Below are 51,511 nucleotides of genomic sequence, written 5' to 3'. Positions count from 1 at the left end.
TTCCCAGGAGATAAATGGTATTAAGTGACATATATGGTAAATAGATCACGGATGGGTTGTAACATCAGTCGTTATATGGACAATTTTTATTTGCACATTAACATACTTTGCCTTCTTCTCGATGAATCGATTGCCCGAAGGCAGGTTTATCAAACAGATTATCTCACCGGATGGTAAATATGTCATTAATTTTTACCTGGTAAATGGTGGAGCGACCACGTCATACTCTATTAGAGGTGAACTTTTAAGCAATCGAAACCGGGAAAAAAAGAATATCTACTGGGAATACAGGACAGATTCCGTAAATGCAGAATGGCTTGATGAGAAGACGGTTCTTATTAACGGGCACAGGTTGAATATTCCCAGCGATGTATATGACTGGCGCAGGGAAAAATTATTCGATAAAATATTTAAATGATTGGCTGTCGAACTGGGTTCGGCGGCTTTTCTTTTTGGAGCATTTTTGTTTTTTCGTAACAAAAAATTAATTTCATTGGCGGCGGGAGTTTAATGGTGGGTGTGATAAGATATTTAATAAGATCATGCATTGTCCGGTTGGCGGCTGGTGCTGGTGCGGGCAAACGCGATGCAGTAAATTCAATCGGGGTGATGGTTATGTGGAAGCTCTGGCGTAAACTGGTGCGGCGGGTGAGCTGGCGGGTGGTAGCCAGCTATTTCTTTCTGGTGTTCATCTTTTTCATTGCGGTGCGGCTTTACGCGGTGTCGCCGGAAAATGTGCCCGGGGCCGTGCTTTTTTCGCTGCCTTTTGCCGTTGCTCTGGCCTGGGTCTATTACCGCAAGTTCCAGCAGCCGTTGGAGCAGATCAATGCCATTACCCGGCAAATGGCCCAGGGTCAACTGAACAAGGAGATCCGCATTCTGTCCAATGACGAGATTGCTGAACTGGCCCATAATATCAACGCTCTGGCCGGACGGCTCCGGGAAACTATTTCGGAAATAACCGACGAGAAAAACCGCATGCAGGCTATTTTGAACAGTATGTCGGACGGGGTAATTGCCGTCTGCCGCGGAGGCCGGATCATCACGGTCAACCACGTGGTGGAGCAAATTTTGAATCAGCGCCAGGAGGACCTGGTGGGCAAAGACCTGGTGGGAGTTTTGCGCCACTATGATTTCAACCGGTTGTTGAAAATTGCTCTGCAGAGCCAGGAGGAAATCAGCGAAGAAATCCAGCTGCTGGTGCCTGGAGCGCGCATTTACCGGGTCACCTTTACGCCCTTGCTGGGCAGTGACCTGGGGGGTGACCGGGGCGGTGTGGTGGTGGTGCTGCGCGATGTCACCGAGCGGCACCAGGTGGAGCAGATGCGCTCCGAGTTCATTGCCAATGTATCCCATGAACTGCGTACGCCGCTCACCTCGATCAGCGGTTTTCTGGAAACCCTGCTGGACGGTGCGGTGGAAGACCGGGAGCTGGCCCGGCATTTTCTGCAAATTATCAGTGATGAGACCAGGCGCATTACCCGCCTTTTGGACGATCTTTTCGCCCTGTCCAATATTGAGTACCGGCGGGTGACGCCGCGGCGGGATCAGGTGTATTTGGTTGATTTGGTGGAGCGCGTGCGGGAAATTTTTCTGCCCCAGGCCCAGGAGAAAAATGTCCGCCTGGTGAATAATATGCAGCATGACCTGCCAGCGGTGGTGGGGGACAGCGATATGCTCACCCGGGTGTTGATTAATTTGGTGGACAATGCTATTAAATATACCCCGGAGGGCGGTACTGTTAGTATTAAGGGGGGCCTGGCGGATGCTGGTGGGGTCTTTGTCAGTGTCAGTGATACCGGTATTGGTATCCCTGCCGACAGCCTGCCGCGGGTCTTTGAGCGCCTGTACCGGGTAGACCGGTCCCGGGCTAGAGGTAATGGTTCGGGTTATGGCCTGGGACTGGCTATTGTCAAGCATATTGTGGAACTGCACCGGGGCCGGATTGAAGTGCAGAGCACCCCGGGTGTGGGCAGTACGTTTACGGTCTTTTTGCCCTTGCCGGAAGAAACGAAACAATTACAATAATTAATGCGATCAGGGAAGGTGGTTGGGTCATGACCAGAAATGTCTTTGAGCAGTATTTGCGAGAACTGCGCAATGAGATTTTGCGCCTGGGCGGTCTGGTGGAGCAGGCGGTGTATCAGGCGGTGGAGGCTTTCCTGCAGCAAGATGTGGCGCTGGCCGCCGAGGTGATCATGGGGGATGAACGCATCGATCAACTCTATCAGGAAATTGAAGATCGTTGTGTCAAATTGATTGCTACGCAGCAGCCCATTGCTCGGGATTTGCGTATCGCGATAACCGGAATTAAAATTCTACTCAGTTTAGAAAGAATGGGCGACCACGCCGTGGATATCGCCCGGGCCACCATGTGCCTGTCCGGGCAACCGCTCCAGCTCGCTTCCATACCCCGGATACCGCAGATGGCCGGTATTGTTCGGCATATGATTAAAGAGGGGCTGGACGCCTATGTGCATCGCCATGTGGATAAGGCCCGGGCCATGTGCGCGCTGGATGACGAGGTGGATTTTATTTTTTCCCATGTTTTCAAAGAGACTTTGCAGTGCATGGAGGAACAGCCCGAGCTGGTGGCGCAGGGCGGCTATCTTTTGTACGTGGTCAGATATTTGGAGCGGATAGCCGATCACGCTACCAATATCGGGGAAGCGGTAATCTACCTGGAGACCGGAGAAAGAAGGGAACTCAACTAGGAAGCGAAGCGCCTGAGCCGGCAGGCCGGGCGTTTTAATTTTTGCCCTTGCAATTGGCGCAATTAATAGTAAGATAATGTTTAACGTAGCTCTTGAATGAGAAAGGTGTCACAAAATGACAGCAGGCATGATCACGCTGGGTTGTCCCAAGAACCAGGTGGATAGTGAAGTGATGTTGGGGTTGCTTCAAGCGGCCGGCTATAAGATTGTACCGCCCGAACGGGCCAGGGTGCTGATTATCAATACCTGCGGTTTTATCACACCGGCCAAGGAAGAGGCCATCGAGGTGATCATGGCGGCGGTGCGGCGCAAACTACAGGGGCAAATCGAACTGCTGGTGGTAACCGGTTGTTTGGCTCAGCGCTATCCGCAGCAGTTGTTCGCTGAAATCCCCGAAATTGATTTGCTGCTGGGTACGGGCGAAATTCCCCGCCTGCCTCTCTGGCTGTCGCGGGTCCGTCAGGGGGAGAGGGCACTGGCGGTGCGCCAGCCGCATTACGATTACCGGCAGCAGTTACCCCGTTTACTGCCGGCGCCCGGTTTTTCGGCCTATCTGAAAATAGCCGAGGGTTGCAGTAACCGCTGTGCCTATTGCGCCATTCCACTGATTCGGGGACCGCTGCGCTCGCGGCCGCAGGATGTTTTGCTGCGGGAAGCGGAGCAGCTGCTTGGGGCCGGCGTAAAAGAGTTGATTGTGGTAGCTCAGGACACCACGGCCTACGGTCGCGACCTGTACGGACAGGCCATGCTGCCACAGCTGCTGGACCGGCTGGCCGGAATGGGTTTCCCCTGGATACGCCTGATGTACTGCTATCCGGAAGGGATTACTCCGCAACTGGTAGAGGTCATGGCCAGACGCGCCAACATCTGCCGCTATCTGGATATTCCGCTGCAGCACGCTTCGCCCGGGGTGTTGCGGGCCATGGGCCGGCGGGGAAGTATAGAAGAAGTACGACAGCTACTGGCCGGTCTGCGCCGGGAATTACCCGGTCTGGTGCTGCGCACCACCTTCATGGTCGGGTTTCCCGGGGAGAGCGAGGCCGACATGAGCTGTCTCCTGGACTTTATGCAGGAAATAAAGTTTGAACGGGCCGGATTCTTCAAGTTTGTGGCCGAGGAGGGCACGGCGGCGGCGGACCTGCCCGGGCAGGTACCGGAACAGGTTAAAGAGGAGCGCTATCAGCGGTGCATGGCCCTGCAGCAGGGGATTTCCCACCAGTACAACCAGCAGCTGGTGGGGCGGGACGTGGAAGTGCTGCTGGAGGCGAGGCTGGCCCGGAAGCGGGGTATATACCGGGGGCGTACCCGTGCCGACGCTCCCGAAATAGACGGCCTGGTTTATGTGCGGGCGGCGGGTAAACCGCTGGCTGCGGGCGATCTGGTCAAGGTACGAATCAAAAGCGCCTCTGAGTATGATCTTAAGGGAGATTTGCGGCCATGAACCTGCCCAATCGTCTGACTATGCTGCGGATTATTTTGATTCCGGTATTTTTAGCGGTGGTTTCGCTAAAAATACCATATGGCGACTATGTAGCTGCGGCCGTCTTCGTGCTGGCCGCCAGCACGGATGGTCTGGATGGCTATATCGCCCGCAAGTTTAAGCTGATTACCCGGCTGGGCAAGCTGATGGATCCACTGGCGGATAAATTGCTGGTTTCAGCGGCGTTGATCGCCCTGGTGGAACTGCACCGCCTGCCGGCCTGGGTGGCCGTGGTGATTATCGGCCGGGAGTTTGCCGTTACCGGACTGCGAGCTCTGGCGGCAGCGGACGGCACGGTGATAGCTGCCGGTAAGCTGGGCAAAATCAAGACGGTTACCCAGATCGTGGCTATTGTAGCTCTTTTCATCAAAGACCTGCCGCTCTGGCTGGGTCAGTTTTCCATCGGACTGGCAGTGTTTTTTACCATCTGGTCGGGGCTGGATTACTTCAGTCATGCCTGGCCGGCCATCAAGAAGGGTGGTTACTAGTTCAAAGTGCCCGCAAGATTGGAATGGAAAGGCTGGCGTATTCATGTAGTCCTGCTCAGTGCGTTGCTGGGCCTGGCTTTGCTCTGGGGGGGCAGGTTCTCCTACTGGCGCCTGGGATACGAGCAGCCGCTGGCCAGGATGCTGAAGCAGCGGCCCGATATCATCAGTTATACTTTGCAGCAGCAGGGTAACCAGCTGGTGGTGGAAGTTTTACCCCGCCGGCTGGATAACCTGCCGCGCTTTTATAACAGCCTTAGCCGGGACATCCAGAAGACGGTGGGGCAAAAACCCTTCCTGCTGGTGCTGCAGGACAGGCGTGACCCGGTGCTGCAGGACCTCTGGCCGGCTGCCAGGCTGGCCATGGAGGAAGCGGTACAGCGGGGCAATTATGTGGAAATGGCCGCCTTGATCCGGCAGCAGGCCGGGGCCCGGGAGGTCCGGGCCGAATTGCTGGTTGATGAGGCCCGTCTTTATCTCCAGATGTATCACCGGGAGGCTTATCTGTATGACATTGTCTTCCGTCCGTCTCAGACCAGGCCGGGGACCGCGCCGCCGGGGTAGCAGCAATTGTCGCCCCGGCGACATTATTTCTGTCGGCAATTTGCTAAGTATTGCTCCTGCCGCTGGTTTATGATGGAACCAGGTATTTGACGGAATGTTTAAATAATTAACCGGCGGAAAGGAGTTTATCGTATGTACAAATTGCTGGTGTTTGTAATCCTGCTGGCCACCGCGCTGGGGCTTTTCGGCCGGGCTGTACAGCAAAAGTGGCAGCTGTTGCATCTGGGCCGTCCCGTGCGCTATGGGCAGCACAGGCAGCGCCTGCGGGACTTTGTCGTCTATGTGCTGGGGCAGAAGAAGCTGCTGCAGGAAAGGTTTGGCCTGGTGCATGTGGTCATATTCTGGGGTTTCATCATTATTTCCCTGGGCACGCTGCAGTTTGTAGGCGAGGGGCTTTTCCCCTCCTGGCGGTTGCCGCTGCTGGGAGAGTGGCCCTGGTTTTATTTCACCCTCAATCTGGTCAGTCTGGCCGTGTTGCTGGCACTGGCGGCCGCTGCCTGGCGGCGCTATGTCGTCCGGCCGGCCCGTCTGACTCACAGCCGCGATGCCGCAATTATACTGCTGTGTATTTCCGGTCTGATTATTACTGAACTGCTGGCTGGCGGCAGCCGCTGGTTGGCAACCTCCGAACCGCACCTGAACAGGGCTCTGGTCTACCAGGCCGTGGCGGCGGTGATGCAGGCCGGAGGACTTAAAGCCCGGGCGGCGCAGTTGGCGGAGATGTACTGGTGGCTGCATGTACTGATTTTGCTCAGCTTCCTGTCCTATATCCCCCGCTCCAAGCACCTGCACATGCTGGCCGCACCCCTGAATGTGTATTTGCGCACACCCGGACCGCGGGGCGGGCAACTGGCGCTGCTGGATCTGGAAGACGAGGAGAGCGAGCGTTTTGGCGCCGCCCAGATCAGCGATTTTACCCAAAAGCAACTGCTGGATTTGTTTGCCTGTGCCGAGTGCGGCCGCTGTCAGGACAACTGCCCGGCCTATCTAAGCGGCAAACCTCTCTCACCTAAAAAGTTGATCAATAATCTCAAACACCACCTGCTGGAACAGGGCCCGTTGCTGGCCGCCCGGCGGAACGGTGCTGGCGTTGAGGAAACAACCGGGGCAGAGCACGGGGAGGAGCAGCCGGAAGCGCTGCTGTGGGAGGCGACGGTTACACCGGACGAGGTCTGGTCCTGCACCACTTGCTTTGCCTGCCAGCAGGCCTGTCCGGTGAGCAACGAGCATATCCCCAAGATCATCGACCTGCGCCGCTATCTGGTGCTGGATGAGGGGACCATGCCCGGGGAAGCGGTGCTGGCCAGCCGCAATGTGGAGAAAAACGGTAACCCCTGGGGAGTGGGCTGGAACAAGCGGGCTGATTGGGCGGCAGACCTCAACCTGCCCACAGCGGGTGAAGCCGAACAGTTTGACTGGCTTTACTGGGTGGGCTGTGCCGGCGCTTTCGACCTGCGCAGTCAAAAGGTGGCGCGGGCGGTGGTGCAGGTGCTGCAGGCCGCCGGTCTGAAAATAGCTATTCTGGGAGCGGAGGAAAAGTGCTGCGGGGATAGCATCCGCCGTCTGGGCAACGAGTACCTGTATCAGTCCCTGGCGCAGGAGAACATCGAAGTGCTGCAGAATTATGGCGTGAAGAACATTGTCACCCATTGTCCACACTGCTTGAACACGCTGAAAAGCGAGTATCCCCAGCTGGGGGCTCGTTTTAACGTACTGCATCATACCCAGCTCATTGCCGCGCTGATTGAGGAGGGTAAGCTGAAGTTCAAGCCCGATGTACCGCCGGTGCAGCTGGCCTATCATGACTCCTGCTATCTGGGCCGCTACAACCGAGAGTTTGCCGCGCCCCGCCGGGTGCTGGAGCAGATTCCGGGGCTAAAGCTGCTGGAAGCGGAACGCAACAAATCCTTCAGCTTTTGCTGCGGGGCCGGGGGCGGGCGCATGTGGCTGGAGGAGCGGCAGGGAGAGCGGATTAACAGGATGCGTACCGAGCAGTTGCTCAAGACCAATCCCGATGCGCTAGGCGTGAACTGTCCGTTCTGTTTGACCATGCTGGAGGACGGCTTGAAAATGCAGGAGATTGAGCATGTGGCCGTGCTGGATGTGGCCGAGCTGGTGGCCGGGGCTATAGAGATGCCTGTCGCCCGGCCGGAGGAAGAGGAAGAGGAGATTGTGGCCTGAAAGTTTTGTGCAGGTGCTGAGCCGGGAAAAACTCCCGGCTTTTTCTTTATGATAGCTGCTGCTGGCAGGCCTGGAAGTATTTGCGCAGCAGTCCCTCCTGGACCACCTGTTTCAAACGGGCTGCCTGCTGGTCGTTGTGCGTGAGGTTGTCCAGGGCCAGGAGCAGGCGGCGGTTGCGCTTTTCCAGCCGGGCGACTTCTATTTCCACGGGCAGCTCGCTGCGGGCCGAGTGGCAATTTTGGTGTGCCAGGACCATATTCCAGATTTCCTCCGTGCAGAGGTATCGCCAGGGCAGCACGTGTGCCAGTCCCGGTGTTTCCGTGACGGTCTGGCCGCAGAAAAAACAGTTGCGGGACGGGTTTTCCAGCTCCAGGTAGCGCAGCAGGTGCTTGCCGGCATGCTCCGGTCCGGTTCCCTGGTAGCTCAGCATGGTTTTGCGCAGCAGACGGGGAGCCAGGTTGTATTTTTCCAGGATGGCCGCCCAGCGCCAGTGGCAGGCGGCCAGGCAAAAATTCATGTTTTCCTGCAGGGCCAGGATGTTGAGCAGCGGGATGTGGAGCATTTCATCCTGCTCGGACATGGTGTAAAAAATTGGTGCCCACTGCGGGGCAATATGGGATTGTAAAAAACGGCTCACTTCATCCTGGCATTTTAGATAAAGTGCCAGGAATTTTTCGGGCAGTCCGGACTGGTGGAACATGACCGGCGGCTTTCCTCCCTGCTGGTAGCGCCCGGCCAGTTGTTCGATGGGCTGGAGGATGCTTTGCAGCGGGGCAATGGGGCTGCCCTGACGCAAATTAAAATATATGGCTGAATTCCAGTAATATTTGATCACATTCTGGGCCAGGGAGGTAATGGGGATGGTTATTTCGTTGTGTCCGGGTATGCTGGCGGTTCGTCCCGCATGCTCCAGTATGGCCAGCAACCACACCGGGGTGATGGTGCTGTGCGTGGGGCAATTGTTGAGCTGGTTCACCCAGATCTCGACAAATTCCCTTTTATACTGCTGCTGGGATGTTGATTTTTTAATTATTTCCAGCCATTTGCTGAAGAAGTCCTGCCTGGCCACCATGGATATTACCAGCCTCCCGGTGCTTGTCTGTTGGCGCAATATTCTTGCTCTTTAGTAAGTAGTTCTTGACCTGCAGCAATTTTCCTGCAGTATTGCGCCGGTTGGTATGCTATAATATTGGCCTGAAGGCCAAGCTGTCCGATGGGGAAGGGGTGTAAAGATGTTGAGCAGAGAAGTCGGGCTGGGGTTGGGAGTGGCGCTGCTAGTGTTCCTGGCCCTCAGCGGAGTGGACCTGGCCCCTCTCCTGTTCCTGGCTGTTTTGAGCGGCGGCCTTTATTATGCCGTGCGCAGCCGCGGGCCGCTTCTGAAAAACATGGATCTGGCTCCCGCAGTGACCGGGCAAAAGATTACCTTCGCCGATATCGGGGGACAGGCGGCGGCGATTCGCGAACTGAAAGAAGCACTGGATTTTATCAAAGAGTATGACCGGGTGAGGGATCTGGGCATCCGGCCGCTCAAGGGCATTCTGTTTACCGGACCGCCGGGTACGGGCAAGACCATGCTGGCCCGGGCTGCTGCCGCCTACATTGATTCGGTGTTTCTGGCGGCCAGTGGTTCCGAATTTGTAGAGATGTATGCCGGGGTGGGAGCACAGCGCGTGCGCAAGCTGTTTGCCGGAGCCCGGGAGATGGCCCGGCGGGCGGGCAAACAGTATGCCCTGGTGTTTTTGGATGAAATTGAAATACTGGGCGGCCGGAGGGGTCAAACAACCAGTCATTTGGAATATGACCAGACGCTGAACCAGCTGCTGGTAGAAATGGATGGTATCAAATCCACCGATAAAGTCAGGGTGCTGGTAGTGGGAGCTACCAACCGGGTGGACATGCTGGATCCCGCGCTTTTGCGTCCGGGCCGTTTTGACCGGCAGGTGCGGGTGGAACTGCCCGACCGGCAGGGGCGCCTGGAAATACTGCGCCTGCACACCCGCAACAAACCGCTGGCCGGGGATGTGGATCTGGAGCAAATTGCCCGGGAAACCTTTGGCTTCAGCGGTGCCCACCTGGAGAGTCTGGCCAACGAAGCGGCCATTTTAGCCATGCGCGAGGGCGAAGCGCAAATCCATCATCGCCATTTTCACGAAGCGGTGGACAAGGTTATGCTGGGCGAAGTGTTGGACCGGCGTCCCTCCCGGCAGGAAATGTACCGGGTGGCGGTGCATGAAGCCGGCCATGCCCTGGTCAGCGAACTGTGCCATCCCGGCTCGGTTTCTTCGCTCACCATTACACCGCGGGGAATGGCACTGGGATATATGCGCCAGGCACCGCAGGACGATACCTACCTGTATACCAGGGAACACATGGAAAATCAGATCGCGGTCATGCTGGGCGGACTGGTTGCCGAGGAAGTGCTGCTGGGCAGCCGCAGTACCGGTGCGGGCAACGATCTCAAACAGGCTACTGCTCTGGCCCGGCAGATTGTCCAGGCCGGCATGTCCGAACTGGGTGTGGTGGAAATAGAATCCCTACCGGTGGAAATCCTGCACAGTACACTGAGCCAGATTCTGGGCCGTCAGGAGCAGCGTTTGCGCCTGCTGATAGAAAGATATGCCGGTGTGGTGCAATCAGTAGCGGCCATCCTGGTGGAGCAGGAGAGGATCAGCGGTGAATATCTGAGAGGTATTCTGCAGCAGGCGGCTTGACATTTGCGCTACGGTGTGTTTAAGTATAATGAAGGCAGGCTACGGCCTGTTTTCTTTTTATTTTTTTGCCGGCAGGTATTTATTGGTGAAAAGGCGAAATAATTGTAATAACACTGGTTGGAGGTGGGGCGGTTGCCGGAACTGCGGACCGGGCTAAACGGCATCCAGGAAGCCATGTGCCGGCACAGCCTGACTCTGGCTGTGGCCGAGTCCTGTACCGGAGGCCTGCTGGCTGGATTGATCACCTCGCTGTCCGGTAGCTCCCGTTACTTCCGCGGTGGGGTGGTAGCCTATCACAACCAGGTGAAGGCAGATTTGCTGGGCGTGCCGGAACAGGACCTGGCAGCCTTCGGTGCTGTCAGCCCGCAGGTGGCCGTGGCCATGGCTGGAGGAGTCCGGGAGCGCCTGGCTGCCACGCTGGGCCTGGGCATTACCGGCATTGCCGGGCCGGACGGGGGCAGCCGGGAAAAGCCGGTGGGCACGGTGTACATTGCGCTGAGCACTGCTGCGGATACGCTCTGTCGCCTCCATAATTTCTCCGGTGACCGGGAGCAGGTGCGCCACCAGGCGGTAGCCGCCGCGCTGGATATGCTCAAGGCTTATCTGGCGGCTAAGGGGCTGCTATCTCCCGCACCGGCACTGGATAAGCCGGTGCGCCGATCCTGAGTGCTGTAGACGGACTCGCTTAAGGCAAGGCACATCCGCTTAATTCAGGCTGAAGCTTTAAATCATACAGAAAGGAATGGATTGATGACCGCAGTTAAAGATACAGTACAATTTGGAGAGTTGACCGTCAGCCGCCGGGTGGGACAGGCCCTGGCCGCCATGGGTTTTGAAGAACCTACCCCCATTCAGATGCAGGCCATCCCCTGGGTGTTGCAGGGTCGGGATATCATTGGCCAGGCCCAGACCGGCACGGGCAAGACGGCGGCTTTTGGTATACCCATCGTGGAAATGGTGGATCCCCGGCGGGGAGTGCAGGCCCTGGTGGTCACCCCCACCCGGGAGCTGGCCATTCAGGTGGCGGAAGAAATTTCCCGCCTGGGCTGCTACCGGCGCATTCGCACCCTGCCCGTGTACGGCGGGCAGTCCATTGACCGGCAGATTCGGGCCCTGCGCCAGGGTGTGAACGTGGTGATCGGCACACCCGGCCGCCTGCTGGATCATATCGGCCGCCAGACGCTGCGCCTGGACGGGGTACGTATGGTAGTGCTGGACGAAGCCGACGAAATGCTGGACATGGGGTTTATTGAAGACGTGGAAGCCATTCTGCAAAAGACCCCTGCCGACAGGCAAACGCTGCTTTTTTCGGCCACCATGCCCGGCGAGGTGATGCAACTGGCCCGCCGCTATCTGCGCGAGCCCGAGTTTGTTACCGTCAGCCGGGAGAATATAACCGTACCGCAGATTGACCAGATCTACTACGAGACCAGGGAAAACCTCAAGCTGGAAGCTCTCTGCCGCATTCTGGACAGCCAGACCATCAGCCGGGCCATCATTTTCTGTCGCACCAAGCGGGGAGTGGACGAGCTGGTGGCCAGCCTGGCCGCCCGGGCCTACCAGGTGGCCGGTCTGCACGGCGATTTGAGCCAGCACCAGCGCAATCATGTCCTGCGCCAGTTCAAGGCCGGGCAGGTGGAACTGCTGGTGGCTACCGATGTGGCCGCCCGGGGACTGGATATTGAAAATGTCAGCCATGTGATCAACTACGACCTGCCTCAGGATGTGGAGTTTTATGTGCACCGCATTGGGCGCACCGGCCGGGCCGGGCGGGAAGGTGTGGCGATAACCCTGGTTTCACCCCGGGATTATCGCCAGCTGCGTCTGATTGAAAAAATTGCCCGCACCCGGATTCGCCGGGAGAAACTGCCCGATCTGGCCGACATCAGCGAAAGGCAGAAAGAAGGCATCCAGGAAAAGTTGCGCCACCTGATTGGTGAAGGCAAGCTGGCCTACTACCGGGCCATCGTGGATCCGCTGCTGGATGAATACGATCCGGTAGATGTGGCGGCTGCGGCGTTGAAAATGGGTTTGGGCCCGGCGGAGGAGGAGACCGACTCCCATGATTTTGGCAACACAGGGGCCAAACCCGGTATGGTGCGCCTGTTTATGACCGTAGGCCGCCGGGATGGCTTGAGACCGCCGGAACTGGTGAAGATATTGACCGACGAGACGGGTATCCCGGCCAATCTGATCGGGGACATTGATATTTACGAGAAGTTTACTTTTGTGGAAGTGGACCAGGAATGGGCCAACTGTGTACTGACCTATATGGACAAGCGCAACGTCAAGGGCAGGCGGATCAGTGTGGAACCGGCCAGAGGCAGATAAAATACCCATCAGGACGGAGGGCGGGAAGATGTCTTCAGAAAAACTGAAAGTGCTGGAGGCAACTCTGCAGAATATTGAAAAGGTCCACGGCAAGGGGGCGGTCATGCGCCTGGGTGATACCACCCGGCTGAATGTAGAAGCCATTCCCACCGGTGCGCTGTCGCTGGACATTGCTCTGGGGATTGGCGGTCTGCCCTGCGGGCGGGTGGTGGAAATCTTCGGCCCGGAATCTTCTGGTAAAACCACCGTGGCCCTGCATGTCATTGCGGAAGCGCAGAAGCGGGGTGGGCTGGCGGCATTCATTGATGCTGAGCACGCCCTGGACCCCGCTTATGCCCGCCAGATCGGTGTAGATATTGAAAGTCTCTATGTTTCCCAGCCCGAATCGGGGGAGCAGGCGCTGGACATCTGCGAGCACCTGGTGCGCAGCGGAGCCATTGATGTGGTGGTGGTGGACTCGGTGGCCGCGCTGATACCCCGCATGGAACTGGAAGGCGATATTGGCGATGCCCACATGGGCCTGCAGGCCCGCATGATGTCCCAGGCCATGCGCCGCTTGACCCATATTACCAGCCGGTCGCGCACCGTGGTTATTTTCATCAACCAGTTGAGAGAAAAGCTGGGTGTAAGCTATGGCAACTCGGAAACCACCCCGGGCGGTCGGGCGCTCAAGTTCTACGCTTCGGTGCGTCTGGACGTGCGCAAGGTGGAGTCCATCAAGCAGGGTTCGGAGATTGTGGGCAACCGCACCAGGGTGAAAGTGGTGAAGAACAAGGTCGCCCCACCGTTTAAACAGGCCGAATTTGATATCATGTACGGGACAGGGATATCCCGGGAGGGCAATATTCTGGATATGGCGGTGGAACTGGGTATTGCCGGTAAAAGTGGGGCCTGGTACTCTTACAAGGGGGACCGCCTGGGGCAGGGGCGGGAGAACGCCAAGGAGTTTTTGCGCGAACATCCTGCCGTGTTGCAGGAACTGGAACAGCTAGTGCGGGAAAAATTGCTGGCCAACCCCGCCCTGATCAGTGCACCAGATCCGGATGGCCATTTACCGGAATAGCAGCAGGTGTCGATGGGGCCGGTGCTGTCTTTGCATGACGCTCCGGCCTTCAAAATTTGCCGGTTTAAGCAGCTCATTGTCACTACGGACAAATGCTGGCGCTTGACAGGGTGAACAAAAGTATGTACAATACAATCTGGGAGAAAATAGAATTGAGCGCTACTTTACGCTGTTAAAGCGGGTTACTATATATACGCGAACTGCATATATCCCCGCGTGAAGGCCCCGTTCCCGCATCCATACGGAGGCGGGGCTAGTCTTGCCTGCTGGAGATGACTTTTCTCCCGCGCGCTTATGAACAGGACAAGTGGGCAAAGTAGTGCCGATTCCTTTTTCTGCCGAGAAATACCTCGGTATTTTTTTATGACTTTTAAATCTTAAATATTTACCAGGAGGTGAAAAAATAACTTGCCGTCACTTTACACAATACTGTTTGCGCTGGTAGCTGCGGCAGTAGCTTTTGTCGCCGGCTACTTTGTACGTAAATCGCTGGCAGAAGCCAAAATTGCCTCGGCGGAGGAACAGGCCCGCCGGATTGTGGACGAGGCCAACAAGGTGGCCGAAGCCAGGAAACGGGAAATAGTTCTGGAAGCCAAAGAGGAAATTATTAAATTTCGCAACGAGGTAGAGCGGGAGAACAAGGAGCGGCGTGCCGAACTGCAGCGGCTGGAACGCCGGCTGGTGCAGAAGGAGGAAACCCTGGACCGCAAGACCGAAGCCATTGAGAAAAAGGAAGAAAGCTTAAGCCGCAGGGAAAACGAGATTGAAAAGATCAAAAATGATCTGAGCGAGGTTTACAGGCAGCAGCTCAGTGAGCTAGAAAGAATTTCCGGGCTTACCAGCGAGCAGGCCAGGCAGATTTTACTGGCCGATGTGGAAAAAGAGATTCAGCATGAAGCAGCCAAGCTGATCAAAGAGGTGGAGGACAAAGCGCGGGAAGAGGCCGACCGGCGGGCCCGGGAAATTGTTTCGCTGGCCATTCAGCGCTGTGCGGCCGACCATGTAGCGGAAACCACCGTGGCCGTAATCCCGCTGCCCAGTGATGAGATGAAGGGCCGGATTATCGGCCGGGAGGGCCGCAACATTCGCGCCTTTGAGACGCTGACCGGCATCGATCTGATTATTGACGATACGCCCGAGGCGGTAATTCTCTCCGGCTTTGATCCCATCCGGCGGGAAGTGGCCAGGATTGCCCTGGAAAAGCTCATTGTGGATGGACGCATCCACCCGGCCCGGATTGAGGAAATGGTGGAAAAAGCCACCCGCGAAGTGGAGGTGCAGATCCGGGAAGCCGGTGAACAGGCCCTGTTTGAAACCGGGTTGCACGGTCTGCATCCCGAACTGGTTACCTTGCTGGGCCGCCTGAAGTTCCGCACCAGCTACGGGCAAAATGTGCTCAAGCATTCCATTGAAGTAGCACATCTGGCCGCCCTGATGGCCGCCGAACTGGGTGCCGATGTGCAGCTGGCCAAACGGGCCGGTTTGCTGCACGATATCGGCAAGGCGGTGGATCACGAAGTGGAGGGGCCGCACGTTTCCATTGGTGTGGAGCTGGCCAAGAAATACAGAGAAAACAGCGAGGTTCTGCACGCTATCGCGGCGCACCACGGCGACGAGGAGCCCCGGACCGTGGTGGCGGTGCTGGTGCAGGCGGCGGATGCCATTTCAGCCGCCCGTCCGGGTGCCAGAAGGGAGACTCTGGAGAACTACATCAAACGCCTGCAGAAATTGGAGGAAATTGCCGGTTCGTTTGATGGTGTGGAAAAATGCTACGCCATTCAGGCCGGAAGGGAGATCCGTATTATGGTCAAGCCCGAACGGGTGGACGACCTGGGGGCTGTGCGCCTGGTGCGGGAGATTGCCAAGAAAATCGAGAACGAGCTGGACTATCCGGGGCAGATTAAAGTGACCATCATTCGTGAAACCAGAGTAGTGGATTATGCCCGGTGATGTCTTTAGGAGCGGCCTTGTACAAGGCCGCTTTTCCTTGGGATAAGTTTCTTGTGCCCGGCCTGCTCCGGTCAGGCAGGAATAACCGCCTGGAGGCCGAAGATCAAAAGGTGGTGGCGAATCAGAAAGGGGGCGGAGCATGCTGATGAATGATAGTAAAGAGCGAAGAAGTGTGGTGGGGCAGGAGAGTGCGGCCGACGGTGTGGGGCTTTTGATCTCCATTCTGGTTCGCTATCCCGAGGTGGCTACCATCGATTATGAGGCCGGCAGCCAGATATTGAGATTTAACTTTATCTTCCGGCATTCCCTGCCCGGTGCGGTGCGGGATGATTTTCAAAAACTGCTTCTGGAGAGCATCGCTGTATTGCACCGCCTGGAAGGATACCAGCCGCTGGTCAGCCGCCTGGAGTACAACGAGGCTGAGGGGCTGGCCATGCTGGAAGTGTACCGCGATGTGCAGACACTGCGGCGGGAAGAAATAGCCCTGATTGTGGAACTGGTGCGGGATAGTCTGTCCGAACACCTGGTGCTGGACGGAGAAGCACCACTCTTTGAGGAGGATTTGCTGATACAGGAAGAGATCATCGATTACCTGCTGGACAATATGCGGGTTGAGCGGGGACAGCGCGCGCTGTTTGCCTTTCGTGAGGAAGGACGGGTGCTGGTTTTTAATAAATAAATAGCAGGAGGCGGCGGGAGTTTTGCGCATTTTGATGGTGGGCGATGTGGTGGGACGGCCGGGCCGCAAGGCGATTAAAGAGAATGTGCCCGACCTGGTGCGCAGTCAGCAAATAGACCTGACCGTGGTAAACGGTGAGAACGCGGCCGGCGGCAAGGGAATTACCCGCGAGATCGCCCGGGAGATCCTGGCAGCCGGTGCCGATATCATCACTATGGGCAATCATGTCTGGCAGCAGAAGGAGGCCCTGACACTGCTGGCCCGGGAGGAGCGCATTGTGCGTCCGGCCAATTATCCTCCCGGGGTGCCGGGTCATGGTCTGCAGGTACTCAAAACCCGCAGCGGGGTGCCGGTGGCGGTGCTAAATCTGGCCGGGCGGGTCTTCATGGAGGCACTGGACTGCCCGTTCCGCAAGGCGGACGAATTGCTGGCGGCACTGGCACCGGAAGTAAGAGTGATTTTGCTGGATTTCCATGCCGAGGCTTCTTCGGAAAAGATAGCCATGGGCTGGTATTTGGATGGCCGGGTCAGCGCGGTTTGCGGCACCCATACTCATGTGCAGACCGCCGACGAGCACATCCTGCCCGGCGGTACCGCCTATATCACCGATGTGGGCATGACCGGGCCGGTGGACTCAATTATTGGTGTGGAGAAAGAAGCCGTGCTGGAGAAGTTTTTGACTGGAATACCCCGGCGTTTCGAGGTGGCCACCGGACCATATCAGCTCAATGCCGTGATTCTGGACATTGATGAAAACACCGGGCGGGCCCGCTCTATCCAGAGGGTGCAAAATTTTGAGTAATGGAAATTTATTTCATTATGAATAACAGGAATTTTTGCAATCTTAGCGAATATAAATGAAAATACAATAACTGCCCAGGCTGTCCATGTCTTTACCAGTAGAAGGAGGTCCTAGATGATGGAGGTATTAAAAGTTTCAGCAAAATCCAATCCAAATTCTGTAGCAGGAGCTCTGGCCGGTGTGCTGCGCGAGAGGGGCTGTGCGGAAATACAGGCCATCGGAGCCGGAGCGCTCAACCAGGCAGTAAAAGCGGTAGCGATTGCCCGAGGGTTTGTAGCGCCCAGTGGTGTTGATCTGATTTGCATTCCTGCCTTCACCGATATTATAATTGATGGCGAAGAAAGAACTGCGATCAAGCTGATTGTAGAACCGCGTTAAAGGCCCCGGGGTAATCGGAGAAATAAGTGTGGTGTCAGGAGCCCGCCAGTTCAGCCAGCTGAATGAGCGGGCTTTTTTCAGTTGCCGGGTGCTGGATATTGGATGTGGGGAGAGTTGTCTGCCGCCAAAATACGCTGTGGAGACGATGGATATGCCCGGTGAGGTTAAGAAAATACATCCGGAAATATCGGAAAGGGCTTGCCGGCTGCACAGCCGGGCGCTGATTGTTGACAGTCACTGTGATACGCTGACCGCTCTACAGTCCCAGGAGCGCCGTCTGGGGGTGGCCAGCCAGCGGGGACATGTGGATTTACCGCGCCTGGTGGCCGCCAATGTCAAGGTGCAGTATTTTGCCGCCTTTATCGAGCCGCAGTATTATGCTCGCCCGCTGCAGCGGTTGCTGGAACTGATCGACCGGTTTGAGCAGGAATTGCAGGAAAATGCCGGTACTTTGCGGCTGATCTGCAGCCGGTCGGATTTGGATCGGGTTCTGGCCGGAAAAGAGGTGGGGGGATTGCTGACTGTCGAGGGGGGCGAATGTCTGGAGGACAGCCTGGCCGTGCTGCGCCAGCTTTACCGCCTGGGAGTGCGCAGCATCACCCTGACCTGGAATTACCGCAACCGGCTGGCCGACGGTGTGCTGGAATCCCGGACCGGAGGCGGATTGACCAACTTTGGTGTGCAGGTGGTGCAGGAAATGAACCGCCTGGGCATGCTGGTGGATCTGGCACATATCTCGGAGGCCGGTTTTTGGCAGGCGTTGGAGGTATCCAGCCAGCCCATCCTGGTTTCCCATGCCAATTGCCGGGCAGTCTGCGACCACCCCCGCAATCTGAATGACGGCCAGATCCGGGCCCTGGCAGCGGCGGGTGGGGTGGTAGGCCTGTGCTTTTATCCACCCTTTGTGCACAGCGCAATGCCGGATTTGGAGCGCTTGCTGGACCACGCCGTGCACATTGCTTCCACCGGTGGGGTGGACTGCCTGGGCCTGGGTTCGGATTTTGATGGTATTGACGCTGTACTGCCCGGCCTGGAGGATGTGACCGGTTTGCCCGTTTTGACCGAGGGGTTGCTGGGACGCGGTTTCAGTGAAAGTGATGTGGAGAAGATACTGGGCGGCAACCACCTGCGCCTGCTGCGGCAGGTGCTCAAATAGATGAAAAGCCCCGGCGGTCGGGCCGGGGCAAGGAATATTACTGGTTGTTCGGTTTTGAGGTATGGGTGGTTGTATAAATGTACTTTACGTGTTAATAAATCGGGCACGGCTTTTTAGGCGGTATTGCTTTGACTTGCGACCAGGTCGCTTTAATTTTGCCCCTTGCTCCAACCTGGCAGGCAACTAGTATCCCTCCCTGTGAGCTCAAGAGTTGTTCACTTTGCTGACGTGGAAGTGATTGTAATCCATGCGCAGCTTGTGCTGACTGCGGCAGACCGGGCAGGTACAGCTTTCCCCATCCCGGAAGCGCAGCTCACCAATATGTTGCCCACAGCATTTGATTTCCATACTGATGATGCGATTGCCCTCTGCAAAATTAAAGCGGTAATCCTGGTCTGGTTTTGAGTTCAAGGCAGGCACCCTCCTTTAAAGAAGTCCGCATGGCTTATCTAACATTATATACCCGCTACATGAATTTCTAAAGCACCGGCGGAAAATTTTTACCCGGACTGCAGTGCCGGGGTAAGTTTACCGGATTTTCCATCCCGGATTGGTGTATAATTAAAAAAACAGAAAATTGAAAGGGGCCTTCAGGAGATTGTTGCGCAAAAAAACCAAAAGGCGACCTAAAAAACAGCTGACCCGGGAAGTGGCTTCAGGCGGACCGCTGGCTCTGGATCCTTTTCAGGAGCAGGCCATTGATGCTCTACTGGCCGGGCGCAGTGTGCTGGTGGCGGCACCTACCGGTACGGGCAAGACCCTGATTGCCGAAAAACTGCTGGAAAAGGTGATTGCCGAAGGCAAGGGCGCGGTGTACACATCGCCCATCAAGGCCCTTTCCAACCAGAAATATCGCGATTTTGCCCAATTGTTCGGTGGGGAAAAGGTGGGTCTGATTACGGGTGATGTTTCGATCAACGAGCAGGGGCTCCTCCTGGTGATGACCACCGAAATTTTTCGCAACTGGTGTTTTGCCAACCCTTATATGCTGGATAATTTTACGCACGTTATTTTCGATGAGATTCATTATCTGGATGATCTGGAGAGGGGCACCGCCTGGGAGGAGAGCATTATATTCGCACCCGCTCACATTAAAATCCTGGGCCTTTCGGCTACTGTACCCAATATTGATGAGATCGCGGCCTGGATTTCCCAGGTGCGCAATGAGCCGGTGGTGGTGATTGAGGAACGGCGGCGGGCCGTACCGCTCAAACTGCACTGGATCACACCGGAAGCCGCCGTGTTGAAAGAGCGGGAGGCCAGGGAGTATATCGAGAGGCAGCTGGAACTGCGCCGCCACCGCTTCTGGGCGGACGAAGAAGATGTCTTTGCCTGAACCGGCTTGTATTTTACACTGATGAAAGGTTGATCGGGTAATGGCCAATTTGGGATCAAGCCCCAGCTGTGTGGAAGTAGTGCAGGCTATAGAAGAACACCTGCCCGCCCTGTACTTCACCTTCGGGCGGGCCAAGACCGAACTGCTGGCGGAGGAGCTGGGGCGGGAGTGGGATTTTCTGACAGCAGGGGAGAAGCGCCGCGTTAACGAATTAATCATCGGAGCGGAGGAAAAGAATCCAGGACTGTTCGGTCCGCGGCGGGCCAACCTGCGCCTTTTGCTGCAGCAGGGCATCGCCTATCACCACGCCGGTCTGGCTCCCGCATTGAAAGATCTGGTGGAGCGGCTTTACGAGCAGCGCTTGATCTATGTGCTGTTCTGTACCGAGACCTTTGCGGTAGGGGTGAATTTTCCGGCGGCCAGTACGGTCTTCGATACCTGCCGCAAATGGGACGGCCGGGAATTTCGCTCGCTGCTGAACCGGGAATTTTTCCAGATGGCCGGCCGGGCCGGCCGGCGGGGCTATGATGCGGTGGGCCGCGTATATATCCGCATGGATCAGAAATATATTGAACAAACCGGTTTCTATTCGGAAAAACAGGTGGAGCCGGTGTACGGCCGTCTGATGATCTCGCCCAACACCGTGCTCAGCCTGATCTACTGGAAGACCGATGAAGAAATCAATCGCTATCTGGAACAAAACCTTTCCAACTATCAGAAAAGGCGGGAGGAACGGCAGCTGCGCCAGGAGCTGGCGGTGGTGGAGCAGAAACTGGCCGGTATTGGACAGCATTTTTGTCAGGAAATATATACTCCGGCCTGTCAGCTGCTCAGGCTGAAACTAAAAAAAGAGCTGCAGAGCCTCAGCCGCAGTCGCAAACGCCGCCGGCCGGGCAGCAAGGAGCGGCGGGAAGAAATTCGCCACATCCTGAAGGCCAGGCAGAGGGATTGTAACTACCGCCTGTGTGTGGAGGCCAGCCAGCAGCAGACAGTACTGCAGGATAAGCGTTCCCGGCTCAGCAGAAGGCTGCGGGCTCTGGAACGGCATGCCCGGGATTACGAAGTGGAGTTCAACCGGGTCTGGGACCTGCTGGAGGCGCTGGATTATGTCGATGGCCGGCAACTTCTACCCCGCGGACTTTTTGCCCTGCACCTGCATGTGCAGGAAATTCTGGTTACCGAACTGGTCTTTAACGGGATCATCCGGGATCAGGACCCCGCCTTTGTGGCTGCCGTGCTGGCCGGGGTGGACTATATTCCCGGGCGGGATGAAACTACTGCTCCCTGTGCCTATGATTTGAGTCCGGTGGCAGCGCTCGTTGAGGAGCTGCGCCAGATGGGTGTGCCCGAACATTTCCGGGTCTGGTCGCCCCTGCCGGCGGCTCTGGCGGCGGCCTGGTGCGAAGGGGCCAGCTTCGAGAACCTGCTGGCTGTGACCAGCCTGCAGGAGGGAGATGTTTTTTCATTGTTGCGCCGCACCATCGACCTGCTGCGCCAGATTGAAAGGGCGGCCGGGCAGGATGTAGTCCTGCGCCGGCAGATGGAAAGCATTCGCCGCGCACTGGACCGGGATGAAGTAGCCGTGCTGGGAATCTAGTACTCCGGATAGTCTGTTAGTCCCAAGCAGAACATGGCCCGCTGGTAATAGCGCAGGGCCATCTGCTGAAAAAAGAGCTGCTCCTCCGCCGAGAGGGCCCGTACCACTCTGGCCGGCGAGCCCATGGCCATGTGGCCGTCCGGTATTTGCTTGCCCGGTGGCAGGACACTGCCGGCGGCCAGCACGGCACCCCGTCCGACCACGGCGCCGTTGAGCACAACAGCGCCCATGCCGATCAGGGCCAGGTCGTGAATGGTGCAGCCGTGCAAAACGGCGCCGTGCCCCACCGACACCTTTTCGCCGATGACCAGCGGAAAACCGGGATCCTCATGCAGGGTGCAGTTGTCCTGAATGTTGGCCTTGCTGCCGATGGTTACCGTGTCCACATCGGCGCGCACTACGGTATTGTACCAGATGCTGGCGCCTTTACCCAGGGTGACCCGTCCAATAATCCGGGCTCCCGGGGCGATATACACGGGATGCTCCAACCGGGGATAATGGTCGCCAAAGGCATACAGGTTGGAAAAAAGATTGTCCGGCATTATTTTCATCCTCATCTTTCCTGGTTTTATTACAAAATTAAACCACATTTTAAACAAAAAAACACCCCTTAATGCAAGGGGGCGGGGGATTAGGAGAGGCATGTATATGAATGGGGTGTAAGCTGAGTCACCTAAATATGTGATAGAAATAACAATCACTACCCAAATTGTAGTGCAAGATGGTTTACGGTAGCAAAGGTGATAATTGCTGTTTTATTAACACGGCTGTCGATTATGTTTCTCAAGGATTAAATATCTTCTTGTGCCGGCAAATATGATAAATTTACCGGTACTAACTTTGCTTTGCGTCCGACAGGCTGTCCGCCGCTGGTATAATTTACAAGGGAGATTTGATTGGTGCACCGGGAACACGGGGAATATTCATGCCGTCTTTTAATAAGGAAAAGCAAGGTAATGCCTGGAAGGTGGGAGGTTCTTTGCGCTGGGGTCTGACATTATTATTTACGGTCATATTGTTGGCTGCATGTGCTTCTGCTGGTACCGGAACGAGCTATGCTGCTGCCAGTGCGGCGCATGACGCTCCCTGCTTCAGTGATATTGATGGGCACTGGGCGGCAGAATACATTTGCCGGGCGGCAGCCAAAGGATATATCAAGGGGTATGGTAACGGCACATTCCGTCCCTCCCGGTCGCTGACCCGGGCCCAGTTTGCGGCCATCACGGTGCGCTTGTGGCAGCTGGATCGTGATCCTGGGCTGCAGGTTGCCGACCTGTCCGCGGTGCGCCGCTATTTTCAAGATGTCATGCCGGAAGATTGGTATGCCCGCGACGTATGGCTGGCTACCCGGGTGGGGATATTTCAGGGCGATGCCCAGGGCTTTCGGCCCAATGATCCAATACTGCGTGAGGAAGTAGCTATCTGCCTGGCCCGGGCTGTACAAAGAAAAATGGGTTTTGTGATGGTGGGCATGGCTGCGCCGACCGCGCCGGTGGATCTGGCCCTGGTCAGTCCGGGGGCCCGGCCGTATGTTTTGAAGGTGTGGGAACTGGGTTTGATGCGGGGCAACGAAAAGGGGGAGTTTGGCCCGGCCCGCAAACTCACCCGGGCTGAGATGGCCGTGCTGATCAGCAGGGTGGAGGAACTGCTCAGTCCATAAATATGGAAAATGACTTTAGTAGACGCCATAATCGCCTCTCCTGGAGCAGGGGAGGTTTTTTTGTTTTAGCAATGGCGATCGCTGGGGCGATTGCTGGCTGGTGACTCGATTTAGGACACATGATGATTGCGCAAAATATTATAAAAATTATAATAATATTGATTTTTTAAAAATAAGATTGTATATTTATAGCAAAATTAATAATTATCTCTATATTGGATTTCGTGTGTATTGATTTTATTTTTCAGAATATTTTAATTTTTACCATAGAGAGGGGAGGTGTAAGTGAGGGTATACATTCGGTTTTCGATTTAATCTACCAGTTAACTTGATGAAGGAGGTCGATTTGAAAGTGAAAAAAAACATCCGGTTGATGGTACTGGCAGTGGGTTTGGTGCTGGTGCTCATCCTGGCGGGCTGTGGCGGCAGCAAGCAGTCTGCCGAGCAAAAGAGCACTGCTGCCAGCGAACAGACAGCCGGGCAAAGCAGTACGTCTCAGCCGGCGGATAATGCCTCTGCGCCACCGGCTACGCAGAACAGTGCGCCGGCACAGGAACAGAGCGCCGGTCAGCCTGCGGCCGGTCAGCAAGCTGCCGCACCGGCCGGTCAGGGAACAACCGGGCAGAGCGCAGCTCCTGGCCAACCCGCGACATCTCCAGCCCAGGCGCCCAGTACCCAGCAGCCTGCAGCCAAGCCGGCCGCTCCCACCCAGCAGCCCGCAGCCAAGCCGGCGACATCGGCCCAGCAGCCCGCGGCCCAGCCTGCAGCAGCCAAAACTCCCTTTGAAGACTACATTTACAGCATGCCGGCCCGCTTCCTGCCCGATGCAGCCAAGGGTGTAACCGCCGTATATCAGTTTAACCTGACTGACGGCAGCAAGGGCAAGTACTACGCCATCATCAAGGACGGCAAGTGCACTGTGGGCAAGGGCGAAGCCCCAGCAGCTCCCACTCTGGTGATCAATACAGGTGAACAGCTGTGGGTGGATATTGCTACGGACAAGGTCAACGGCAAGATTGCCTATCTGACCAAAAAGTTTACCATCCAGGGTAGCACCGATGATTTGCAGGACATGAAGACCTACTTCAAACCATACCAGGGGCAATAATATCTTATACTTTATCTTGTTAAATCAATCAATATCATTGCCAGTTGATTCATTAGAAAACGGGAGGTTGGATGTTTTGAACAAGAGATTAGCGGTGGTTGCTCTAACAGTGCTTGTGCTGGTTATGCTCAGCGGTGTGGCGCTGGCGTCGCCGGCGGACCAGCAGATCCCGGTGGTCAAGTTTGCCGGGCAGGAAATGAAATTCGACGTACCCCCGATGATTGAAAACGACCGCACCCTGGTGCCTCTGCGGGCCATTTTTGAAGCCTTGGGGGCAAAGGTGGACTGGGAAGAAGCTACCCAGACCGTGACGGCAACCAAAGATGATGTTGTGATCAAGTTGACCATTGGCAGCAACAAGGCCAGCAAGAACGGCCAGGAAGTCGTGCTGGACGTGCCAGCCAAAAAGGTGAACAACCGCACTCTGGTGCCGCTGCGTTTCGTCAGCGAAGCCCTGGGGGCGAAAGTGGGCTGGGATGCCGCCACTTTTACCGTGAGCATTGACCCGCCCGTGGCTGCCGGCCAGCCGGCCACACCTGCGGAGCAACCCGCTGCTCCGGCTGCTGAGGAAAAGCCGGTTGCTCAAACTCCCTTTGAGGAGTACTTGAACACACTGCCTTACAATGCCGATGTAATCAAGGATGCCGACGTCAAAGCCCAGTTTATTTTAAATGGTGAGCAGGGCGGCAAGTATGTAGTGCATATCTGCAAGGGCAAAATCACCTGGACCCGGGGTGAAAGCAAGGATGTTGCCGCTACTGTAATCACCACCGCCCAGATCTGGCTGGATGCTGCTTCCAGAAAGATCGACCCTACCTCGGCCATCATGGAAGGCAAAATTGTGCTGACACCGGAAGATGCCCTGGGTGTATTTGTGGGCATTGCCGATGCCTTTATTACACCCCGGAAATAACCGGCGATGAATGATCAAGCCAGCCGGAGATGGCAGTTATCCCGGCTGGCTTTTATGTTCTGCCGCAAAACAAAACAAATATCTGCTTGCAAAGTAAAAGTACAGTGTAATATAATATAATGTGCTTGTAATTCGTTAGACGGGGAAAATGATTTACTTGTTGAGCGGGCGTGGCGGAATGGCAGACGCGCTGGACTTAGGATCCAGTGGGGTACACCCGTGTGGGTTCAAATCCCACCGCCCGCACCAGTGCTAGTACGGCTACACTTCCTTCAGGATTGTTTCTTTAAACTGGAGTTCCTCCATGGCTGCTTCCGCTGCTGCTTCGCTTAAATGATCGCCCAGAATCTCCCGGGCAGAGAGGTATACCGTAGTCAGGTGGGGGAACTTTTCCGGGTTTTTAACAAAAACGTAGTAATGGGCAGCTTCGTCCAGCACAAAGACGGGTTGCTCATTTATTTTTATTACCAGGCCGTTCTTGCCCGGGGCCAGGTACTTGAACACCCGGTGCAGGTCGCCGTAGTTCAGGCAGGGTTTTTTGGGAAAACTGTTCAAATCGGTCACTTGCAGGGCGGGATACTTTTTGGCCATTGTGGTCACCTCTTCCTGGGTTGTGGATGAACTGGCCGCTGGATGGTTCCAGGGGCCGATAATCGGTCTCAATCATTGGGCAGTTTACGGACCTGGCAGCGGCAGTCGTAGTGCGGAGTGCCCAGCCCCATATCGGGAATGCGGGCACAGGTGAGGTTGTTGACGCAACCGCCGGGGTGGTGCCAGTTGCCCGAATACATGAAGACCGTATCGGGGCGTACTTGATCGGTCAGGCAGGCTTTGGCCTCCACTTTTCCCTGCGGCGATTGTACCAGCACGGCGTCATCCCGGGCAAGGCCCCGTTCGGCTGCCGCCTGCGGGTGGATGAACAAGGCGGGTGGTTCTGCCGGCGGGTTGTCCCCGCTGCTCAGGTTGTAAAACTGGGAGTGCAGAAAATCCCGGTGATGCGGGGTGATCAAATGCAGGGGATAGAGCCGGGCCAGTTCAGGCTGCTGCTCAGCGCTTTCGGCGGCGGGTTGGAAAGCGGGCACAGGGTTAATCCCATCCTGCTCTGCCGCCTGACTGTAAAACTCAAACCGGCCGCTGGGCGTGGCAAACCGCCCGTCGGCCCAGGGTACGTCTTCGGCCAGAGGATGGCGCAGGGGACTCTCGGCCAGCCTGTTCAGGGTAAAGCCGTAGGGCCGGGCCGGTTCCAAAAGTTCCTCCAGCCACTGCCGGGCGGAGCGCCGGGGAAAGTTGTCCAGCTGCATATGCGCCGCCAGTTCGCTGAAAATCAGCCAGTCCGGCTGGCACTGACCCAGCGGTGACACGGCCGGGCGGGCGTAGTTCAGATAGGGGTTCCAGGAGCAGCAGAACAGGTCCTCCTCTTCCAGAAAAGTGGTGCAGGGCAGCACGTAGTGGGCCAGCCGGGCCGTATCGGTGAGGAAGAAATCGTTGACCACCAGCAGTTCCAGTCCGGCAAAGGCTTTGCCGGCCAGCTGTGTGTCCGGCAGCTGGGTGAGGGGATTGGAACGGGTGATAAAGGCCGCTTTGACCGGCGGGTCGACGGCCTCCAGCATGGTCTGTGCCAGTACCGGCCAGGGCAGATAGCGGATGCTGGCCGGTGCTTCCGGACAGGTGATATCGGCAAAAAAGTTTTTCCAGTACTGGTTGGCATAATTCACTCCGCCGCCCGGCAGACCGATCTGCCCCGTCAGAGCGGCCAGGGCGTCGATGGCCCGGATGGTCTGTCCGCCGTTGGCATAGCGCTGCAGACCATAGCCCAGCAATATAGTTGCTGGCTTCTGAGCAGCGTACAACCGGGCCAGCTGTCTGATTTCATCTGCTGCTATGCCGCAAATGCGGGCCACTTGATCCGGTGGAAACTGGCCCACCAGCTCCCGGTAGGCGTCGAAGCCGTGCGTGTGCCGGTTAACATAAAGCTGGTCGTGCAGCTTCTCCTGCAGAATGATATGGGCCAGGCCCAGTGCCAGGGCCCCATCGGTTCCGGGGCGGGGGGCGATGCGCAGGTCACCGCTCCGGTAGCTGGCGGTACGGATGGGGTTGATATGCACAATGCGAGTTCCCTGCTCCCGGGCTTGTTTTAGGTAGGGCAGGAGATGAATGTGGGTGCTGGCCGGGTCCCGGCCCCAGAGGATTACCGTCCGGGAGTTCAGTATGTCCTGCCAGGCATGGGCTTTTAAAGCGCCGAAGTCGTAAAGCTGGGCCTGATAGCCGCTGCCCCAGCACAGGCTGCCCCGGGGCAAACTGCAGCCGCCCAGCAGGCGGAAGAAGCGCATTTCCAGCCGGTGCAGCAGGCCCTCCGAGCCGCCTCCGGCATGGTACAACACGCTCTGCGGGCCATAGCGGGAAAGGATGTCCTCCAGCCGGGAGCTGATCTCCCGGTAGGCCTGCGGCCAGTCGATGGCTTGCCAGCCGTCCGGGGTGCGCTTTACGGGGCTGAGTAGCCGCTGCTTGCTGTACAGGCGGGTCAGGTGCCTGCGGGCTTTGCTGCAGACCAGTCCCCGGGTCAGGGGGTGGTCCGGGTCGCCCTTGATCTCCACCACCCGGCCGTTTTCCACTGTGGCCAGCAAGCCGCAGTGGGCAAAACAGTCCAGCGGGCAGCATGTTTTGACAACCGCCATTCTCTCACCTCATTTTCTAGGTTATATCATAACAGAAATTGCCGCCTGCGGACAGGGGGATGGATGGGCCTTTGTCTGGCGGTTGGGGGCGGCGATGGTGCCGGGCCGCCCTGCCGTAGAGAAAAAAACAGCGAGGATGCCTTAATCAGCATCCTCGCTGCTGGTGAGCCATGGTGGACTCGAACCACCGACACCCTGATTAAAAGTCAGGTGCTCTACCGACTGAGCTAATGGCCCGCAAATTTGGCTGGGGCGGCTGGATTCGAACCAACGCATGGCGGGTCCAAAGCCCGCTGCCTTACCGCTTGGCTACGCCCCAGTGCTGGGGTGGGTGATGGGACTTGAACCCACGACCCCCAGAGCCACAATCTGGTACTCTAACCACCTGAGCTACACCCACCACGAGCTGCAGGGATGTTTCCTCGCCTGTCAGCAAAGACAATTCTAGCACCGGACCATATAAAAGTCAAGGGGTAATTCCGGATATTTTATTTGAAAACTATTCCTCAAAAGACAATCCCAGCTTGATGCACATCTCGGCTCGGCCCAGCTGGCGTCCCAGATACAGGGCGTGGTTGATGTCGGATAGCGCGCCGTCCCGGTAGAGCATATGCTGCAGCTTTTCCGCCTGGCGGGCCCGATATTCCTGCAGCATGAGGCTGCCGTGCCAGTGCTGCACCACTATTTCCTCTCCGTCTACAGTAACCCGGAATTCACCGTTGGGGTCCAGGTTGACGGCAAAGCCTTTGCTGCCGGCAATGCGTTTGGCCCGGTCGTATTCGTTGAGATCAATACTGATGGAGTGGCTGAAGACCGTGATGGCACCGCCGGGCACGCCCACAGCCCGGCTGACATAATCCCGAATTCCCATTAAACCATAAAAATTTTCCGGCCAGCCGTCCAGGGCGTTGTGGGTGCGAAAGACTGCCGTCAGGGTTAGCTTTTCGTCATAAAAGCGAAAATAAACCGAAACCAGGCAGGGATGTCCGCCGGGAGAGGCCATGTCGCGGGCCGTGTCCCACAGGGCGATGTAGCAGTGGCGGTCCTGGCGGTCGCGGCGCAGGCGCTTAATGCACGCTTCCAGTCCGTCCAGGCCGAAGTAGCCCCGCAGGCGGTGGCCGTAGGTGTAGCTAGTATCATCGCCCGGCGGGCTGCCCTGCAGCAGTTCTTGCTGGTAGGCCAGAAATTTGTCCCGGGAAAAACCGTAACGGGCCAGCAGTTGGGCATCTTCCACGATGGGGTTTTCTACCACTACCTTTACATTTTGCAGTTCCTGGCGCTTCCCCTTGCGCAGCTCTACCGGATGGCCGAAGCGCACCAGGCGGAAAATGAGTTCCTGCCAGGCCGGCAGCATGGTGGGGGCCACGATGGTGTGCTGCCGCGGGTTGGACGGGTAATAGCCCACCTGCACATCGGGCAGGGGTACAAGTACGCGGTCGGCTTCGGTGACGGCGGGCCGGCAGTCCGGAGCAGGCAGGGAAGCAAAAAAGGATTTTAATTGCTGCAGCGACTCCGGCGTGTGCAGGTCGCCGGCACAGGCGATGTGCGGCGGCCGGGTGAAGTGGGCCGGCGTGAGGCTGGCGTCCAGCACCCGGTTGGTACCGGTAATGCGCTTTAACTCTACGCCCAGGTGTCGGTAGTCCTCCAGACCGTACTGAAAAAAATTTACCAGTTCCTGCCGGGAGCCCGAACGGTCCCGCCCGCAGATCAAAAGGTGGGTCAGCTGCGGATTGTAGAGCAGGTTGCGCAGCAGGTGCTTGAGGCCGTTCCCATACAGGTTTCCCAGCACTGCTACCGGAGAAGTGGCCGGGTCCAGATCAATGCCCGCTTCCCGCATTTTTTTCAAAACAAAGCTTTGCTGCGACCAGAGGGTCACCACCGCCACAAAACCCTGCGGATTGATTACAGTTAACTTGTCAGCAAAATAAAGAGGGACGAATTGCATGGGCTTCACCCGACTGAGTATTAATGAGACTTGCTGTACCAGATAAGTATAGCACACCGGGTGCTTTAAGCAAAATGCCGGCCGGTTGGGCGGGTGGTTTTATTAAAAGAATTTACAAGGCATTTTGCAGTGGCAGATGGTTTATACTTTGCTTACCGGCCAAAAAGTTTGCTTACCGGACAGGCCATGCTCATAGAATATACCAGGGCAGGGTAAAGGAGTGAGCGCCATTGGCACCGGCTGTTTCTATAGGCGTGAAGAAGTACAGTGATGTTTTGAAGAAGGACCTGCTGGGCACCTGCCAGTACCTGCAAAAAAGAGGGCTGCAGGTGGAAATGATTGAGAGCACGGCGGGCAAGTTGACTTTTTTTTCCCTGCGCCTCAAACACGGTGTCCGGTTAGAGCAGCTCAAGGACTTTCTGGCCAATCTGCTGGCCGAAGCGATCATGCAGCACTGGGAATACCTGCTGCTCAGCGATATCATTCGCGAACAATTTTATTATTTCACCGCAGAGGAAAAACAGGTTATTTTGCGCCAGGCCCTGCAGTATATCAACCACGGGCAATCGGAAAGCGAGGGCTACAGGCTGTACCGCGCGCGGCGCAAAGAGCTGATCTTGAGCCGGTTGCAGGAGTACTGGCAGAGCAGCGATGATCTGGTCCTGGATGGCTTTATTCGCTTCCGGCTCAAAGAGTATGTCAGCGAACTGAAAGAGGCGGCTGACAAAGCGGTGGATGACTTTTTGCTGGAAAAGGAGTACAACGAATTTGTCCAGCTGCTGCGCTATTTTGTGGAAATGCAGGAACCGCGGGTCAGCCTGGTGCATGTGCTGATCATGCCCAACGGAGCCTTTAAACTTTATGACCGGCAATACCGCAACATTAATAGCGAGTTCCTGGAAGGTTTGATGGTGGAGCTGACCAGCAGCGAGATCAGTTATGAGGACCTGCTGATCAGCGCCCTGGTCTCGCTGGCCCCGAAGAGAATTGTTTTTCACACCGGGCGGCGCGAGGTGCCGGCCTATCTGCTGGAGACCATGAAGAGTGTTTTCTGGCAAAGGGTGGGGCAATGTACGGGTTGTCAGTTCTGTGCCCCACCGGATAAAGAATAAAGTTTGACAAAGCACGCGCCCGTGCTTTATTTTTTTGTAGAAAGCAGATGTAATATGTATGCTGATAAGGTGGAATAATTGTCTCTTTGGCAAATGATTTTGATCCCGCTGATCAGCGCCCTGATTGGCTGGTTGACAAACCTGATTGCGGTCATTTTGCTATTTCGTCCCTATCGTCCGGTAGTTCTGCCCGGCTATAACCTGCAGGGCTTGATTCCCCGCCGTCGGGCCGAGCTGGCCCGCAGTGTGGGCCAGGTGGTGGAGCAGGAGCTGCTCTCGGCGCAGGATGTTTTTGATCTGTTGACCAATCCGGACTTCGTGGGGGAGATCAGCACGGCGCTGGCCCAGGCCATCCGGCAGCGGGTGATGGAAAAGCTGCCGGTGTTCATTCCCTTGTCGATCAAAAACATTATTTCCGAGGTGCTCAGTGAGCAGGCTCAGAAAGAGCTGCCCCGCCTGCTGCAGCAGATCGGCGAGCAGATCCGTCAGCAGACGCTGGCCAATTTTCAGGTTAGCCGTTTGGTAGAGGAAAAAATTCTGGCCTTTCCTCTGGAACGCCTGGAGAAGCTGATTATCAGCGTGGCCGGAAAGGAACTGCGGCACATTGAGATCCTGGGCGGGGTGCTGGGGCTGATTATCGGCCTGGTGCAGCTGGTGATTATCAACTGGACAAGCTGGTTTTGAGTGGCGCTGTCAGCTGCGCTTGACAGCGCTGGGCTGCTTTACATATAATACAGCCAGAATGGAACACGGGTAAAGGTGATGAAGGGGACAAGTAGCAGTGGATCGCGCCGTGCAGAGAGAAGGTGTCCTTAAGGCTGCAAGCACCTTTACGGAGCTCTACTGTCCAAACCACCCCTGAACTGCAGCCGGAAAGCCGCCCTTGCGGCGGTGTGTATGGTCTGCCGGTGCCTCCGTTAACAGGCAGCCGAGTGAAACCACGCGCCGAAAAACGGGTGGCCCTGCTGTACAGTCTGGGGTCATGCTGTGGGGTGGTGCGGGTTTAAGAAGGGTGGAACCGCGGGAAAAGCCCGTCCCTTGCCGGGGGCGGGTTTTTTTATTTTAGCCCTTGATGGAAAACCAGGGCTGCTCGCCTGCTGTGCACAGAAAATTATCTGGTATGACAAAAATACAAGGAGTGTGTGGATTATGGTTAATGTTACACTGAAAGACGGTTCGGTTCGGCAGTATTCGGCCGGGACAAGCCTGGCCGAAGTGGCCAAAGATATCAGCCCCCGCCTGGGCAAAGAAGCGCTGGTGGCGGCGGTGGACGGCCGGCTGGTGGATTTGAGCTGCCGGTTGGAGCAGGATTGTCAGGTGGAGTTTTTTACCTTTGACAGCGAGCCCGGCCGCCAGGCCTTCCGGCACAGCAGTGCCCACGTGCTGGCCCAGGCGGTCACCCGGCTTTTTCCGGGCGTCAAGCTGGCCATCGGCCCGGCCATCCAGGAAGGTTTCTACTACGACTTTGATGTACCCAAACCTTTCACTCCCGAGCAGCTGGCGCAAATCGAGGCCGAAATGCAGAACATTGTCAAGGAAGATCTGCCCATCACCCGCTTTGAGCTGTCCCGCCAGGAGGCCCTGCAGCGCTTTGCCGGGGCGGGCGAGGATTACAAGGTGGAGCTGATTAGCGACCTGCCCGGGGGCAGTGTCATTTCCTGCTACCAGCAGGGCGAATTTGTGGATCTGTGCGCCGGCCCGCACGTGCCTTCCACCGGTTACCTGAAGGCGCTCAAGCTGACCAGCCTGGCCGGGGCCTACTGGCGGGGCGACGAGAAAAACAAAATGCTGCAGCGCATTTATGGGACTTCCTTCCCCAAAAAGAGCCAGCTGGAAGAATATCTCTTCCGCATTGAAGAAGCCAAACGGCGCGACCACCGCAAACTGGGCGCGGAGCTGGACCTGTTCAGCATCCAGGAGGAAGGCCCGGGCTTTCCCTTTTTCCATCCCAAAGGCATGGTCATCCGCAACGAGCTGGAGAATTTCTGGCGGCAGGAGCACCGCCGGGCCGGCTACCAGGAAATCCGCACGCCCATCATTCTGAACCGGGCCCTGTGGGAGCGTTCCGGGCACTGGGATCACTATCGCGAGAACATGTATTTTACGAAAATTGACGAGCTGGACTATGCCGTCAAGCCCATGAACTGTCCGGGCGGCATCCTGGTGTACAAAAGCAAACTGCATAGCTACCGCGATCTGCCCATCCGGCTGGGTGAGCTGGGCCTGGTGCACCGCCATGAGCTGAGCGGGGTGCTGCACGGCCTGATGCGCGTGCGTTGCTTCACCCAGGACGATGCCCATATTTTCATGCTGCCCGAGCAGATCCAGCAGGAGATCAAGGGCGTGATCGACCTGATTGACCGCTTCTACAGCGTCTTTGGCTTCAAATACCAGGTAGAGCTGTCCACCAAACCGGAGAAGGCCATGGGTTCGGACGAAATCTGGGAAGTGGCCACCCGCGCCCTGGAAAATGCCCTGCAGGACAAGAACATGCCCTACAAGGTCAATCCGGGTGATGGGGCTTTCTACGGGCCCAAAATCGATTTCCACCTGGAGGACTGCCTGGGCCGCACCTGGCAGTGCGGCACCATTCAGCTGGACTTCCTCATGCCCGAAAAATTTGACCTCACCTATGTGGGCGAAGATGGCCTAAAGCACCGCCCGGTGATGATCCACCGGGTGATTTTCGGCAGCATTGAGCGCTTTATCGGCATACTGATTGAGCATTTTGCCGGTGCCTTCCCGGCCTGGCTGGCGCCCGTGCAGGTCCGGGTACTGCCCATTACCGACCGCCATCTGGACTATGCCCGACGGGTGACCGAAACCCTGATCGGGGCGGGCATCCGGGCGGAACTGGACGAGCGCAACGAGAAAGTGAACTACAAGATTCGCGAGGCCCAGAGCCAGAAGATCCCCTACATGCTGGTGGTGGGCGACCGGGAGGCCGGGGAAGGTACAGTGGCCGTGCGGCACCGCAGTGCCGGTGATCAGGGAGCCCTGCCTCTGGAGCAGTTTGTGGTGGCCTTGCAGGAGGAAATTTCCAGTAAGCAAATAAAATAAAGCAAGGCGGGTGAAAGGCCATGCTGGAGCAAATACTGCGCACGGCGCTGGCCCGGGGGGCCTCCGACATCCACCTCACGGTGGACAGCCCGCCGGTGCTCCGGCTGCACGGGCAGCTGGTGCGCCTGGAGCAGCCCGGGCGGGATCTCACCCTGACCCCGAACGGGATGGAGGAGATTCTAAAACAGCTGTTAACCGCGGATCAACAAGAGCAGTTTCGGGAGCGGGGCGATCTGGATCTGGCCTACAGCCTGCCCGACGGAGCCCGCTTCCGGGTGAATGTGTACAGGCAAAAAGGTTGTCCGGCCGTGGCCCTGCGGGTGATCAATACTGCGATCCCTTCTTTTCAGGAGCTGGGTCTACCCGAGGTGATCGCCCGCCTGGCCCGCCTGCCCCGCGGCCTGGTGCTGGTGACCGGTCCCACGGGCAGCGGCAAGTCCACCACCCTGGCCGCCATGGTGGATTTAATCAACCGCGAGCAGGCGGTGCACATTCTGACCCTGGAAGATCCCATTGAGTATGTGCACCGGCACAAAAAGGCCGTGGTCAACCAGCGGGAAATCGGCCACGACAGCCTCTCCTTCGCCAACGCCCTGCGGGCGGCCATGCGCGAGGATCCCGACGTTATCCTGGTGGGGGAGATGCGCGATCCCGAGACCATTGCCGTGGCTCTAACAGCGGCCGAAACCGGCCATCTGGTGCTGGCCACTCTGCACACCTCCAGCGCTGCTCAGACGGTGGATCGGATCATCGACGTATTTCCTCCCCACCAGCAGCAGCAGATCCGCGTGCAGCTGGCCAACTCTCTGCAGGGTGTGGTGTCGCAGCAGCTGATTCCCCGGACCGACCGGCAGGGCCGGGTACTGGCGCTGGAAATCATGGTGGTGACGCCGGCCATCCGCAATTTGATCCGCGAGGGCAAGACCTACCAGATTATCAGTCAGCTGCAAACCGGAGGCAAGTTTGGGATGCAGACCATGGATGCGCATTTGCGCCAGCTGTATCTGCAGAAATTGATCAGCCGGGAGGAGGCGCTCGGCCGGGCCCAGGATCCGGAAAACCTGGTCAGAATGCTTTAGAAGTGAGGGATATATTTTGCGGGCTGTGGTACAGAGGGTGACATGCGGCAGGGTGACAGTGGACGGGCAAACCAGCGGTGAGATTGGCCGGGGGGTAGTGGTGTTGCTGGGAGTGGGCCAGGATGACGGACCGGCCGATGCCGAGTATCTGGCCCGCAAGGTGGCCGGGCTGCGCATTTTTGAGGACGGGCAGGGCAAGATGAATCTGGCCCTGGCCGATGTGGGCGGGCAGGCGCTGGTGGTCTCCCAGTTCACTCTATACGGGGATTGCCGGCGGGGTAACCGGCCCAGTTTTTCCAGCGCGGCCCCGGCCGAAAAAGGGAAACAGCTCTATCTCTATTTTGTGGATAAGCTGCGGGAAACCGGGATTGCTGTGCAGACCGGTGTTTTTCAAGCCCACATGCAGGTGGAGATCTTCAACGACGGTCCGGTAACCCTGCTCCTGGACAGTACGAAGAATTTTTGACGGTGGGAGAAAATTTCCCGGCTGCTTATTGACACCATTGCTGTTAAATGCTATACTTACCTGGTAATTGTAAATAATTGTTGCTGCTCAAGCAGAAGCCATCCGCTTCTCACCTGGCAACGCGGCAGGCTGTTCGCCGGGTCTTAGCAAAAGTGCCAGCTCTCCGGAGCTCTATGGCTTTGTTGTGTCAGCGGGTGGGTTACGCCCGCTTTTGTATTTTTTAAGGAGGTTGATAATATTTCCAAGGACTTCCGTATTAATGAGGAAATCCGGGTCCGGGAAGTGCGCCTGGTGGACAGCGAGGGCAACCAGCTGGGCATCATGCCTACGCGCGAGGCGCTCCGGCTGGCGGAAGAAAAGCAGCTGGACCTGGTTGAGATAGCGCCGCAGGCCAGGCCGCCTGTGTGCAAACTGATGGATTTTGGCAAGTACAAGTACGAACAGAACAAGCGGGAAAAGGAAGCCAAGAAAAAGCAGAAGATCATCAACATTAAAGAAATCAAGCTGCGCCCCAATATTGAGGACCACGACTTTCAGATCAAGGCCAAAAACGCCGCCCGCTTTTTGAAAGACGGCGACAAGGTTAAAGCTACGATTATGTTTCGTGGCCGGGAAATTGTCCATACCCAGCTGGGTATGCAGCTTTTGCAGCGCCTGGCCCAGGAATTAAAAGACCTGGGCAATGTGGAAAGGCAGCCCAAGCTGGAAGGCAAGAATATGATCATGATTTTGTCCCCCAAAGCCGATCTTAAACAGGAATAAGGAGAGGATTTGAGTCATGCCCAAAATCAAGACCCATCGCGGTGCAGCCAAAAGGTTTAAAAAGACAGCCAGTGGCAAGTTCAAGCGCAATCACGCTTTTCACAGCCATATCCTGGGCAAGAAGACGGCCAAGCGCAAGCGCAACCTGCGTAAATCCACTGTGGTGCATGAGGCCGATGCTGCCAGACTGCGCACATTGCTGCCTTACCTTTAATACATTTTAAATCGCGATACCAAAGGAGGAATAGTTATGCCACGTGCTAAAAGCAGTGTGGTTTCGCGCCATAGACACAAGAAGGTTCTCAAGCTGGCCCGGGGTTACCGGGGTTCCAAGAGCAAACTGTACCGGGTGGCCAGGCAGCAGGTAATGAAGTCCCTGGCCTACGCCTATCGGGACCGGCGCAACAGAAAGCGTGATTTCCGCAGGCTGTGGATTGCCCGCATCAACGCGGCCGCCCGCATGAACGGGATCAATTACAGCCAGTTGATGAACGGTTTGAAACGGGCCGGCGTCAAGATCAACCGCAAGATGCTTTCCGACATCGCGGTGAACGATGCCCGTGCCTTCAGCCAGCTGGTGGAAGTTGCCAAATCTAAACTTGGTTAAAACAGCGCAAAAAGCATGGCCCGCCGGGCCCTGCTTTTTTGTTCTGGCCGGCCAATAGGAGCATTTCCGGAGCAGATTTATCGGGGGGAGAGGGTGCGGTTGATTACCAGTCCCCAGAACCAGCTGGTGAAATATTTAAGCCGCCTGAAGGAAAAAAGACACCGCGGCCGGGAGCAGAAGTTTCTGGCGGAGGGGGTGCGCTTTGTGGAGGAGGCCCTGGCCGTGCCCGGCCTGGTGGAGATGCTGGTGTATTCTCCGGAACTGCTGCCCGCCGAGCGCAGTGCTCCCCTGCTGGAACAGGCCCGCCAGGCCGGGGTATCCATCACCGAGGTATCAGCCCGCGCTTTCCAGGTACTTTCCGATACCCGGACGCCCCAGGGAGTGCTGGCGGTGGTGAAAATGCCCGTACTCCAGATGGACGATCTGGCTTTGCTGCTGGGCCTGGCCGCATCGCGCAGCAATCCGCTCCTGGTGGTGGTGGACGGGGTGCAGGATCCGGGCAATCTGGGTACCATCGTGCGCAGCGCGGCTGCTTTTGGGGCCAGCGGTCTGATTTTATGTCGCGGCACGGTGGATCTGTTCAATCCCAAGGTGCTGCGCGCCACCATGGGCGCAGTCTTTAAACTGCCGGTCTGGCAGGATGTGGATATCGAGCCGCTCGGCCAATTGTTCTGCCAGATGGGGCTGGAAGTCTGGCTGAGCCGGCCGCACGGGGAGCTTTCTCTGGTGGATGCCGATCTGACCGGGCGGGTGGCACTGGTCATTGGCAGCGAGGCCCACGGCGTTTCCGGCCGGTGGGGGGAGTTTACCCGGCGTGCTTTAAGCATTCCCATCCAGGAGGACGTGGAATCGCTCAATGCCGGCATTGCTGCGGCGGTAATGCTTTATGAAGCTTACCGGCAGCGCCACTGCCGCGCCTGAACATTTTTACCTGTCCTTGCTTGTTTTGGCCTTCCGGGCTGTGATATAATCGATCTCGAAAGGTGCCTGAAAACTGGAAGGGTTGTGGTTAAATGCTCTTAACCGCAGAGTTTTTTTGGCGACTGTTCGAGACTACGGGATCCATCACTGCCTATATAATCTACCGCAGGTTGTGCCTGCACTAATGATATATGGCCAGCGGTGATGAAGGGGAGCAGTAACCTGCAGTCAGGTGTCCTTCCAGGGAGAGAAAACCGTGGACTGGAAGTTTTCTCAAGGGCGCGGCGGGTGAATTCACCCCGGAGCTGCAGCTGAACGTGGGCCTAACGGGCTCATCAGTAGGTGGTGCCGGTATTTCCGCCGTTACCGGAAAAAGGGGGTGCCCGGAGCACTCCCGAATGAGCTGGTCTGACCCCTAAGGAGGTCAAACAAGCAGGGTGGTACCGCGGCATACAGCCGTCCCTACGGGGGCGGTTTTTTTATGTAGTCAAGTTTTCTTGCCACATTAATGTTACCAGAGGGGGCATCAAGATTTGCTGGAAAAACTGCAAGAAATGCAGGGGCGTGCCAATGCCGAACTGCAGCAGGTAAAGAACCTGGAAGAACTGGAAGCATTGCGTATTCGCTACCTGGGCAAAAAGGGTGAATTAACCGCTATTTTGCGGGGTATGGGCAGCCTGAGCCCGGAACAGCGGCCGCTGGTGGGCCAGATGGCCAACCAGGTGCGGGAGGAACTGGAGCGCAATCTATCCGCCCGGGCCGATCTGCTCAAAAGACAGGAACAGGAACAGCGGCTGGTGCGGGAGAAAATTGATGTCACCCTGCCCGGTACCGCGCTGCCCAGCGGTCGCCTGCACCCGCTCTCCCAGGTGACCAGGCAGATTGAGGAAATTTTCCTGGGCCTGGGTTTTGCCATTGCCGAAGGTCCCGAGGTGGAGCTGGATTACTACAATTTCGAAGCGCTCAATCTGCCCAAGGATCACCCGGCCCGGGATATGCAGGATACCTTCTTTTTCTCGACGGAAGTGCTGTTGCGCACCCACACTTCGCCGGTGCAGGTGCGCACCATGGAGAGCACGGCACCCCGGCTACCGGTAAAAATTATTGCACCGGGCAAGGTCTACCGCCGGGACGATGATGCCACCCATTCGCCCATGTTCCACCAGGTGGAAGGACTTTTGGTGGATACAAGGGTCACTTTTGCCGAACTGCGGGGCGTGCTGCAGGTCTTTGCCGAGGAAATGTTCGGCCCTCAGACCAAAACCCGTTTTCGGCCCAGCTTTTTCCCCTTTACCGAACCCAGTGCCGAGGTGGACATTTCCTGCGTGATGTGCGGGGGCAGCGGCTGTCGCGTCTGCTCGCACACCGGCTGGCTGGAAATTCTGGGCTGCGGCATGGTGCATCCCCGGGTGCTGGAGATGTCGGGCTATGATGCCAGCAGGGTAACCGGCTTTGCCTTTGGCATGGGTGTGGAGCGCATTGCCATGCTCAAGTACGGCATTGACGACCTGCGCCTGCTCTTTGAAAACGACCTGCGCTTTTTACGCCAGTTTTAGTTGCGGACGGCTTGGACAAGGAAAATAAACCCAAAGGAGTGGTGGTGACCTTGCTGGTTTCCTATAAATGGCTGCAGGATTATGTGGATATTCCGCTTACACCGGAAGAGCTGGCCGAGAGACTTACTGCCGTGGGGCTGGCTGTAGAAGCTCTGCACCGGCCGGGCCGGGAGATTAAAAACGTGTACACGGGCCGGATCTTGAAGATCGATGCTCACCCCAATGCAGACAAACTGGTGGTATGCCAGGTGAGCACCGGCAGCGAGGAGGTGCGTCAGATTGTCACCGGCGCCACCAATGTCCGGGAGGGCCACATTGTGCCGGTGGCGGTGGAGGGAGCCCGGCTGGCCGGTGGCCTGGTGATCAAAAAAGCCAAACTGCGCGGTGTGGAGTCGCGGGGTATGCTCTGTTCCGGTCAGGAACTGGGTCTGGACAGTGCTCTCCTGCCCCCCGAGCAGGCCCGGGGCATCATGATCCTGCCTCCGGACACGCCGCTGGGTCTGGACATCTGTTCCGTGCTGGGTCTGGATGATACCATCCTGGAACTGGAGCTTACGCCCAACCGGGGCGATTGCCTGTCGCTGCTGGGTGTGGCCCGGGAAGTGGCGGCCATTTGCGGCGGGGAAATCAAGTGGCCGCCCCTGTCGCCCCGGGCGCTGGATGAGGAGATAGCCGGTCAAGTGCAGGTGGAAATCCGCGATCCCGATCTGTGCCGGCGTTATGTGGCCAAGCTGATTCACCAGGTACAGGTGGGTCCATCGCCCCTCTGGCTGGTCAAACGCCTGATGGCGGCCGGTGTCCGCTCCATCAACAACATCGTGGACATTACCAACTATGTCATGCTGGAGATGGGCCAGCCCCTGCACGCCTTCGATTATCATACCATCAAAGATGGCCGGATCATTGTGCGGCGGGCGGTACCGGGTGAGCAGCTGGTCACCCTGGACGGGGTCACCCGCAGCCTGCAGCCGGAAACGCTGGTGATTGCTGACCCTGCCGGTCCGGTGGCCATAGCCGGGGTAATGGGCGGCGAGGCTACCGAGGTAACCGCGGCCACCACCAGCATCTTGCTGGAATCGGCCTGGTTTGACCCGGTGAGCATTCGCCGCACGGCTAAAGCGCTCAACCTGCGCTCCCAGGCTTCCCATCGCTTTGAGCGAGGGGTGGATGTCACCGGCTGTCTGAAAGCGGCCGAGCGGGCGGCCTACCTGATGCAGCAGCTGGCCGGCGGCCAGGTGGTGGCCGGCGAGGTAGATGCCTATCCCCGTCCCTATACGGCCCGCACCATTGCCCTGCGCCCGGAGAGAGTGGAATATATTCTGGGTACTGCTGTGCCCCGGGATGAAATTGTTTCCATCCTGCGCGGCCTGCAATTCAGCGTGCAGGAAGCGGCAGAAAGTTTGCTGGTGACCGTACCCGGCCACCGGCCCGATGTGGGCCTGGAGGAAGACCTGGTGGAGGAAGTGGCCCGGCTGTACGGCTACAACAGCTTCCCGGTGCAGCTGCCGGCCGGCAGCGCGGCCAGGGGACGCCGTACTCCGGTACAGCAGCTGGCCTGGCAGGTGCGGGACATCATGTGCGGCCTGGGCTTGAGCGAAGTGGTCACCTACAGCTTTATTTCCCCCCGCCACGCCGATTTGCTGCTCTGGCCGGAAGACAGTCCCCTGCGCCGGATGCTGGCCCTGCAGAATCCCCTGAGCGAGGAACAGTCGGTCATGCGCACCAGTATGCTGCCCGGACTGCTGGAAGTGCTGGGGCGCAATATCAGCCGGCGGGTAAGCGACGTGGCGGTTTTCGAACTGGGCAAAGTATTCTGGCCCGGAGCGGAAGCTTTGCCCGAGGAGAGGTATGTCCTGGCGGTCATGCTCACCGGTAATGCTCCCGGAGGATGGAACAGTCCGGCCCGGCCGGTGGACTTTTATTACCTGAAAGGCATCCTGAGCGTATTGCTGGAGAAACTGCACGCCGGCCCGGTGGAATACCAGCCGGGCGGCCCGCCCTGCTATCATCCCGGCCGTTCGGCCACCGTGCTCAGAAATGGCCGCCAGCTGGGTGTGCTGGGCGAGCTGCATCCCCGGGTGCAGGAAAACTACGAACTGCCCCAGCGGGTGCTGGCCCTGGAAGTCGACTGGGCGGAACTTCTGGCCGCTGTTGAAGAGCGGGTGGCCTATCGCCCCCTGCCCCGTTTCCCCGGCTTGGAGCGCGATCTGGCCGTGGTAGTGGATCAGAGCGTGCTGGCGGCGGCCGTGCAGCAGGAAATCCGGGCGGCCGGCGGCCGGCTGCTGGAGGATGTACGCCTGTTTGATGTATACCAGGGCGAGCAGGTACCGGCCGGCTGCCGCAGCCTGGCTTTTGCCCTGACCTTCCGGTCTCCCGACCGTACCCTGAGCGATGAGGATGTAGCCGGACCGCTGTCCGAAATCACCCGTGCCCTGGCCGAACGGTTTGCCGCCGTGCTGCGCAGCTAGGGAAATATTTTGATCCGCCGGCCCCGCACCGGCAGGAAAATCTGCCTTTTTTAGCGAAAGAATGCATCATAACGGGCAGGAGGTACTGTTATGTCGGGGCCGGTACATGTGGTTGATGTGGAGATATATGGCGACAGGTACAGCTTGAAAGGGACCGAGCCGCCCGAGTACCTGGAGATGCTGGCTGTCATGGTCAATGAAAAAATGAAGGAAGTGGCGCTGCGCAACAACCGGTTAAATTTAAAGCAAATTGCTGTGCTGGCCGCCCTGCATCTGGCCGACGAGCTGGTCAAGCTGAAACGGGAGCACCGCGAACTGCTCTCATTGCTGGACGAAACGGAAAAACGGTAAGCTCTCTTTCTTTACCTGGAAAGAGAGCTTTTTCTTGTGAGGTTTCGGCCGGCCGGGGAAAGAATATGAGTAAAAAGAGGTTTTGCACCGTGTATAATTTTGAGATTGCTCTGGCTCTGGAAGAACTGGCCGACTTGCTGGAATTTCAGGGGGAAAATTTTTTTAAAATCCGCGCTTATCGCCAGGCTGCCCGCACGCTGGCCAGGCACCCTGCCCCGCTGGTGGAAGTATACCGCCAAAAAAAACTGGCCGGTTTGCCCGGGGTGGGCAAAAACGTTGCTGCCAAAGTGGGCGAGTTGCTCGAAAAGGGTTCCCTGAGCAAGCTGGAGGAACTGCGCCGCGATATTCCGCCCGGGGTGTGGGAGATGATGGCCCTGCCCGGTGTGGGTCCCAAAAGGGCCCGCCTGTTTTATGAACAACTGGGCGTGCAGGACCTGGAGCAGCTCTACCGGGCGGCACAGGAAAAAAAGCTGCGCCGTTTGCCGGGCATCGGGGCCAAAACCGAGATGGCCATCCGCCAGCACATCGAGCGGCTGAAAGAAGCCCCGGATTGCTTTCTGCTGAATCTGGCCCGGCTGCTGGCCCGGGAGATGATGGACTATCTGGCCGGGCTGCCCGGGGTGCAGCGGGTGGAAATCACCGGGGGAGCACGCCGCTGGGAGGAAACTGTACAGGACCTGGATTTGCTGGTACAGACCACGGACTGGGAGATGCTGGTGGAGGCTCTGCGCTCGCATCCCCGCATTGTTGAAATCCTGGAGCAGGACCAAAGCCGCCTGCTGGCCCGGACCATGTGGGGGCTGCCTCTGGAAATTCTGCGGGCCGGTGCGGATAATTTCTGGCCGCTGCTGGTCTACAGCACGGGCAACGCGGCACACCGGCAAAAGCTGCAGGAATTTTTTGCCCGCCGGGGCTGGCACCTGTGTGCGCAGGGTGTGGAGCCGCTGGAGGGTGCGGCAGCGGCTGCCGCTGCGCCGCCGCAGTGGCAGAGCGAAGAGCAGGTTTACCGGGAACTGGGGCTGCAGTATATCGTGCCCGAGTTGCGCCAGGGAGGCGAGGAATTGACTCTGGCGGCGGCCGGAGCCCTGCCGGACTTGATCGAGACCGCTGACATTAAAGGTGATCTGCATGTGCACAGCGACTGGAGCGATGGCGGGGCCACCATCGAACAGCTGGCGGCCAGAGCGCGGCAAAAAGGTTATGAATACCTGGCCATTACCGACCATTCCCGCTCCCTGAAGGTGGCCCGCGGTCTGGCGGTGGACCAACTGCTGGAACAATACCGGCAGATTGACCGCTTGAACCAGGAGTTTGACGACTTTACCCTGCTCAAGGGCATGGAAGTGGACATCAAGATGGCCGGCGAGCTGGACTACCCCGATGAAATTCTGGAACAGGCCGATGTAGTGGTGGCGTCGGTGCACAGCGGATTTCAGCAGGAGATGCCGGTAATGACCCGGCGCATCATGCAGGCTGTGGAAAACCCCCATGTGGACATTATCGGCCACCTGACCGGGAGGATGCTGGGCCAGCGCCCCGGTTACCAGCTGGATGTGGAAAAAGTGCTGGAACTGGCGGGGAAGTGTGGTAAAATACTGGAAATAAATGCTTCTCCCGAGCGGCTGGATCTTTCACCACCCCATGTCCGCCGGGCCCTGGCCTATGGAGCGAAAATTGCCGTGAACACCGACGCGCATGACCTGCAACGGCTGGACGAGATGGAATACGGCGTGGCGGTGGCCCGCCGGGCCGGTCTGACCCGGGAGCAGGTGGTGAACACCCTGCCGCTGGCCGAACTGCGCCGCATTTTGCGCCGCTGAGCGGCCGGGCCTGACCCGTGCTCCGCATAAGGGGCGGGTAATGGAGCAATTTCCCCGGATAATAGAGTTGCCGGGCGTGGGAGATAGGCCCGGTTCCGGGTCAGCAGGGTGTAATCGGATGGAGAATAAAGCACGGGAGAGAGAGTTGTTGCTGTCTTGGGAAAAGGGGGCGGTTTTGCCCCGGGAGTTCTACTGCCGCGACACGGTGCAGGTAGCCCGCGAGCTGCTGGGCCAGGTGCTGGTATACCACTCTCCCCGCGGTGTGGCCGGCGGGGTCATTGTGGAAACCGAGGCCTACCTGCAGGGTGATCCGGCCTGCCACGCCAGCCGGGGTCAGACGCCGCGCAACCGGGTCATGTTTGGCCCGGCCGGCCACGCCTACATATATTTTATCTATGGCATGCATTATTGTTTCAACATTGTCACTGCCGCCATAGGGGTGGGCGAGGCGGTGCTCATCCGGGCTCTGGAACCACTTTGCGGCATCGAGCTGATGCAGGAGCGGCGCAGGCGCAGCGATTTGCGCCAGCTCTGTCGCGGCCCGGCCTGTTTGGTGCAGGCGCTGGGTTTGGACAGGAGCCTCAACGGTGCACCGGTTTACAAGCCGCCTTTGCTGGTTTACCGGGGCCTGGCGGTGAGTGCGGAGAACATTGTGGTGACCACCCGCATAGGGATCAAAGAGGGAGCGGGTCTGCCCCTGCGCTTTTACCTGCGGGGCAGCAGGTTTGTGTCGCGTCCGTAGATAGATTCCGTATGTATGGGTGTGTATCCTGCGCTCGCCCGAATTTCGTACCGGGCAGCACCGGCGGCTCGGTCGCGGGTGGTCCGGGCCGCCCCTGATTCGCCATCCTGTCGAAAGCTAGGGCTGGCGCGGACGTCCTGTCCGCGCCTCCCGGCCCGCTGCCGCGCCCTCGCCGGGTGCTGCAACCGGTACTCCAGACGGGCTCGCTCAGGATAAACACACCCACTCAGGATAAGCATACCCACCCGCAGGTCTTTAATGTTACATGCTGGCCAAAACTGAAAGGAGCGATGCTGGATGAAAATAAGAGAAATCTACGAACTGGCGGTAAAGAAGGGAATGGAGCAGGACCCGCGCGGCCTGGCCGCTGTGCAGAAAGTGCTGGAAAAGTCCCGCCAGCGCTATGAAGAAGCCAAAGAGGAAGATAAGCGCGAATTCGACCAGGACAGCCTGTTCAATCCCTATGCCGATACCCGTATTCTGGTGGGCGACCCGGAAAAAGAAGTGCGACGGGTACTGGCCGGCATTGACATGGAAGTGGGGGAAGTGTTGCTGGCCGACCGCCTGGGCGAAAAAGGCCAGCCCATTGATCTGATCATCGCCCACCACCCCGAGGGCAAGGCCATGGCCGCCCTGCACGAGGTGATGCATCTGCAGGAGGACGTGCTGGCCAAATTCGGCGTGCCCATCAACGTGGCCCAGGGTATCATGAGCTCGCGGATCAATGAAGTGCGGCGCAACATGATGCCCTTCAACCACAACCGGGCGGTGGATGCAGCGCGGCTTTTGGGGCTGGCCATGATGTGCATTCACACCCCGGCCGACAACCACGTGAACACCTATGTACAGAACCTGATGGATGAAAAGCAGCCCGAAACCCTGGGCGATGTGCTCAAACTGCTCAAGAGCATTTCCGAATACGAGCAGGCCGTGCAGTACAATGCCGGCCCCACCATTATTGTGGGCAGCAAAGAGCGGCGGGCCGGCAAGATCATGGTGGATATGACCGGCGGCACCAGCGGCTCCGAGGACGCCTACAGCAAGCTGGCTGCAGCCGGCGTGGGCACGCTGATCGTCATGCACATGGGCGAAAAACACCGCAAGGAAGCGGAAAAGAATCATATCAATGTGATTATTGCCGGACACATGGCCTCCGATTCCCTGGGGATGAATCTGGTACTGGACGAACTGGCCGCGGCAGGCATTGATATTGTTCCCTGTGCCGGTCTTTTGCGGGTGCGGAGAAAATAAGCCGGGAGGGACGGTGCAGCAGGTGCGGGACAGGGGAGTGAGTGCACAACCGGAGGCGGTGCCGGTATCCGGGGCCGGTCCGAAAAAAATGGAGCTGCTGGCGCCGGCCGGGGACTGGACGGCGCTGGTGGCGGCTGTGGCCAACGGTGCCGATGCGGTTTACCTGGGCGGCAAGAGTTTCAGCGCCCGGGCCCAGGCGGCCAATTTCGACCGGCCGGAACTGGCCCGAGCGGTGGAATTCGCCCACCTGCGGGGTGTCAAAATTTACGTTACAGTGAACACCCTGCTGGCCGATACCGAACTGGACGAAGCAATGGAATTTCTGGCCTACCTGCAGCAGCTGGGTGTGGATGCAGTCATTGTTCAGGATGTGGGGCTGATTGAGCTGGTGCAGCGCTTTTTGCCCGAGCTGCCGCTCCATGCCAGCACCCAGATGACCGTGCACAACGTGCCGGCGGCCCGCCACCTGGCCGGTCTGGGGATTAAACGGGTGGTGCTGGCCCGGGAACTCACCCTGGAGGAGATCGAACAGATTAAAGCACAGGCCGGCGTGGAGGTAGAGGTTTTCGGGCACGGTGCCCTGTGTATCGGCTATTCCGGTCAGTGCCTTTTTTCCAGCATGATTGGCGGGCGCAGCGGCAACCGGGGCCGCTGCGCCCAGCCCTGTCGCCTGGTCTACAGCCTGGTGGACAGGAGTGGACGCCCCCTGGTGGATGAGAAACAGCACGGCCGTTACCTGCTCAGCCCCCGCGACCTGAACACCGCCGCACTGCTGCCCCGCCTGCTGGCGGCCGGTGTGGATGCGCTGAAAATCGAAGGACGAATGAAGCGCCCCGAGTATGTGGCCACCGTGGTGCGGGTGTACCGGAATTTGCTGGATACTGCCGCCGCCGGGCGGGACTACCATGTGCCCGGAGAGCTGGCCCGTGAGCTGGCCCAGATTTTCAACCGCGATTTTACGGCCGGTTATTTGCTGGGCCAGCCCGGCTATGAGCTGATGAGCTACAAGCGACCCAACAACCGGGGGGTGCGTCTGGGGCGGGTAAAAAGTTACCATGCCGAACGGCGGCTGGTGGAAATCCAGCTGGAAGACGAACTGCAGCTGGGTGACGGGCTGGAAATCTGGGTGAGCGATGGCGGGCGGGCCGGTTTCGAGGTGAATGAGATCCTGGTGGGACGACAGCGCCAGGAGCGGGCGGCCGCCGGACAGAGCGTGCTGCTGCCTCTACCGCCCGGCAAATACCGGGTGCGCCCGGGCGATCGCGTTTTCAAAACCCATGCAGCCGCCCTGGTGGCCAGAGCACAGGCTTCCTATGCCCGGCCGGAGGAAGTGCGCCGCCTGCCCCTGCATCTGGAGGTGCAGGGCGGACCGGGCCGGCCGCTGCAGGTGACCGCAGTGGCTCTGGCCGCTCACCTGCCGGGCGGGCGGCTCCAGGCAAAGGGCATTACATCTGTACCGGGCCAGGCGGCCGAGAAAAACCCCCTGGATGAAGAGGTGCTGCGCCGGCACCTGGGCCGGCTGGGCGGTACGGTTTTCTGTCTGGCCGACCTGCAGGTACAGCTGGCCGGCGATGTATTTTATCCGCTTTCCCAGCTCAACGAGCTGCGCCGTCAGCTGGTAGAGGACTTAGAGCAACAGATGTTGCACATAGCCCGTCCGGCAGCCCCGCTTACCGCGGCGGAACTGGCACAGCGCCGGGCTGAATTGTACCGGTTGCCCGCCATGAAAACAGTGGAGGGTGACCTGCACATGGGGAGCAAGAATGATGGGCGGGATGTACCATCAGTGCAGGAAAACCGCGCTGTTCCAAGGCTTACGGTTATTGCCGGCACTCTGGATGCTGCTATAACAGCGGTGCAGCAGGGGGCCGATGTTGTCTACTGGGGGGCGGATAATTTTCACCGCCTGAGCGGGCGGGAACTGCTGGCGCAGGCCGCTGAACTGGGGCGGGTTTGTGCTGCTGCCGGAGCGCGCTGGTACTACAGCACACCCCGCATCATGCCGGAAGCGGAACTGGAGCGGCAGTGGGAGCTATTGGAGAAGCTGCTGAATCTATCCCGGCCGCCGCACGGTGTGCTGGTGGGCAACCTGGGCCTGTGGCACATGCTGCGCGACTATCACCCCCAACTGACCGTGGTTGTGGACTGGCCGCTCAATGTCTTCAACCGGGTAACCCGGCAGTATTTTATTGAGCAGGGAGCCGCGTGGGTAACCCTTTCCCCCGAGCTCAGCCTTTCCCAGTTGCAACAACTGTTGCCGGAAGGGTACTGTGAGGTGCTGGTGCACGGGGCGCAGGAACTGCTGGTCAGCCGGCACTGCTTGCCGGGCAGTTTGCTGGGCGGCCGCAGCGGGCAGCAGGCCTGCCGGGGTGTTTGCCGGCCGGGACAGTATTACCTGCGGGATAGGATGGGTGCGGTTTTTCCTCTGGAAACCGACCGGCAGTGTCACATGCGCATTTTTAATTCGCGCCACCTTTGCTTGTTGGAAGATATCCCAGCCCTGGTCTGGGCGGGGGTATACGCTTTACGCATTGAGGCCCGCCGGGAGGGGACCGGTTTTGTTACGGCCGCTGTGCGAGCTTACCGCCGGATACTGGCGGCCCGGTCCCATGAGGTGCCCGAACTGGCCGGGGAGCTCAAGCAGCAACTGGCGGCTTTCAGCCCGCAGGGTTTTACCAAGGGGCACCTCTATCGCGGGGTGTGAATTTAACATTACTAATGTAAGTTTAGCGGGTGTGCTTTTCCTGAGCGAACCGCGTTATTAAATAACTGCTGGGAGTAGAGCATGGACGAAAAAACATTCAAGAGGCTGGAATTTGACCGGGTGCGCCAGCAGCTGGCCCGCCACGCCGTATCGCCCCTGGGGGCGGAACAGGCGCTGGCGGCCGGACCGCTGGCCGACCGGCAGGCCATAGAACATTTGCAGCAGGAAACCAGCCAGGCGGTGGAACTGCTGCGCCGCGAACCGGCCGCCGATCTGGGAGGCTGGCTGGATGTGCGCCGGCCGGTGCAGCAGGCCGGGCAGGGCCTGGAGCTGGAACCGCTGGATCTGTACGCAGTAGGGCAAACCCTGGCGGCAGCCCGGCGGGCCAAAAAGTTCCTGGTCGAGCGGGAAGACCAGTATCCATTGCTGGGACTGCTGGCCAGGCAGATCAATCACCATCATGAAGTGGAAAACGCCATATTGAAGTCTATTTTGCCGGGGGGCGAGATCGCCGACCAGGCCAGCGCCCAGCTGGCGGCCATTCGCCGTCAGATTCTGGGAGCACAGGCCCGGATTAAAAGCCGCTTGGAAGAAATGATCCGTTCCCCCCAGATGCAGAAATACCTGCAGGATCCCATTGTTACTGTGCGGGAAGGGCGCTATGTGGTGCCGGTGAAGGTGGAATACCGGGCCCAGGTGCCCGGTCTGGTGCACGACCAGTCGGCCAGCGGAGCGACCCTGTTTATTGAACCCATGGGCGTGGTGGAGGCCAACAATGAGCTGCGCGCCCTGCTGGCAGCGGAAAAGCAGGAAGTGGCCCGCATTATCCGGGAGCTGTCCCGGGCGGTGGGAGAACAGGCCGGTTTGATCAGCGAGACACTGCGAGCTCTGGCTCAACTGGATTATGCCCTGGCCCGGGCCCGTTACAGCCGGGCCCTGGACGGCCTGGCACCGGAAATAACCGGCACCCCCGAACTGGAACTGAAAAGTGCCCGGCATCCCCTGCTCACCGGTGAAGTGGTGCCGGTTTCCCTGCATCTGGGCCGCGAATTCGATACCCTGGTGATCACCGGACCCAATACGGGCGGCAAGACCGTGGCCCTGAAAACCACCGGCCTGTGCGTACTGATGGCGCTTTCCGGCATGCATATCCCGGCTGCGCCGGGCAGCCGGGTGGGCCTTTTTCGGCAGGTTTTTGCCGACATTGGGGATGAGCAGAGTATTGAACAGTCGCTGAGCACTTTTTCCTCCCATATGACCAACATTGTGGGCATACTGCAGCAGGCCGGTCCGGGCAGCCTGGTATTGCTGGATGAGCTGGGTTCGGGCACCGATCCCACGGAAGGTGCCGCCCTGGCCCGGGCCATCCTGGAGGAGTTGCACACGGCCGGAGCCAGGACTGTGGCCACCACCCACTACAGCGAACTCAAGGATTATGCCTACAGCACGCCGCGGGTGGAAAACGCCAGTGTGGAGTTTGATGTGGAGACCCTGCGCCCCACCTACCGCCTGTTGATTGGCCGGCCCGGGCGCAGCAATGCTTTTGAAATTGCCCGCCGTTTGGGGCTGGCGGCTCCGGTGGTGGAAAGGGCGCGCAGCCTGCTTAGCCGGGAGCAGCGGGCGGCGGCCGACCTGATGCAGGAGCTGGAAAAGGCCCGCCAGCAGGCCGAGGCCGACCGGCAGGCGGCAGCAGTGGCCCGGCGGCAGGCCGAGGAATTGCAGGCGAAAACAGAACGCCTGGAACAGGAGCTGCGGGAGAAAAAGCAGGAGATGCTGCAAAAGGCGGCCGAGGAGGCCCGTTTGCTGGTGAAAAATGCCCGCCAGCAGGCCGAGGAAATTATCCGGGAACTGCGGGAAAAAGCGGCCAGCCAAGAGAACCGGCAGCGGGAACAGGCTATTGCGGTCGCCCGGCAGGAATTGCAGGAGCTGCAGGGCAAGATTTACAAGCGGCTGGCCCGCCGGGAACCGCCGCCCGGTCAGCCGCTGGACGATGTGCAGCCGGGTCAGGAGGTTTTCATCCCCCGCTTTGGCCAGCCCGGTCTGGTGCTGGCGGTGGATGGCCAGCAGGCCCAGGTGCAGGTGGGTGTGATCAAGGTCAATGTTTCTCTGGCCGAGCTGCGGGCCGCCCGGCCGGCCGGTTCCGAGCGGCGGGTGCAGCTGGGGGGCCTGCTGGCGGGCAAAGCCAAAAACATCGAGACCCGGCTGGATCTGCGCGGCATGACGGCCGACGAGGCGCTGCCCGAAATAGACAAATATCTGGATGATGCTTTTCTGGCCGGCTTAAAACAGGTGCAACTGGTACACGGCAAAGGTACCGGAGCACTGCGGTCAGCGGTGCAGCAGCACCTGAAGAAACACCCGCGGGTGAAATCCTTTCGCCTGGGCGAACAGGGCGAGGGCGGCCTGGGCGTGACCGTGGTGGAACTGCCCTAGCGCCCAACCCGCTGCTTATGCTCTCTGGCTGATATGTTCAAAAAATGCCAACAGCTGATCCCCTTTTTCGGCCAGCAGAGCTGCCAGTTGCTCCTGTTGCATGCTGCGGACCAGTTCGGGGTTCTGCCTGTCGGCCAGACCGAACATAACCCGCTTGATTCGGCCCAGTTCGGTGGCAATGGTGAGCACCACTTCTTGCTGATCCTGCCAGGGAGTGCGAAATTCCATTTCGTCGAATTCCTCCAGCTGTTCCGGCAGGTAGGTGGCGGTAATTCCCAGACGGGTTAGCGTTGCTTCCTCCTGAGCCTTTGCCAGGTTGACCGGCTGGTTTAAAAATGGCTTGAAACGCTGCAAGATAACTTCCTCCTTGCCTAACCATCTTTTGTTAAATAATACACCTGGATCCGTGATACCATCTCACCAATAACCATTTTCAGGCATAATCTGGGTA

General features: G+C 58.1%; 45 protein-coding genes and 4 tRNA genes. 39 read left to right on the top strand and 10 right to left on the bottom strand.

Annotated elements, in window-relative coordinates; genetic code table 11:
* The first annotated feature begins 40 nt into the window (after positions 1 to 40).
* From ACUVTU_RS06220 to ACUVTU_RS06190, 7 genes are all read left to right on the top strand, one after another.
* Positions 41 to 418, top strand: a complete 378-nt coding sequence (locus tag ACUVTU_RS06220; protein ID WP_445889094.1) for a DUF5412 family protein — start codon at positions 41 to 43, stop codon at positions 416 to 418.
* A gap of 197 nt (positions 419 to 615) precedes the next feature.
* Positions 616 to 2,028: a two-component system histidine kinase PnpS gene (gene pnpS / locus ACUVTU_RS06215; protein ID WP_445889090.1), complete on the top strand. Its 1,413-nt coding sequence runs from the start codon at positions 616 to 618 to the stop codon at positions 2,026 to 2,028.
* A gap of 29 nt (positions 2,029 to 2,057) precedes the next feature.
* Positions 2,058 to 2,714, top strand: a complete 657-nt coding sequence (phoU, locus tag ACUVTU_RS06210) for a phosphate signaling complex protein PhoU (protein ID WP_445889089.1) — start codon at positions 2,058 to 2,060, stop codon at positions 2,712 to 2,714.
* A gap of 115 nt (positions 2,715 to 2,829) precedes the next feature.
* On the top strand, positions 2,830 to 4,155 hold the full coding sequence (gene rimO, locus ACUVTU_RS06205; RefSeq protein ID WP_445889088.1) for a 30S ribosomal protein S12 methylthiotransferase RimO: 1,326 nt from the start codon (positions 2,830 to 2,832) through the stop codon (positions 4,153 to 4,155).
* Positions 4,152 to 4,682 carry a CDP-diacylglycerol--glycerol-3-phosphate 3-phosphatidyltransferase gene (gene pgsA, locus ACUVTU_RS06200; RefSeq protein ID WP_445889087.1) on the top strand — a complete coding sequence of 177 codons (531 nt, stop codon included), beginning with the start codon at positions 4,152 to 4,154 and terminating at the stop codon, positions 4,680 to 4,682. The genes rimO and pgsA overlap by 4 nt, the downstream gene beginning before the upstream one ends.
* A 6-nt stretch (positions 4,683 to 4,688) precedes the next feature.
* Positions 4,689 to 5,243: a hypothetical protein gene (locus ACUVTU_RS06195; RefSeq protein ID WP_445889086.1), complete on the top strand. Its 555-nt coding sequence runs from the start codon at positions 4,689 to 4,691 to the stop codon at positions 5,241 to 5,243.
* Positions 5,244 to 5,375: 132 nt separating this feature from the next.
* A complete protein-coding gene (locus tag ACUVTU_RS06190; protein WP_445889085.1) occupies positions 5,376 to 7,424 on the top strand; it encodes a (Fe-S)-binding protein in 2,049 nt (682 codons plus the stop codon).
* A 46-nt stretch (positions 7,425 to 7,470) separates the two neighbouring features.
* Here ACUVTU_RS06190 and ACUVTU_RS06185 read toward each other — a convergent pair whose 3' ends face one another.
* Positions 7,471 to 8,496 carry a hypothetical protein gene (locus ACUVTU_RS06185; RefSeq protein ID WP_445889084.1) on the bottom strand — a complete coding sequence of 342 codons (1,026 nt, stop codon included), beginning with the start codon at positions 8,494 to 8,496 and terminating at the stop codon, positions 7,471 to 7,473.
* A 163-nt stretch (positions 8,497 to 8,659) separates the two neighbouring features.
* Between ACUVTU_RS06185 and ACUVTU_RS06180 the strand changes: the two genes are divergently transcribed.
* From ACUVTU_RS06180 to ACUVTU_RS06140, 9 genes are all read left to right on the top strand, one after another.
* On the top strand, positions 8,660 to 10,135 hold the full coding sequence (locus ACUVTU_RS06180; protein WP_445889093.1) for an AAA family ATPase: 1,476 nt from the start codon (positions 8,660 to 8,662) through the stop codon (positions 10,133 to 10,135).
* Between the two features lie 132 nt (positions 10,136 to 10,267).
* The gene (locus ACUVTU_RS06175; RefSeq protein ID WP_445889083.1) at positions 10,268 to 10,801 is read left to right on the top strand and encodes a CinA family protein; all 534 of its coding nucleotides are present in this window, start codon (positions 10,268 to 10,270) and stop codon (positions 10,799 to 10,801) included.
* An 84-nt stretch (positions 10,802 to 10,885) separates the two neighbouring features.
* Positions 10,886 to 12,466: a DEAD/DEAH box helicase gene (locus tag ACUVTU_RS06170; RefSeq protein WP_445889082.1), complete on the top strand. Its 1,581-nt coding sequence runs from the start codon at positions 10,886 to 10,888 to the stop codon at positions 12,464 to 12,466.
* A 28-nt stretch (positions 12,467 to 12,494) separates the two neighbouring features.
* Positions 12,495 to 13,529, top strand: a complete 1,035-nt coding sequence (gene recA, locus ACUVTU_RS06165; RefSeq protein WP_445889081.1) for a recombinase RecA — start codon at positions 12,495 to 12,497, stop codon at positions 13,527 to 13,529.
* Positions 13,530 to 13,937: 408 nt separating this feature from the next.
* A complete protein-coding gene (rny, locus tag ACUVTU_RS06160; RefSeq protein ID WP_445889080.1) occupies positions 13,938 to 15,479 on the top strand; it encodes a ribonuclease Y in 1,542 nt (513 codons plus the stop codon).
* A 139-nt stretch (positions 15,480 to 15,618) separates the two neighbouring features.
* Positions 15,619 to 16,158, top strand: a complete 540-nt coding sequence (locus ACUVTU_RS06155; RefSeq protein WP_445889079.1) for a hypothetical protein — start codon at positions 15,619 to 15,621, stop codon at positions 16,156 to 16,158.
* 22 nt (positions 16,159 to 16,180) lie between these two features.
* Entirely contained in the window at positions 16,181 to 16,960 is a 780-nt protein-coding gene (locus tag ACUVTU_RS06150) for a TIGR00282 family metallophosphoesterase (protein ID WP_445889078.1), read from the top strand.
* A gap of 117 nt (positions 16,961 to 17,077) precedes the next feature.
* Positions 17,078 to 17,338 (top strand): stage V sporulation protein SpoVS, encoded by a 261-nt coding sequence (gene spoVS, locus ACUVTU_RS06145; RefSeq protein ID WP_012032475.1) that lies wholly within the window; start codon positions 17,078 to 17,080, stop codon positions 17,336 to 17,338.
* A 28-nt stretch (positions 17,339 to 17,366) separates the two neighbouring features.
* Entirely contained in the window at positions 17,367 to 18,494 is a 1,128-nt protein-coding gene (locus ACUVTU_RS06140) for a dipeptidase (protein WP_445889077.1), read from the top strand.
* 204 nt (positions 18,495 to 18,698) lie between these two features.
* Here the strand turns inward: ACUVTU_RS06140 and ACUVTU_RS06135 are convergent, their stop codons facing one another.
* Complete coding sequence (locus tag ACUVTU_RS06135) at positions 18,699 to 18,914, bottom strand: hypothetical protein (protein WP_445889076.1); 216 nt, start codon at positions 18,912 to 18,914, stop codon at positions 18,699 to 18,701.
* A 181-nt stretch (positions 18,915 to 19,095) separates the two neighbouring features.
* Between ACUVTU_RS06135 and ACUVTU_RS06130 the strand changes: the two genes are divergently transcribed.
* Together ACUVTU_RS06130 and ACUVTU_RS06125 are read left to right on the top strand one after the other, a co-directional pair.
* Complete coding sequence (locus tag ACUVTU_RS06130) at positions 19,096 to 19,830, top strand: DEAD/DEAH box helicase (protein WP_445889075.1); 735 nt, start codon at positions 19,096 to 19,098, stop codon at positions 19,828 to 19,830.
* Positions 19,831 to 19,870: 40 nt separating this feature from the next.
* Complete coding sequence (locus ACUVTU_RS06125) at positions 19,871 to 21,427, top strand: helicase-related protein (RefSeq protein WP_445889074.1); 1,557 nt, start codon at positions 19,871 to 19,873, stop codon at positions 21,425 to 21,427.
* Here ACUVTU_RS06125 and ACUVTU_RS06120 read toward each other — a convergent pair.
* Entirely contained in the window at positions 21,424 to 21,969 is a 546-nt protein-coding gene (locus ACUVTU_RS06120; protein WP_445889073.1) for a gamma carbonic anhydrase family protein, read from the bottom strand. The genes ACUVTU_RS06125 and ACUVTU_RS06120 overlap by 4 nt on opposite strands.
* Before the next feature lie 437 nt (positions 21,970 to 22,406).
* On the opposite strand from ACUVTU_RS06120, the gene ACUVTU_RS06115 reads away from it, so the two are divergent.
* From ACUVTU_RS06115 to ACUVTU_RS06100, 4 genes are all read left to right on the top strand, one after another.
* Positions 22,407 to 23,087: an S-layer homology domain-containing protein gene (locus ACUVTU_RS06115; protein WP_445889072.1), complete on the top strand. Its 681-nt coding sequence runs from the start codon at positions 22,407 to 22,409 to the stop codon at positions 23,085 to 23,087.
* Between the two features lie 352 nt (positions 23,088 to 23,439).
* Positions 23,440 to 24,195, top strand: a complete 756-nt coding sequence (locus tag ACUVTU_RS06110) for an SCP2 sterol-binding domain-containing protein (protein WP_445889092.1) — start codon at positions 23,440 to 23,442, stop codon at positions 24,193 to 24,195.
* 76 nt (positions 24,196 to 24,271) lie between these two features.
* Positions 24,272 to 25,108, top strand: a complete 837-nt coding sequence (locus ACUVTU_RS06105) for a stalk domain-containing protein (protein ID WP_445889071.1) — start codon at positions 24,272 to 24,274, stop codon at positions 25,106 to 25,108.
* Between the two features lie 164 nt (positions 25,109 to 25,272).
* Positions 25,273 to 25,357: transfer RNA gene (locus tag ACUVTU_RS06100), tRNA-Leu, on the top strand.
* A 12-nt stretch (positions 25,358 to 25,369) separates the two neighbouring features.
* Here ACUVTU_RS06100 and ACUVTU_RS06095 read toward each other — a convergent pair.
* The 6 genes from ACUVTU_RS06095 to ACUVTU_RS06070 all read right to left on the bottom strand — a co-directional run bounded on the left by ACUVTU_RS06095 (position 25,370) and on the right by ACUVTU_RS06070 (position 29,728).
* On the bottom strand, positions 25,370 to 25,699 hold the full coding sequence (locus ACUVTU_RS06095) for a hypothetical protein (RefSeq protein WP_445889070.1): 330 nt from the start codon (positions 25,697 to 25,699) through the stop codon (positions 25,370 to 25,372).
* A gap of 68 nt (positions 25,700 to 25,767) precedes the next feature.
* Positions 25,768 to 27,783, bottom strand: a complete 2,016-nt coding sequence (locus ACUVTU_RS06090; protein ID WP_445889069.1) for a molybdopterin-containing oxidoreductase family protein — start codon at positions 27,781 to 27,783, stop codon at positions 25,768 to 25,770.
* Positions 27,784 to 27,944: 161 nt separating this feature from the next.
* Positions 27,945 to 28,020 (bottom strand) — tRNA-Lys (locus ACUVTU_RS06085).
* Positions 28,021 to 28,027: 7 nt separating this feature from the next.
* Positions 28,028 to 28,102: transfer RNA gene (locus ACUVTU_RS06080), tRNA-Gln, on the bottom strand.
* 4 nt (positions 28,103 to 28,106) lie between these two features.
* Positions 28,107 to 28,183: transfer RNA gene (locus ACUVTU_RS06075), tRNA-His, on the bottom strand.
* A 99-nt stretch (positions 28,184 to 28,282) separates the two neighbouring features.
* Positions 28,283 to 29,728, bottom strand: coding sequence for a DUF4346 domain-containing protein (locus ACUVTU_RS06070; RefSeq protein WP_445889068.1), 1,446 nt, complete (start codon positions 29,726 to 29,728; stop codon positions 28,283 to 28,285).
* Between the two features lie 230 nt (positions 29,729 to 29,958).
* Between ACUVTU_RS06070 and ytxC the strand changes: the two genes are divergently transcribed.
* The 17 genes from ytxC (at position 29,959) to ACUVTU_RS05985 (ending at position 51,060) form a co-directional block, all read left to right on the top strand.
* Positions 29,959 to 30,840 (top strand): putative sporulation protein YtxC, encoded by an 882-nt coding sequence (gene ytxC, locus ACUVTU_RS06065; RefSeq protein ID WP_445889067.1) that lies wholly within the window; start codon positions 29,959 to 29,961, stop codon positions 30,838 to 30,840.
* 78 nt (positions 30,841 to 30,918) lie between these two features.
* Entirely contained in the window at positions 30,919 to 31,524 is a 606-nt protein-coding gene (locus ACUVTU_RS06060; RefSeq protein WP_445889066.1) for a DUF445 domain-containing protein, read from the top strand.
* A gap of 465 nt (positions 31,525 to 31,989) precedes the next feature.
* The gene (gene thrS, locus ACUVTU_RS06055) at positions 31,990 to 33,900 is read left to right on the top strand and encodes a threonine--tRNA ligase (RefSeq protein ID WP_445889065.1); all 1,911 of its coding nucleotides are present in this window, start codon (positions 31,990 to 31,992) and stop codon (positions 33,898 to 33,900) included.
* Positions 33,901 to 33,920: 20 nt separating this feature from the next.
* Positions 33,921 to 34,979 (top strand): type IV pilus twitching motility protein PilT, encoded by a 1,059-nt coding sequence (locus ACUVTU_RS06050; RefSeq protein ID WP_445889064.1) that lies wholly within the window; start codon positions 33,921 to 33,923, stop codon positions 34,977 to 34,979.
* 16 nt (positions 34,980 to 34,995) lie between these two features.
* Positions 34,996 to 35,445, top strand: a complete 450-nt coding sequence (dtd, locus tag ACUVTU_RS06045; protein ID WP_445889063.1) for a D-aminoacyl-tRNA deacylase — start codon at positions 34,996 to 34,998, stop codon at positions 35,443 to 35,445.
* Between the two features lie 237 nt (positions 35,446 to 35,682).
* The gene (infC, locus tag ACUVTU_RS06040; RefSeq protein WP_445889091.1) at positions 35,683 to 36,207 is read left to right on the top strand and encodes a translation initiation factor IF-3; all 525 of its coding nucleotides are present in this window, start codon (positions 35,683 to 35,685) and stop codon (positions 36,205 to 36,207) included.
* Between the two features lie 16 nt (positions 36,208 to 36,223).
* The gene (rpmI, locus tag ACUVTU_RS06035) at positions 36,224 to 36,421 is read left to right on the top strand and encodes a 50S ribosomal protein L35 (protein WP_018084428.1); all 198 of its coding nucleotides are present in this window, start codon (positions 36,224 to 36,226) and stop codon (positions 36,419 to 36,421) included.
* A 36-nt stretch (positions 36,422 to 36,457) separates the two neighbouring features.
* Positions 36,458 to 36,814: a 50S ribosomal protein L20 gene (gene rplT / locus ACUVTU_RS06030; RefSeq protein WP_445889062.1), complete on the top strand. Its 357-nt coding sequence runs from the start codon at positions 36,458 to 36,460 to the stop codon at positions 36,812 to 36,814.
* Positions 36,815 to 36,913: 99 nt separating this feature from the next.
* The gene (locus ACUVTU_RS06025; protein ID WP_445889061.1) at positions 36,914 to 37,735 is read left to right on the top strand and encodes a TrmH family RNA methyltransferase; all 822 of its coding nucleotides are present in this window, start codon (positions 36,914 to 36,916) and stop codon (positions 37,733 to 37,735) included.
* A 533-nt stretch (positions 37,736 to 38,268) separates the two neighbouring features.
* Positions 38,269 to 39,291: a phenylalanine--tRNA ligase subunit alpha gene (pheS, locus tag ACUVTU_RS06020; RefSeq protein ID WP_445889060.1), complete on the top strand. Its 1,023-nt coding sequence runs from the start codon at positions 38,269 to 38,271 to the stop codon at positions 39,289 to 39,291.
* A 50-nt stretch (positions 39,292 to 39,341) separates the two neighbouring features.
* A complete protein-coding gene (gene pheT / locus ACUVTU_RS06015) occupies positions 39,342 to 41,759 on the top strand; it encodes a phenylalanine--tRNA ligase subunit beta (RefSeq protein WP_445889059.1) in 2,418 nt (805 codons plus the stop codon).
* 90 nt (positions 41,760 to 41,849) lie between these two features.
* Entirely contained in the window at positions 41,850 to 42,110 is a 261-nt protein-coding gene (locus tag ACUVTU_RS06010) for a cell division protein ZapA (RefSeq protein ID WP_445889058.1), read from the top strand.
* A gap of 89 nt (positions 42,111 to 42,199) precedes the next feature.
* Positions 42,200 to 43,930: a DNA polymerase/3'-5' exonuclease PolX gene (gene polX / locus ACUVTU_RS06005; RefSeq protein WP_445889057.1), complete on the top strand. Its 1,731-nt coding sequence runs from the start codon at positions 42,200 to 42,202 to the stop codon at positions 43,928 to 43,930.
* 118 nt (positions 43,931 to 44,048) lie between these two features.
* Positions 44,049 to 44,672 carry a DNA-3-methyladenine glycosylase gene (locus ACUVTU_RS06000; protein ID WP_445889056.1) on the top strand — a complete coding sequence of 208 codons (624 nt, stop codon included), beginning with the start codon at positions 44,049 to 44,051 and terminating at the stop codon, positions 44,670 to 44,672.
* Between the two features lie 297 nt (positions 44,673 to 44,969).
* Complete coding sequence (locus tag ACUVTU_RS05995) at positions 44,970 to 45,923, top strand: Nif3-like dinuclear metal center hexameric protein (RefSeq protein WP_445889055.1); 954 nt, start codon at positions 44,970 to 44,972, stop codon at positions 45,921 to 45,923.
* A 37-nt stretch (positions 45,924 to 45,960) separates the two neighbouring features.
* Positions 45,961 to 48,627 (top strand): DUF3656 domain-containing U32 family peptidase, encoded by a 2,667-nt coding sequence (locus tag ACUVTU_RS05990; RefSeq protein ID WP_445889054.1) that lies wholly within the window; start codon positions 45,961 to 45,963, stop codon positions 48,625 to 48,627.
* Between the two features lie 81 nt (positions 48,628 to 48,708).
* Positions 48,709 to 51,060, top strand: coding sequence for an endonuclease MutS2 (locus ACUVTU_RS05985; RefSeq protein ID WP_445889053.1), 2,352 nt, complete (start codon positions 48,709 to 48,711; stop codon positions 51,058 to 51,060).
* A gap of 15 nt (positions 51,061 to 51,075) precedes the next feature.
* Here ACUVTU_RS05985 and ACUVTU_RS05980 read toward each other — a convergent pair whose 3' ends face one another.
* Positions 51,076 to 51,414, bottom strand: a complete 339-nt coding sequence (locus ACUVTU_RS05980) for a hypothetical protein (protein ID WP_445889052.1) — start codon at positions 51,412 to 51,414, stop codon at positions 51,076 to 51,078.
* Between the last annotated feature and the right edge of the window lie 97 nt (positions 51,415 to 51,511).

The sequence above is a fragment of the Desulfurispora sp. genome, assembly GCF_052744395.1.
Note: the sequence above shows the minus strand (reverse complement) of the source record. Positions and strands in the feature narration are given on the sequence as shown.

Excerpts from the sequence above, each read along its gene's own strand:
- pnpS (WP_445889090.1), top strand. The coding sequence starts at position 616 with ATGTGGAAGCTCTGGCGTAAACTGGTGCGGCGGGTGAGCTGGCGGGTG.
- phoU (WP_445889089.1), top strand. The coding sequence starts at position 2,058 with ATGACCAGAAATGTCTTTGAGCAGTATTTGCGAGAACTGCGCAATGAG.
- rimO (WP_445889088.1), top strand. The coding sequence starts at position 2,830 with ATGACAGCAGGCATGATCACGCTGGGTTGTCCCAAGAACCAGGTGGAT.
- pgsA (WP_445889087.1), top strand. The coding sequence starts at position 4,152 with ATGAACCTGCCCAATCGTCTGACTATGCTGCGGATTATTTTGATTCCG.
- ACUVTU_RS06190 (WP_445889085.1), top strand. The coding sequence starts at position 5,376 with ATGTACAAATTGCTGGTGTTTGTAATCCTGCTGGCCACCGCGCTGGGG.
- ACUVTU_RS06185 (WP_445889084.1), bottom strand. The coding sequence starts at position 8,496 with ATGGTGGCCAGGCAGGACTTCTTCAGCAAATGGCTGGAAATAATTAAA.
- ACUVTU_RS06170 (WP_445889082.1), top strand. The coding sequence starts at position 10,886 with ATGACCGCAGTTAAAGATACAGTACAATTTGGAGAGTTGACCGTCAGC.
- recA (WP_445889081.1), top strand. The coding sequence starts at position 12,495 with ATGTCTTCAGAAAAACTGAAAGTGCTGGAGGCAACTCTGCAGAATATT.
- ACUVTU_RS06155 (WP_445889079.1), top strand. The coding sequence starts at position 15,619 with ATGCTGATGAATGATAGTAAAGAGCGAAGAAGTGTGGTGGGGCAGGAG.
- spoVS (WP_012032475.1), top strand. The coding sequence starts at position 17,078 with ATGGAGGTATTAAAAGTTTCAGCAAAATCCAATCCAAATTCTGTAGCA.
- ACUVTU_RS06125 (WP_445889074.1), top strand. The coding sequence starts at position 19,871 with ATGGCCAATTTGGGATCAAGCCCCAGCTGTGTGGAAGTAGTGCAGGCT.
- ACUVTU_RS06120 (WP_445889073.1), bottom strand. The coding sequence starts at position 21,969 with ATGCCGGACAATCTTTTTTCCAACCTGTATGCCTTTGGCGACCATTAT.
- ACUVTU_RS06095 (WP_445889070.1), bottom strand. The coding sequence starts at position 25,699 with ATGGCCAAAAAGTATCCCGCCCTGCAAGTGACCGATTTGAACAGTTTT.
- ACUVTU_RS06090 (WP_445889069.1), bottom strand. The coding sequence starts at position 27,783 with ATGGCGGTTGTCAAAACATGCTGCCCGCTGGACTGTTTTGCCCACTGC.
- ACUVTU_RS06070 (WP_445889068.1), bottom strand. The coding sequence starts at position 29,728 with ATGCAATTCGTCCCTCTTTATTTTGCTGACAAGTTAACTGTAATCAAT.
- thrS (WP_445889065.1), top strand. The coding sequence starts at position 31,990 with ATGGTTAATGTTACACTGAAAGACGGTTCGGTTCGGCAGTATTCGGCC.
- ACUVTU_RS06050 (WP_445889064.1), top strand. The coding sequence starts at position 33,921 with ATGCTGGAGCAAATACTGCGCACGGCGCTGGCCCGGGGGGCCTCCGAC.
- rpmI (WP_018084428.1), top strand. The coding sequence starts at position 36,224 with ATGCCCAAAATCAAGACCCATCGCGGTGCAGCCAAAAGGTTTAAAAAG.
- rplT (WP_445889062.1), top strand. The coding sequence starts at position 36,458 with ATGCCACGTGCTAAAAGCAGTGTGGTTTCGCGCCATAGACACAAGAAG.
- ACUVTU_RS06010 (WP_445889058.1), top strand. The coding sequence starts at position 41,850 with ATGTCGGGGCCGGTACATGTGGTTGATGTGGAGATATATGGCGACAGG.
- ACUVTU_RS06000 (WP_445889056.1), top strand. The coding sequence starts at position 44,049 with ATGGAGAATAAAGCACGGGAGAGAGAGTTGTTGCTGTCTTGGGAAAAG.
- ACUVTU_RS05995 (WP_445889055.1), top strand. The coding sequence starts at position 44,970 with ATGAAAATAAGAGAAATCTACGAACTGGCGGTAAAGAAGGGAATGGAG.
- ACUVTU_RS05985 (WP_445889053.1), top strand. The coding sequence starts at position 48,709 with ATGGACGAAAAAACATTCAAGAGGCTGGAATTTGACCGGGTGCGCCAG.